The 56,416-nt window shown below is 68.8% G+C and carries 55 protein-coding genes; 32 read left to right on the top strand and 23 right to left on the bottom strand.

The features are described from left to right. Positions 1 to 67: 67 nt before the first annotated feature. The gene (locus tag B072_RS44150) at positions 68 to 2,317 is read left to right on the top strand and encodes a protein kinase domain-containing protein (RefSeq protein ID WP_026246316.1); all 2,250 of its coding nucleotides are present in this window, start codon (positions 68 to 70) and stop codon (positions 2,315 to 2,317) included. Positions 2,318 to 2,396: 79 nt separating this feature from the next. Further along, a complete protein-coding gene (locus B072_RS0126240; protein WP_018532925.1) occupies positions 2,397 to 4,535 on the top strand; it encodes a serine/threonine-protein kinase in 2,139 nt (712 codons plus the stop codon). 53 nt (positions 4,536 to 4,588) lie between these two features. Here the strand turns inward: B072_RS0126240 and B072_RS0126235 are convergent, their stop codons facing one another. The 7 genes from B072_RS0126235 to eccB all read right to left on the bottom strand — a co-directional run bounded on the left by B072_RS0126235 (position 4,589) and on the right by eccB (position 12,001). Beyond that, complete coding sequence (locus B072_RS0126235; RefSeq protein WP_018532924.1) at positions 4,589 to 4,849, bottom strand: chaplin; 261 nt, start codon at positions 4,847 to 4,849, stop codon at positions 4,589 to 4,591. Between the two features lie 222 nt (positions 4,850 to 5,071). Next, positions 5,072 to 5,383, bottom strand: a complete 312-nt coding sequence (locus tag B072_RS0126230) for a DUF397 domain-containing protein (RefSeq protein WP_018532923.1) — start codon at positions 5,381 to 5,383, stop codon at positions 5,072 to 5,074. Positions 5,384 to 5,615: 232 nt separating this feature from the next. Next, positions 5,616 to 7,028 carry a S8 family serine peptidase gene (locus B072_RS0126225; protein ID WP_018532922.1) on the bottom strand — a complete coding sequence of 471 codons (1,413 nt, stop codon included), beginning with the start codon at positions 7,026 to 7,028 and terminating at the stop codon, positions 5,616 to 5,618. 86 nt (positions 7,029 to 7,114) lie between these two features. After that, the gene (locus tag B072_RS48785) at positions 7,115 to 8,653 is read right to left on the bottom strand and encodes a WXG100 family type VII secretion target (protein ID WP_051127301.1); all 1,539 of its coding nucleotides are present in this window, start codon (positions 8,651 to 8,653) and stop codon (positions 7,115 to 7,117) included. Positions 8,654 to 8,759: 106 nt separating this feature from the next. Continuing rightward, complete coding sequence (locus B072_RS0126215) at positions 8,760 to 9,077, bottom strand: hypothetical protein (RefSeq protein WP_018532921.1); 318 nt, start codon at positions 9,075 to 9,077, stop codon at positions 8,760 to 8,762. 160 nt (positions 9,078 to 9,237) lie between these two features. Next, on the bottom strand, positions 9,238 to 10,482 hold the full coding sequence (mycP, locus tag B072_RS0126210) for a type VII secretion-associated serine protease mycosin (RefSeq protein ID WP_018532920.1): 1,245 nt from the start codon (positions 10,480 to 10,482) through the stop codon (positions 9,238 to 9,240). A gap of 31 nt (positions 10,483 to 10,513) precedes the next feature. After that, on the bottom strand, positions 10,514 to 12,001 hold the full coding sequence (gene eccB / locus B072_RS0126205) for a type VII secretion protein EccB (protein ID WP_026246315.1): 1,488 nt from the start codon (positions 11,999 to 12,001) through the stop codon (positions 10,514 to 10,516). 414 nt (positions 12,002 to 12,415) lie between these two features. Between eccB and eccE the strand changes: the two genes are divergently transcribed. The 3 genes from eccE (at position 12,416) to B072_RS0126190 (ending at position 17,582) form a co-directional block, all read left to right on the top strand. Further along, complete coding sequence (eccE, locus tag B072_RS0126200) at positions 12,416 to 13,633, top strand: type VII secretion protein EccE (RefSeq protein WP_018532918.1); 1,218 nt, start codon at positions 12,416 to 12,418, stop codon at positions 13,631 to 13,633. Beyond that, positions 13,633 to 14,964, top strand: coding sequence for a hypothetical protein (locus tag B072_RS49360; RefSeq protein ID WP_018532917.1), 1,332 nt, complete (start codon positions 13,633 to 13,635; stop codon positions 14,962 to 14,964). The genes eccE and B072_RS49360 overlap by 1 nt, the downstream gene beginning before the upstream one ends. Before the next feature lie 224 nt (positions 14,965 to 15,188). Beyond that, positions 15,189 to 17,582, top strand: a complete 2,394-nt coding sequence (locus B072_RS0126190; RefSeq protein ID WP_018532916.1) for a MinD/ParA family ATP-binding protein — start codon at positions 15,189 to 15,191, stop codon at positions 17,580 to 17,582. Positions 17,583 to 17,665: 83 nt separating this feature from the next. Here the strand turns inward: B072_RS0126190 and B072_RS0126185 are convergent, their stop codons facing one another. Beyond that, the gene (locus B072_RS0126185; protein WP_018532915.1) at positions 17,666 to 18,322 is read right to left on the bottom strand and encodes a hypothetical protein; all 657 of its coding nucleotides are present in this window, start codon (positions 18,320 to 18,322) and stop codon (positions 17,666 to 17,668) included. Between the two features lie 143 nt (positions 18,323 to 18,465). Between B072_RS0126185 and B072_RS0126180 the strand changes: the two genes are divergently transcribed. The 6 genes from B072_RS0126180 (at position 18,466) to B072_RS0126155 (ending at position 22,298) form a co-directional block, all read left to right on the top strand. Next, a complete protein-coding gene (locus B072_RS0126180) occupies positions 18,466 to 18,819 on the top strand; it encodes a hypothetical protein (protein WP_158689248.1) in 354 nt (117 codons plus the stop codon). Between the two features lie 121 nt (positions 18,820 to 18,940). Then, a complete protein-coding gene (locus B072_RS48340) occupies positions 18,941 to 20,206 on the top strand; it encodes a hypothetical protein (protein ID WP_051127298.1) in 1,266 nt (421 codons plus the stop codon). 80 nt (positions 20,207 to 20,286) lie between these two features. Beyond that, positions 20,287 to 20,646 (top strand): hypothetical protein, encoded by a 360-nt coding sequence (locus B072_RS0126170; RefSeq protein WP_018532913.1) that lies wholly within the window; start codon positions 20,287 to 20,289, stop codon positions 20,644 to 20,646. An 89-nt stretch (positions 20,647 to 20,735) separates the two neighbouring features. Beyond that, the gene (locus B072_RS0126165; protein WP_018532912.1) at positions 20,736 to 21,362 is read left to right on the top strand and encodes a hypothetical protein; all 627 of its coding nucleotides are present in this window, start codon (positions 20,736 to 20,738) and stop codon (positions 21,360 to 21,362) included. 235 nt (positions 21,363 to 21,597) lie between these two features. After that, positions 21,598 to 21,924 carry a WXG100 family type VII secretion target gene (locus tag B072_RS0126160; RefSeq protein ID WP_026246313.1) on the top strand — a complete coding sequence of 109 codons (327 nt, stop codon included), beginning with the start codon at positions 21,598 to 21,600 and terminating at the stop codon, positions 21,922 to 21,924. Positions 21,925 to 22,007: 83 nt separating this feature from the next. After that, complete coding sequence (locus B072_RS0126155; protein ID WP_018532910.1) at positions 22,008 to 22,298, top strand: WXG100 family type VII secretion target; 291 nt, start codon at positions 22,008 to 22,010, stop codon at positions 22,296 to 22,298. A 91-nt stretch (positions 22,299 to 22,389) separates the two neighbouring features. Here the strand turns inward: B072_RS0126155 and B072_RS0126150 are convergent, their stop codons facing one another. From B072_RS0126150 to B072_RS0126130, 5 genes are all read right to left on the bottom strand, one after another. Beyond that, entirely contained in the window at positions 22,390 to 22,755 is a 366-nt protein-coding gene (locus B072_RS0126150; RefSeq protein WP_202539613.1) for a hypothetical protein, read from the bottom strand. Between the two features lie 71 nt (positions 22,756 to 22,826). Further along, positions 22,827 to 23,882 carry a hypothetical protein gene (locus tag B072_RS0126145; RefSeq protein ID WP_158689247.1) on the bottom strand — a complete coding sequence of 352 codons (1,056 nt, stop codon included), beginning with the start codon at positions 23,880 to 23,882 and terminating at the stop codon, positions 22,827 to 22,829. Between the two features lie 356 nt (positions 23,883 to 24,238). Then, positions 24,239 to 25,312 carry a WXG100 family type VII secretion target gene (locus B072_RS0126140; protein ID WP_018532907.1) on the bottom strand — a complete coding sequence of 358 codons (1,074 nt, stop codon included), beginning with the start codon at positions 25,310 to 25,312 and terminating at the stop codon, positions 24,239 to 24,241. After that, positions 25,309 to 25,632, bottom strand: a complete 324-nt coding sequence (locus B072_RS0126135) for a hypothetical protein (protein ID WP_018532906.1) — start codon at positions 25,630 to 25,632, stop codon at positions 25,309 to 25,311. The genes B072_RS0126140 and B072_RS0126135 overlap by 4 nt, the downstream gene beginning before the upstream one ends. Positions 25,633 to 25,793: 161 nt before the next feature. Next, entirely contained in the window at positions 25,794 to 26,144 is a 351-nt protein-coding gene (locus tag B072_RS0126130) for a hypothetical protein (protein WP_018532905.1), read from the bottom strand. A gap of 114 nt (positions 26,145 to 26,258) precedes the next feature. Between B072_RS0126130 and B072_RS0126125 the strand changes: the two genes are divergently transcribed. The 12 genes from B072_RS0126125 (at position 26,259) to B072_RS0126070 (ending at position 36,340) form a co-directional block, all read left to right on the top strand. Beyond that, complete coding sequence (locus tag B072_RS0126125; protein ID WP_063746469.1) at positions 26,259 to 26,930, top strand: hypothetical protein; 672 nt, start codon at positions 26,259 to 26,261, stop codon at positions 26,928 to 26,930. A gap of 173 nt (positions 26,931 to 27,103) precedes the next feature. Continuing rightward, positions 27,104 to 27,574 (top strand): hypothetical protein, encoded by a 471-nt coding sequence (locus tag B072_RS0126120; RefSeq protein ID WP_018532903.1) that lies wholly within the window; start codon positions 27,104 to 27,106, stop codon positions 27,572 to 27,574. A gap of 228 nt (positions 27,575 to 27,802) precedes the next feature. Then, on the top strand, positions 27,803 to 28,273 hold the full coding sequence (locus B072_RS45705; protein ID WP_018532902.1) for a hypothetical protein: 471 nt from the start codon (positions 27,803 to 27,805) through the stop codon (positions 28,271 to 28,273). A 44-nt stretch (positions 28,274 to 28,317) separates the two neighbouring features. After that, complete coding sequence (locus B072_RS45700) at positions 28,318 to 28,779, top strand: type VII secretion target (protein WP_018532901.1); 462 nt, start codon at positions 28,318 to 28,320, stop codon at positions 28,777 to 28,779. 177 nt (positions 28,780 to 28,956) lie between these two features. After that, entirely contained in the window at positions 28,957 to 29,655 is a 699-nt protein-coding gene (locus B072_RS0126105) for a WXG100 family type VII secretion target (RefSeq protein ID WP_234018926.1), read from the top strand. Then, on the top strand, positions 29,652 to 30,305 hold the full coding sequence (locus tag B072_RS0126100; protein ID WP_018532899.1) for a NucA/NucB deoxyribonuclease domain-containing protein: 654 nt from the start codon (positions 29,652 to 29,654) through the stop codon (positions 30,303 to 30,305). The genes B072_RS0126105 and B072_RS0126100 overlap by 4 nt, the downstream gene beginning before the upstream one ends. A gap of 117 nt (positions 30,306 to 30,422) precedes the next feature. Next, positions 30,423 to 31,232 (top strand): hypothetical protein, encoded by an 810-nt coding sequence (locus B072_RS0126095; RefSeq protein WP_018532898.1) that lies wholly within the window; start codon positions 30,423 to 30,425, stop codon positions 31,230 to 31,232. A gap of 7 nt (positions 31,233 to 31,239) precedes the next feature. After that, positions 31,240 to 31,917 (top strand): hypothetical protein, encoded by a 678-nt coding sequence (locus B072_RS0126090; RefSeq protein ID WP_051127297.1) that lies wholly within the window; start codon positions 31,240 to 31,242, stop codon positions 31,915 to 31,917. Positions 31,918 to 32,452: 535 nt separating this feature from the next. Then, on the top strand, positions 32,453 to 32,740 hold the full coding sequence (locus B072_RS0126085) for a hypothetical protein (protein ID WP_018532896.1): 288 nt from the start codon (positions 32,453 to 32,455) through the stop codon (positions 32,738 to 32,740). A gap of 60 nt (positions 32,741 to 32,800) precedes the next feature. Further along, positions 32,801 to 34,171, top strand: a complete 1,371-nt coding sequence (locus B072_RS0126080; RefSeq protein WP_234018925.1) for a putative T7SS-secreted protein — start codon at positions 32,801 to 32,803, stop codon at positions 34,169 to 34,171. A gap of 5 nt (positions 34,172 to 34,176) precedes the next feature. Continuing rightward, positions 34,177 to 35,376 carry a hypothetical protein gene (locus B072_RS45695; RefSeq protein ID WP_018532894.1) on the top strand — a complete coding sequence of 400 codons (1,200 nt, stop codon included), beginning with the start codon at positions 34,177 to 34,179 and terminating at the stop codon, positions 35,374 to 35,376. A 94-nt stretch (positions 35,377 to 35,470) separates the two neighbouring features. Continuing rightward, a complete protein-coding gene (locus B072_RS0126070) occupies positions 35,471 to 36,340 on the top strand; it encodes a hypothetical protein (RefSeq protein ID WP_018532893.1) in 870 nt (289 codons plus the stop codon). A 289-nt stretch (positions 36,341 to 36,629) separates the two neighbouring features. Here B072_RS0126070 and B072_RS48335 read toward each other — a convergent pair whose 3' ends face one another. The 4 genes from B072_RS48335 to B072_RS0126050 form a co-directional block, all read right to left on the bottom strand. Further along, positions 36,630 to 37,217, bottom strand: a complete 588-nt coding sequence (locus B072_RS48335; RefSeq protein WP_158689246.1) for a hypothetical protein — start codon at positions 37,215 to 37,217, stop codon at positions 36,630 to 36,632. A gap of 60 nt (positions 37,218 to 37,277) precedes the next feature. After that, positions 37,278 to 37,799, bottom strand: coding sequence for a hypothetical protein (locus B072_RS44120; protein WP_158689245.1), 522 nt, complete (start codon positions 37,797 to 37,799; stop codon positions 37,278 to 37,280). Between the two features lie 170 nt (positions 37,800 to 37,969). Beyond that, a complete protein-coding gene (locus B072_RS0126055) occupies positions 37,970 to 39,229 on the bottom strand; it encodes a WXG100 family type VII secretion target (RefSeq protein WP_051127296.1) in 1,260 nt (419 codons plus the stop codon). Further along, positions 39,226 to 39,528, bottom strand: a complete 303-nt coding sequence (locus B072_RS0126050) for a hypothetical protein (RefSeq protein ID WP_018532889.1) — start codon at positions 39,526 to 39,528, stop codon at positions 39,226 to 39,228. Before B072_RS0126050 ends, B072_RS0126055 begins: the two co-directional genes overlap by 4 nt. A 418-nt stretch (positions 39,529 to 39,946) precedes the next feature. Between B072_RS0126050 and B072_RS44115 the strand changes: the two genes are divergently transcribed. The 4 genes from B072_RS44115 to B072_RS0126030 all read left to right on the top strand — a co-directional run bounded on the left by B072_RS44115 (position 39,947) and on the right by B072_RS0126030 (position 44,905). Then, complete coding sequence (locus tag B072_RS44115; protein ID WP_018532888.1) at positions 39,947 to 40,348, top strand: hypothetical protein; 402 nt, start codon at positions 39,947 to 39,949, stop codon at positions 40,346 to 40,348. Positions 40,349 to 40,413: 65 nt separating this feature from the next. Next, the gene (locus B072_RS48330; RefSeq protein WP_026246309.1) at positions 40,414 to 41,850 is read left to right on the top strand and encodes a WXG100 family type VII secretion target; all 1,437 of its coding nucleotides are present in this window, start codon (positions 40,414 to 40,416) and stop codon (positions 41,848 to 41,850) included. 94 nt (positions 41,851 to 41,944) lie between these two features. After that, positions 41,945 to 43,312, top strand: coding sequence for a S8 family serine peptidase (locus B072_RS0126035; protein ID WP_018532886.1), 1,368 nt, complete (start codon positions 41,945 to 41,947; stop codon positions 43,310 to 43,312). A gap of 594 nt (positions 43,313 to 43,906) precedes the next feature. Further along, positions 43,907 to 44,905 (top strand): hypothetical protein, encoded by a 999-nt coding sequence (locus tag B072_RS0126030; RefSeq protein WP_106432944.1) that lies wholly within the window; start codon positions 43,907 to 43,909, stop codon positions 44,903 to 44,905. Between the two features lie 261 nt (positions 44,906 to 45,166). On the opposite strand, the gene B072_RS0126025 is transcribed toward B072_RS0126030, so the two are convergent. The 3 genes from B072_RS0126025 to B072_RS0126015 all read right to left on the bottom strand — a co-directional run bounded on the left by B072_RS0126025 (position 45,167) and on the right by B072_RS0126015 (position 48,733). Continuing rightward, positions 45,167 to 45,571: a hypothetical protein gene (locus tag B072_RS0126025; protein WP_018532884.1), complete on the bottom strand. Its 405-nt coding sequence runs from the start codon at positions 45,569 to 45,571 to the stop codon at positions 45,167 to 45,169. A gap of 205 nt (positions 45,572 to 45,776) precedes the next feature. Then, entirely contained in the window at positions 45,777 to 47,369 is a 1,593-nt protein-coding gene (locus B072_RS0126020; RefSeq protein ID WP_018532883.1) for a PQQ-binding-like beta-propeller repeat protein, read from the bottom strand. Continuing rightward, positions 47,366 to 48,733 (bottom strand): hypothetical protein, encoded by a 1,368-nt coding sequence (locus B072_RS0126015; protein WP_018532882.1) that lies wholly within the window; start codon positions 48,731 to 48,733, stop codon positions 47,366 to 47,368. The genes B072_RS0126020 and B072_RS0126015 overlap by 4 nt, the downstream gene beginning before the upstream one ends. A gap of 502 nt (positions 48,734 to 49,235) precedes the next feature. On the opposite strand from B072_RS0126015, the gene B072_RS0126005 reads away from it, so the two are divergent. The 4 genes from B072_RS0126005 to B072_RS0125980 all read left to right on the top strand — a co-directional run bounded on the left by B072_RS0126005 (position 49,236) and on the right by B072_RS0125980 (position 52,151). After that, the gene (locus B072_RS0126005; protein WP_018532880.1) at positions 49,236 to 49,532 is read left to right on the top strand and encodes a hypothetical protein; all 297 of its coding nucleotides are present in this window, start codon (positions 49,236 to 49,238) and stop codon (positions 49,530 to 49,532) included. A 99-nt stretch (positions 49,533 to 49,631) separates the two neighbouring features. Then, positions 49,632 to 50,768 carry a hypothetical protein gene (locus tag B072_RS0126000; protein WP_018532879.1) on the top strand — a complete coding sequence of 379 codons (1,137 nt, stop codon included), beginning with the start codon at positions 49,632 to 49,634 and terminating at the stop codon, positions 50,766 to 50,768. Positions 50,769 to 51,119: 351 nt separating this feature from the next. After that, positions 51,120 to 51,692 carry a hypothetical protein gene (locus B072_RS0125985; RefSeq protein WP_018532877.1) on the top strand — a complete coding sequence of 191 codons (573 nt, stop codon included), beginning with the start codon at positions 51,120 to 51,122 and terminating at the stop codon, positions 51,690 to 51,692. A gap of 87 nt (positions 51,693 to 51,779) precedes the next feature. Continuing rightward, entirely contained in the window at positions 51,780 to 52,151 is a 372-nt protein-coding gene (locus B072_RS0125980; protein ID WP_158689244.1) for a hypothetical protein, read from the top strand. 31 nt (positions 52,152 to 52,182) lie between these two features. On the opposite strand, the gene B072_RS0125975 is transcribed toward B072_RS0125980, so the two are convergent. Genes B072_RS0125975 through B072_RS44095 form a run of 3 tightly spaced genes read right to left on the bottom strand, consistent with a single transcriptional unit; the run spans position 52,183 to position 55,361 of the window. Beyond that, the gene (locus B072_RS0125975; protein WP_018532875.1) at positions 52,183 to 52,659 is read right to left on the bottom strand and encodes a hypothetical protein; all 477 of its coding nucleotides are present in this window, start codon (positions 52,657 to 52,659) and stop codon (positions 52,183 to 52,185) included. Between the two features lie 39 nt (positions 52,660 to 52,698). Then, positions 52,699 to 53,745 carry an SUKH-4 family immunity protein gene (locus B072_RS44100; RefSeq protein ID WP_018532874.1) on the bottom strand — a complete coding sequence of 349 codons (1,047 nt, stop codon included), beginning with the start codon at positions 53,743 to 53,745 and terminating at the stop codon, positions 52,699 to 52,701. Further along, complete coding sequence (locus B072_RS44095; protein ID WP_020573025.1) at positions 53,742 to 55,361, bottom strand: hypothetical protein; 1,620 nt, start codon at positions 55,359 to 55,361, stop codon at positions 53,742 to 53,744. The genes B072_RS44100 and B072_RS44095 overlap by 4 nt, the downstream gene beginning before the upstream one ends. A 300-nt stretch (positions 55,362 to 55,661) precedes the next feature. Here B072_RS44095 and B072_RS45690 point away from each other — a divergent pair. Continuing rightward, a partial coding sequence (locus tag B072_RS45690) for a hypothetical protein (RefSeq protein WP_018532873.1) occupies positions 55,662 to 56,416 on the top strand: 755 nt, incomplete at its 3' end.

Here is a 56,416-nt window from a genome sequence, read left to right as displayed (position 1 = left end):
AAGCAGACGACGCCGGTACGGAAGCAGACGACACCGGTAAAGACGCAGACGACGAGACCAGGTCCCCATGCCCTCCCCCCTCACCCACGACGACCCCGCGGCCCTCGGCCCGTACCGCCTCGTCGCCCGCCTGGGCAGCGGCGGCATGGGCACGGTGTACGTCGCCCGGAGCGCGGGCGGGCGGACCCTCGCGCTCAAGACCATGCACGCCGCCGTCGCCGCCGATCCCGCCGGGCGGACCCGGTTCCGCCTGGAGATCGACGCGGCCCGGGTCATCGGCGGGCAGTTCGGGGCGAAGGTCGTCGACGCCGACCCGTACGCCGAGACGCCCTGGCTCGCCACCGAGTACGTGCTCGGGCCGCCGCTCGACGAGGCCGTGGAGAACTCGGGGCCCCTGACCGAGCGGGCCGTACGGGCCCTGGGTGCCGGACTGTGCGCGGCGCTCGGGCAGTTGCACCGCAGCGACGTGGTGCACCGGGACCTCAAGCCGTCCAACATCATCGTCACCGCGTACGGGCCCAAGGTCATCGACTTCGGTATCGCGCGAGCCATCGGCGACATCCACCTGACCCACACCGGATCGGCCGTCGGCACCCCCGCCTTCATGTCGCCGGAGCAGGCCACCTCGCAGGAGCACACCGCCGCAGGTGACGTGTTCGCGCTGGCCGGAGTCCTCGTGTACGCGGCGCGGGGCAGCGGTCCCTTCGGACACGGGCAGCCGGCCGATCTGCTGTACCGGGTGCGGTACGGGGAGCCCGACTTCAGCGGCGTACCGGCCGCCCTCGTCCCCGTACTGGCGCAGTGCCTGGACAAGGACCCGGCGCGGCGTCCGAGCACCGATCAACTCGCCGCCCAACTGCACGACGGCAGAGGCGAGTTCGTGGAGCACCTGCCGCCCGCGCTGCTCGGTGAGATCGGGCGGCGGGCCGTGGACGTGTGGCAGATCGCGCCGCAGCGGACGGCCGCACCGCCGGTCACGCCCGACACGACACCGCCCGCCTCGACCGCGGCCCGCCCCCTCGGCACGTCGCGACGCGGATTCCTGGCCGCCGGCGGAGCGGTGGCGGTCGCCGCGCTGGCAGGCGGCGGCGCCTGGTGGTGGAGTTCGCGCGACACCGGGCAGGGGTCAGGGAAGGGCGAGGCGGTGGACAAGGGCGCCACCGAGCAGCGGTTCAACGCCGACCCGGTGTGGGAGTACACCCGCGGCCAACTCACCGACGACTGGGGCCCGTCCGTCCCGTACGTCACGGACGACGTCATCGTCGTCCCCAACGGCGCGGAGACGTACGGCCTGCGCCCCTCCGACGGCGTACAGGAATGGAAGCGGCTCACCGACAGCCGGTGGTGGCAGTACGCGGTCGTCGACAACCAGGAGTACCAGCTCAGCGCCAGCGAACACGTCGAGCACGACCGGCAGCCGGTCGGCGTCACGTTCTGGGACAAGAGCCAGAAGTACACGCGGCAGACCCCGCTGTGGTTCCCCGGCACCGTGTTCGAGATCGACGGGATCCCGGAGTACGGGCAGCAGCTCGTCCGCATGGACGGCACGACGGTCTACGCGGCGGTCGGATCCGCCAAGAGCCACGACTACGGATTCCACGCGAGCGACCGCTACACGCTGCGCGCCGCCGACGTCAGGACCGGCAAGACGCTGTGGTCCAAGCCGCTGCCCCGACGGCCCGACAAGAGCACGCGGCTGCACTTCCTCGCGGCCGAGGTCGTCGGCAAGCGGCTCGTCACGCTCCAGGAGATGGACAAGAACGCGGTCCGCATCGTCGTACGGGACGTGGCGAGCGGCGACGTCGTGTGGGAGCGGCCGTACGCCGGCGTGAAGAACCCACGCCCGCTGCGCAGCCCGCTCGCCGTGGACGACACCCATCTGTACATCGGCGGCGATCAGTTGATCGCGCTGCGGCTGAGCGACGGGAAGCAGATGTGGGCGTCGGAGAAAGGGACCGAGTTCAGCCCGCCGACGGTCGTGTCCTCGGCCGGATCCTCGGCCGGATCCTCGGTCGTGTACGCGGTCGGGAAGGGGTACGGGTTCGCCGCGGTGGACGGTCGCAGCGGCAAGTTGCGGTGGAAGGAGGCGTCGCCCGAGGTGAGCGATGCCAGCACCGCGTGGTGCCCGGTGATCGGCACCCGCTACGGCTACTACCGCAACGGCCAGCTGCTGCGCGCCGTCGAGCTGACCGGGAAGCACGAGATCGGCCGGACGTACAAGGTCACCAGCAGCACCTACGCGTACTTCGAGGACAAGAAGCACCGACTGGTCCTCGGCGTCGGGGACACGTCGATGCGGGCCTACCCGCTCAAGTAGCCGCGCCCCGCGCCCTGCAGCCCGCACCACCCCGCCCTGCCCCGCATCAGGCCCCCAACTCCCGTAGAAAGTCCCGCCCATGAATCCCCTAGGCACCGGCGATCCCCTCCGCCTCGGCCCGTACCGCCTGACCGGCGTGCTCGGCGAGGGCGGCATGGGCAAGGTCTACGTCGGCCAGGACGCCACCGGCACCCTCGCCGCCGTGAAGGTCCTGAAGCCCCAACTCGCCCACGACACCCATCTCGCGCAGCGGTTCGTGCGCGAGGCGCAGGCCGCGCAGGCCGTGCACAGCGCAGGAGTCGCCGCCGTGCTCGGAGCGTGGACGGAGGGCGGACGGCCGTGGATCGCCACCGAGTTCCTGGCCGGGCTCACCCTCGACCAGGCCGTCGACACCTTCGGCCCGCTGCCCGAGCCCGCCGTGCGCGCCCTGGCCGCGTCGCTCGCGCGCACGCTCGTCGACATCCATGCGGCGGGCTTCGTCCACCGGGACCTCAAGCCGCCGAACATCGTCCTGACGTCGACAGGCCCGCGCATCATCGACTTCGGCATCGCCAGGCCCGAGCACGGACTCACGCTCACCACCACCGGGCAGGTGCCCGTGACGCCCGGCTACGGCGCCCCCGAGCAAGTGCTCGGACAGCGTGTCGCACCGCCCGCGGACGTCTTCTCGCTGGGCGCCGTCCTCGTGTACGCGGCGACCGGACGCCGCGCCTTCGACGGCGGGCACGTGGCCGCGGTCCAGTACGCCGTGGTCCACGACGAGCCCCAACTCACCGGTCTGTCACCGGCGTTGGCGGGTCTCGTCGCGCCGTGCCTCGCCAAGAGCCCGGATCTGCGCCCGGTGCCCGCGCAGATCGCCTCGGCGATGGCTCCGCCCAAAGGAGCCGAACAGGCCTGGCGACGTGGCGCGTTCGCCGACGCCATCAAGGAACGCGAGCGCGGCGCACGTCAGTTGACGACCCAGGTCACGGGTGTGCCGGGAGCCGAACCGGTGCCGTCCGTGAGCCGGCGCCGACTGCTCACCGGCCTGGCCGCGGGCGGCGTGGTCGTGGCGGCGGGCGGCGGCGCGGGTGCCTGGTGGCTCGCGGGCCGCGGCTCGGACGGCGCCGCCGAATCGCCGGTGAGCAGTGACCCCTTCGACATTCCGCCCGCGGTGAGCACGCCCGAGGAGGCGCTCGACAAGAACATCGGCGGTACCTCGGTCACCGTCGGCAGACCGTCCGTCATCTGGAACCTCGACGACGAGGCGGACACGTACTCGCCGACCCTGCTCACCGTCCGCGACGTGCTCGTCCTCGGTGCGGCGAGCGGCGGCATCGCGGCGTACGACGTCCGCACCGGGAAGCGCCGCTGGCACGCACCACGCATCCGCCCGAGGGCGAGCTACGTCTCCCTGTCGGACCGGCTCGTGGCCGCGGCGGACGAGAAGGGCACCTTGTACACGTACGTCGCCTCGACCGGTGTCGCCAAGTGGACCTGCCCGGCCGCCGAGGCGGAGACGGTACTCGCCGCCGACGAGGATGCCGTGTACTGCGTGACGAAGATCGGCCGGGTACGCGCCGTCGGACGGGCCGACGCGAAGGTCCGGTGGACCATCAAGGCACCCGCCGAGTTCCGGAAGCAGGGCCTGATGCTGACGGCCTCCGCGGCACGCGGGCGCCTCGTGCTGGTGACGGCCAACGGCAAGGTGCTGGTCCTCGACACCCGCGACGGCAGCGTGGCCTGGACCCGGCCCAGCACGACGGACGTCAGCGTGACTCCCGCTGTCGACGGCGACACCGTGTACATCAACGGGCCGACACTGGAGGCCCGCAGGCTCAGCGACGGCGAGGTCGTCTGGACCGCCAAGATCAAGGAACCCAAGTACGAGGGCGAGAACTGGGGGCCGCCGACCGTGGCCGACGGCGCGGTCTACGTCTGCGGCGGCAACTATCCGAGACGCCTCGACACCCGCGACGGCAGCGAGATGTGGAGGGGCTACTGGGTCGCCGACGAGAACTGGCCGGTGCTGCACCAGGGCCACGGCGCCTGGTCACTCGACTCCACCAGCTCGATCACGAGCCAGAAGCGCCTGAACGTGAACACGCTGAGGTCCTCCGACGGCGAGCGCGCCTGGCGCTACCAACTGCCCCACGCGGACCACCAGAACCTCGTCGCGGACGGCAACCGGGTCTTCGTCATGGCGGACAGCGCGATCTACGCGTTCACGGTCTTCTGAGCGCCCCTCACCCGTCACGGGCAAGGGGCGCTCAGCGGCGGCGTCGTCGTCGGTCAGTGGTTCACACAGGTGTTGCCCACGGCCGGGTTGAGCAGCCCGATGACGTTGATGCTGTTGCCGCAGGCGTTGATGTTCAGGTCGATCGGGACCTGGATCACGTTGCCCGACAGGACGCCGGGGGAGCCGACGGCCGTTCCTTGGGCCGCCGCGCCGCCGTGGTCGTGGCCGTGCCCGTGGGCAACGGCCGCGCCCGCACTGCCGAGCACGCCGCCGGCCACCAGGAACGCCGCCACGACCGCGGTACGGATCTTCATGCTGTACTCCCCTCGACTGCGGGTGGCGTCCTCGTGCCCACCCGTCGCGGACCAAGGTGCCACGGCGCGGGGCGCTTCAGGCCGAGAGCGGGACGGGCGGCGGCCCAAACCATCCGAGGGGGTACCGCTGAGCGGTACCCGGTTGACGTCGCGAACCGGCAAAGGCCCGAACTCCCCTCAAAATGCGGGAAGTTCGGGCCTCGGCGGTGACCGACCGGCGATCTAGACGTCGAGCCCCCCGTTGTGCGGCGCCGGCTCCAGGTCGAACTCACCGTCGCGAGCGCCGAGCACGAACGCCGTCCACTCCGCCTCGGTGTACCGCAGCACCGTGTCGGGCTCCAGCGACGAACGCATCGCCACGGCGCCGCCCGGCAGATACGCGATCTCGACACGCTCCTCGTGCTGCTCGGTACCGGGCGCGCTGTGCCACTCGACACCGGAGATGTCGAGCGCGTACAGCTCGTCCTTCTCGCGCTCCTTGCGGGCCTTGATCTCCTCCGGCGTCTCCTTCGGCGCCTCACTGTTCGTCCCCACGCCGCATCAGCCCTTTCGTCGCTTCGCGCTGAACGCCGCCAGCTTAACGAGAGTTGACCAGCGGCGACGGCCGATGAGCCAGGCGGCCGGCACCGGAGACGTGACAGGTGACCTTCCAGCCGATACCGCCGAGAACCTGCGAACGTGTGCGGGCGCCCCCATGGGTGGCGGAAGGCGTGAGGCCCGCGACCAGGAGTGGTCATGGGCCTCTTCGTGCCGTCTGGGCGAGGGGTCAGTAGCCGTAGGGGCCGTTCTGCTGCTGCGGGGGCTGCTGGCCGTAGGAGCCCGGAGCGGGCTGCTGTTGGTACGGCTGCTGTTGGTACGGCTGGTTCTGGTAAGGCTGCTGCGGGGCCCCGGGCCCACCCCAACCGGCGGGGCCACCAGGGCCGCCAGGGCCACCCGGTCCACCGCGGTTGTTCTTCTTGCGGGAGACCAGGACGACGATCAGCACGATGACGACGAGGGCGCCGACGCCGATGCCGACGAAGAGGATCGGGTTCGAGTTGCTGTCGTCACTGTCGTCGGAGGCGGCTGCGCCGGTGGCGGGGGAGGAGGAGGCACCGGCGCCGCTCTTGCCGTTGCCGTTGTCGGTCTTGGGAAGTGAGGACAGGTCCCAGGGGCCGTTCTCACTGCCCTTGGCGATGTTCTCGGTGAGCGCCTTGTACGGGCTCAGGTCGCCGTAGCCGTGGTACTCGTCGGGGAGCTTCGCCTTGTCGACGCCCTTGGCGATGTACGTGGACTTGATGACGCGGTTGACCAACTGACCGGGGGTGTAGTCCGGGAACTTCTGCTTGAGCAACGCGAAGGCGCCGGAGGCGATGGCGGTGGACATGGAGGTTCCGTCGCCGGTGACGTAGTCGCCACTGATGAACTTGCCGTCAGCCTCGTACCCGCCCTTTCCGGTCGCAACGACGATGTCCTTGGCGGGGGCGGTGAACATGAGCTCTTGAGAGTGGTTCTGCTCTTCCCAGGGAGTCCCGTTTTGGACAGAACCGCCGACTTCCACGACGCCGGGGATGGAGCCGAGGCCGGACTTCTGTTCAATTCCCTCGTTGCCGGAGGACTGAACGACCACAACGTTGTGGGCGATCGCGTAGGCGACAGCTTCCTTGACCTTCTCGTTTGCGTAGTCCTGGGAGACGGAAATACTGATGACGTCGGCACCCTCGTCGACGGCGTAGCGGATTGATTCGTCCCACCCGCAGGCGCTCTTCTGCGTTGCAGTGAGGCCTTCGCCTTCCGTGGCGAAGATGTCGACGGGAAGGATCTTTGCGCCTGGAGCAATTCCCAGCACGCCGTCGCTGTTCCCGGCCCCATGGCCGTGTCCGGCGATCAGCGAGGCCATGCCCGTGCCGTGGTCGTCGAGGGTCTCCCGATTGGCGGGCTTGCCGTCTGAACAACGCATCCCCTCCAGCACGTTGCCCGTCACGTCGGGAGCAGTGCCGTCCACACCGTCGTCGAGAACGGCGACGGTGACGCCCTTACCTGTGGCGACCTTGTGGATGGCGTCTATGTCGAAAGCCTTGTTCTGCCACTGGCTGTTTCTGGTCGCGTCCGCCGAGGCGGTCGGGGCGGTGCCGAGCACGAGGGCTCCCACCATCGCCGCGCCGCCCACCGCGCGGAGCGTCGTTTGCGTGAAGCGCATGCTCTGACACCTTTCTGGGTTAATTCCGTGCTGTCGGCCGTGAGGCCCGCGACCAGATGGTCACGGGCCTCACGAAGGCTAGCCGGTCACTCGATGACGGGCGGGTTGACCTTGCGCTGCTTCGGCGTCCAGGTCTCTTCGTCCTCGTAGAGGTAATCGGGACGACGGCTGTTGTTTCCGCCCTCGCCACGTTGCTTCCCGGCACCGCGGCCACCGGCTGCCCCACCAGGGCCCATGCCGTTGCGGCCGTTCTGACCCTTGGCGCCCGCTCCGGCTCCTGTGCCGCCCGCGCCGGCGCCGCGGTTGCGAAGTCCCGTGCCGCCAGGGGTGAACGCGCCGCCGGTCTTGCCCTTGGCCGCGCCTACCACGCCGCCCTTCGTGCGAGCCGAGGCGCCCGTCCGGCCCGCGCCGCCGAGGCCACCCTTGCCGGCGCCCGCGCCGCCCGCGCCGCCCCCCATGCCGCCCATGCCGCGTCCGGTGGCCGAACGTCCGGCCGCGCCTGCCCCTCGTCCGGCACCGGCTCCGCCTGCCGCCCGCCCGGCTCCAGCCGCGCCGCCCGCCATGCCACCGGCCAGACCGCCGGCCATGCCGCCGGCGCCGAGCCCGGCGCCCGCGCCGCCGACGCCCCCGCCGGCTCCAGCACCGATTCCTCCGCCTGCGCCTAGTCCAGAACCGGCTCCGCCGCCGATGCCTGCGCCGGCTCCCGTACCAATGCCGGTGCCGGCACTGTCAAGATTTGTATTGATTCCGGAGCCGCCAGCGGGGAACGCGTTCGACCCGGATGCGGGCATCGTCGAAATGTCGGAGGCGGATGCGGGCATGGTCGAAATGTCGGGCGGATTCACACTGCCCAGGCCGGAGCCGCCGGTACCGCCGCCAAGCGAGCCCGTGGGGATACTGGTACCGCCGGGGATGCTGGGGTTGACGCCGCCGGAGCCCGAGACGCCCGTATCGCCCGTGCCGCCTGTGTCGATTTGGTGGGGGCGGAAGGTGTGGTCTTGGCCGCCGCCCTCGCCCAACTGCGTCGAAGCCGAATTGTAGGACTTGGCCAGCTCTTCCAGGTGCGTAGCGGCCTGCAGAGACGCCTCCTGCTTGGCGCCCATGCTGTCACCCCACTTCTGGATGACGTTCTTGGTCGACATCCCGCTGGCGATGTCCCCCTGGATGCTGCTGTGAGCGCTCTGGGCAGCCTGCATGTGTCGGTACTGCGAGACCATCGCGGAGGCACCGAAGCTGGCAGGAGCTGCCAGCACAGCGGCGAAGTCCGCACCATCCATGGTGCTGAAGTAGTCGCTGACGGAGTCGCAGGCCTCGTCCCACCAGCTGACGTCTATGTCTCCGACCGCAGTCATGACCTGGTCGAGGTTGTCCGCCGAGGAGAACATCGCGTCCGAAGTGAACTTCGCGGAGTTGCCGCCGGCCGCCATCTCCTGGCCGATCCTTCCTGCCTCCTCCGCGAACTTCTCGGCGGAGTCGCCCTTCCAGCTCTCCAGAACCTTCTTCACCGAGTCGTTGAACTGCTTCAGCAGCCCGCCGTTCCCGTCGGAGCCGACGAGTTCGTCGTGGACCTCCTGCCAGCTCTGTGAAACCTCTCTGAGAAGACCTGGATTGGCGCTGCTGACCATGCCTTTCAGGGTGTCGAGGTCCTTAGTGTTGAACGGAGTGTCAAACCCTCTGCCGGATTCACCGCGGGGCGCACCACCAGATCCCACAGCCATTGCCACGTCCCCCTTACGCGTTGCGGTCTGCCGTGATGGAGTTGTCCGCTTCCGCGTCCTGGTAGACGCCGCGGGCCTTCTCCGTCTTCCTGCCGAACTTGTCGATCAACTTCTCGATCTTGGCGATCATGTCCTGCTCGATCCGGGTCTTCATGGCGTCGTGCGCGTCGGCCAGCTTCTGCGCCTCGTCGAAGTTTCCCAGTGCTGCCTTCGGAACGTACGTTGAGTACGCAGCCTTCCGCTTCGGTCCACCCATGTCCTTCAGGACCTGATTGAGCTCCTTGACCACCTGGTCCAGCGCGTCGAGATCGACCTCGTACCCGTCAGCCATCTCCGGCTGTCCTCCCCGTTAACGTCAACGACCCGCACACGGCGCCCACTTACGCCTCCTGCATGTGCATGCCTTGACGTACAGGGTGCCTTGCTTTACTGCACCCTTACAAGTTTCCTCACAAAGCGCTCACAGGCGCGCGCCGGTACCTCGTGGCACCTCACAGCACGTCAGCACCGCGCTTGCGCAGCCAGTCGCGCCGCGCCATCGCCCCTGCCGAGATCACGCCGAGCAGCAGTCCGCCGCCGATCACCAGGTACGTGCCGTAACGGGCGTTGCGCTCCGCCGGGGTCTCGCCGAGGGTCAGCTTCGCGGGGATGATCTTCTCGTCGTCGCCCCGGTTCGTCGCTTCCGCCGCCTGCAGGTCCGCGTCGGTGACCGGGCCGGTGGGCTCCGTCTCGTCCTTGATCGCGGTGACGGGGTCGATGACACCCCAGCCGACGTTCTTGTCGTGGGCCGGGTGCGAGCGCGTCGCCGTCGCCTCGAGGTGCCAAATGATCTGGGCCGGCGTCCACTTGGGGTGCTTCTGCTTGATCAGGGCCGCCACCCCGGCCGCGTACGGGGCGGAGAACGACGTGCCCTGGTCGACGCACTGGCCGCTGATCGGGACGGTCGAGACCATGTCGACGCCGGGGGCCGCGATGTCCACGTGCTCGTTCGGCGTGGAGAACACGGCGCGTTCGTTGTTGCGGTCGGAGGCCGCGACGGACAGGACGTTGGCGTTGTCGAGAGCCGCCGGGTACGTGTTGGTCGGCTTGCCGGACGCGCCGTCGTTGCCGGCCGAGGCGACGATGAGGATCTTCGCGCGCTCCGCCATGTCCACCGCGGCCTGCAGCGTGGGGAGTTGGGCCTTGTCCGCCGTCGTGCCCTGGGAGATGTTGATGACGTCGACACCCGCGTCGACCGCCGCTTTGATGGCGGCGACCATGGTCGCCAGATTGCCGCCCTCCTCCGCCGTACTGGTCTGGAGGGGGAGGATGCGGGCGTCCGGGGCCATGCCGTGGAAGCCGGTGCCGGTGAAACCGTCCTTGGCCGCGATGATGCCGGCCACCTTCGTGCCGTGGCCGACGCTGTCGGCCGTGGCCTTGGAACCCTTCCCGGCGAACGACTTCCCCGGGAGGACCTTGCCGGCGAGCTGCGGGTTGTTCTTGTCGACGCCGGTGTCGATGACGGCGACGGTGATGCCGTCACCCCTGAGCGATGTGCCCTCCCACAGCTGCTTGGTGATGACGCGCTGCAGCGACCACGGTGTGCCCTTGATGACCTTGCCGCCGAACTGGCAGTCGGTGCTGGCGAGTTGGGGGTCGGTGCCATCGGCCACGGCGGGCGTCGCGGTCAGCCCGGCGAGTGCGGCGGTGGCCGCGAGCGCCGCGGCGGCGCGACGCGCGGCCGGGAAGGAGGCCATGGATGCCATGGATGCCACGGTTCTGCTCCCCCTAGGAATTCTGCGTCTGCTTGGCGGCTTCGGTCGTCAGGTTCGGCCCGGACGGCAGGAGCTTGGACCACTGGGCGGGCACGGACACCTTCCGTGCGTTCTCGTAGCCGAGACGGATCTTCGCCTGGTTGACGTCCTGCTTCTCGTTGCCCGACTTGTCGTCGGAGTCGTTGCCGACGGGCAGGAAGTAGCGCAGGCCCGTGTCGGTCACCAGGTAGTTGTAGCCGGTGCTCGAGTTGCCCTCCGCCTCCTGGTAGAGCAGGCCGCTGCCGGGGCTGACGTATGAGGACGCGCTCGCCGCCACCGAACTGATGGGCAACGACGAGCCGGTCCAGGTGGTCAGACCGGACGACTTGTCGCCGTGGAAGACGGAGCAGGAGGTGTCGTTCGGCCCGCTGTTGGCCCACGAGATGGCCCGGGTGGGCCACTTGGCGCCGCCTGTCAGGGTCCCGGGGTCCGGCGTGAAGCTGTTCTGCTGGATGGTCTGCGTCCGCGGGTCGGCCAGCGTCTCCTTGAGCAGGGTCGTCTGGAAGTCCGACACGGCGATGACCCGGTCCTTCTCGACGAGGTAGTGCTGGCCGTTCCGGGTCTGCAGGAGAGTGCCGGTGGTGCGGAACTTGGACGGGACGCCCGCGTTGGAGGGTCCACCGTCGCCCTGCACGGACGGCATCGAGATCGGCTCCTGAGCGGTGCCGAGGGTGCTGAGCCAGGCGTCCGTGACGGTGCGCGGCTCCGCGGCGTTGCCGAACAGTGTGCGGACGAGCGCTTCGACTTCCTCCGGGGTGTCACCCGTGAGCTCGTACGCGACGCCCGAACTGCTCACCAGGTACTGCTTGCCGCGCTTGTCCTGGACGTACAGGGCCTGGCTGCTGGCGAGCTTGCCCGAACCCTTCTCGGTGACCGTCTTCGCGTCCTTGTCGTCGAGCACGAAGACGGTCTGCTGTACCGACTTCTCGTCCGAGCTGGCGCTCGTCTGCTGGCACAGTGCCCACACCTTCGAGGTACCCGCGTCCTCGACGCTCGGCAGCCGGTCGGGGGCGTACGGAATTCCGACCATCGAACCCTGCGCGATATCCGACTCGTCGAGGAATTTCTCCTTGACGGTCTTCACCGAACCTTCATTGGACTTTTTCGGGTCCAGCAGAAGCTTTGCCGAGGCCAGGTTGAGGACCGGGTGCAGAACGGGAATGTCCTTGCCGTCCTTCCTCTTCTTGGCCGACGGCAGGACGATGTACCTGGTCGCCGACGGATCCGTGACGATGATCCCGGCCTCGGGGGTGTCCCAGCCCTCTGGCGCCACGGGGCTCATCAAGCCGCAGGCGCCGAAGCCCGCCAGGATCACCACGCTCATGACGATGCCGGAGATCGCATGCTTCAGCGGTCGTGGCGCCGACTCCACCGAGCCGTTGGGGAGCGGCTTCAGGAAAGCGGCAACTGTCCGCTTCCGTGAGAAGTTGTAGGCATTCAGCTCATCGCGACGTGATGCCATCGTTACGTAATCTCCCCGTCCTAGCTGGACCGTAGTGGTACTTCCCTGGGTCCACTTCTCGACCACCCCCGGCGCACGCGCCGCACGGGCCTCTACTATGCCGTGTGATGATCGGCCCTTGGCGTACGGGTATCAATTTTCAGCGCGCCAGCGAAACTTAAGGCCCGGCGATCACGGCGGACCCGAAGGTACCCGTCCGGACCGGGCGGGTCACCCACAGAAGCGAGCGAAGGAGCAGGGCGGGGGATGTCCAGCGCCAGCAGGACCCGACAGCGCGGCAATCAGGGGCGACCGACCCCGAACGGGCGGCGTGGAACGGGTCGGCCCCAGCAGGGTCGCCCGCCCGCCCGACGAAGCGGACGCGGTACGCCGCAGCCGCCGCCCGCGGCCGCCGCGCCACAGCCGGCGGGACCGGTGCGCCCGAAGCTGCCGCGCAAGGCGGGCAGCCTCGGACCGATCAGCGCGCACCATGTGCTCATCATCCAGATCGCGCTCGCGCTCGTCGTGGCCGCCGCCGCGATCAAGCCGATGCTCATGGCGCCCGCCGCCGTCGTCGGCGGGCTGCTCGTCTTCCTCAACCTCGGTCGGCGCAGGCGCCACCCGTTCCCTGAGTGGATGGCGATCGGCCGCGCGCTCAAGCGCCGTCGCGCAACCTTCGTGGGGCCCCCGCCCGTCGAGATCGACAGTTCCTTCGCGCCGCTGCTCGAGGCGGACCCGGCGCTGCGCACGTACGAGTACGAGTCCCGCGACCGGCGTCTGGTCGGCTTCGTCGGCGACGGTACGTTCCTGACGACTCTCGTCCAGGTCGACTCCGCGGCCGGGCCGCTGCGGCCGCAGGGTGACGCACGGCCGTTGCCGGTCGACCTGCTCGCCGACTCGCTGGACGTCGAGGACATCCACCTCGAATCGGTGCAGTTGGTGCAGTACACCCAGCCCGCCCCGGCCCCGCACCTGCCGCCGCAGGCCGTCGCCGCGCAGGCGTACGCGGCCGTCCAGGCACAGGCGGGCGCCCCCGCGGTACGCATGACGTGGGTGGCGCTCAAGCTCGACCCCGAACTGTGCCCCGAGGCCATCGAGGCCCGCGGCGGCGGCGTGCGCGGTGCCCAGCGCGCCCTGCTCCGCGCCTCGGACCAGCTGATCAGCCGGCTCAACGGGCTCGGCTTCCGCGCCGAGGCGCTGGACGAGAACGGCATCATCTCCGCGCTGTCCATGGCCGCCTGCGTCAACCCGCGCGCCAACCTCAACGCCCAATCGAGGGGCGGCAGTTCGGGCCCGCGTACCGAGGAGACCGTGCGTGCCTGGCGGTGCGACGACCGCTGGCACTCCTCGTACTGGATCGGCACCTGGCCGCAGATCGGCCGGGGCGGAACCCCGCTCGGCGCGATCGCCGGCGGGCTGTCCACCACCCGCACCATGGCCACCACCGTCTCCCTCGCCGTCTCGGGCGCCGGACGTGACGACGTCGAACTCAGCGGGCACGTACGCCTCTCGGCCCGCAGCGAGAACGAACTCGACCAGGCCAAGCGCGAGTTGGAGCGCTCCTCCTCCGCTCTCAAGGTCGGCCTCGTCCGCCTCGACCGGGAACAGCTGCCCGGCCTCCTTGCCACCCTTCCCCTCGGAGGCACGCACTGATGAGCACCCCCGACCAGCAGGACCCCCGGGACCCGCGCGCGCAGCAGCTGACCCCCGAGCAGTACGCCGAACAGCAGCGACGAGCCGCCGAGGCGGCCGAGCGGCGCCGGCAGTGGGAGGCGCAGCAGGCCGCCGAACAGGCCGCCGCGCAGCAGGCGGCGGCTCAGCAGGCGGCGGCCCAGCAAGCAGCCGCGCAACAGGCCGCCGCCGAACAGGCCGCGCAGCAGCAGGCAGCCGCGCAGCAACAGCAGGCCGCACAGCAGCAGGCCGCCGCTCAATACGCCGAGGAACAGCGGCAGTTGCGGGCCCGCTACCAAGAGGAGCAGCGGCGCGCCGAGGAGGCCGAGGCGCGGCGCCTGCAGTGGCAGGACCAGCAGCGCCAGCAGCAGGCGGCGGCCCAGCAGCAGTACGCGCAGCCGCAGGCCCCGTTCCAGGGCGGCGTGCCCGCGCAGGGAGACGTCGGCGGCGTCGGTCACGTACAGCAGCAGGCCGCCCCGGAGCCCGCCGCCACCTCCACCACCATGACGTACGCCCCCGCGCCCGAGGTCGGCTCCGGCCGGCCCACGCACCGGGCGCTGCCCGACGAACCCGACGCGGACGACGACGACTTCGCGGAGTTCGAGGAGGAGTTCAGCCACGCCGGCTACGGGCTGCGCGGCCCGCGCAGGCGGCGGCACGTCCTGCCGAAGAAGTCGCTCGGCTCGCTCGGGGTGAGCGTCGGTGACGACGGCGTCGTCATCGGCGTGGACCCGCAGGGCATGCCCGCCGTCCTCGACGTGCTGCGGCCCAAGCCCATCGAGGCCGTCATCGTCGGCTCGATGTGGACCGCGCAGATCATCGCGCTGCGCACCGCCGCCATCGGCGCGCGGATCGCCGTCGAGTCGGTGCGGCCCCAGGCGTGGGCGCCGATGGCCCAGGCCGCGGGCGGCGGCCTGCAGTGCGTCACGGTGTACGAGCCGCGTCAGCTCGCCGCGCAGGGTGCGTCGGTGGCCAGCCCCGTCCTCGTCGTACGGGATCTGGGCGCGCAGCCCGGGCGGTCCCAACTCGCCCCGGTGCCCTGGCAGTCGACGGTCACCGTGGTGCCGTTCCTCGGCCCGCGCGCGCCGCGGCTGCTCACCCGCGCCGACGTGATCGGCCTGCAGAGCGTCTCCCCGCAGGAGGCGGAGGTCATCGGCCGGGTGCTGCGGCTGCCCGAGCAGCTCACGCAGACGCTGCCGACGCTCAGCGACGCGACGATGCTCTGGATCGCGGGCGGCAAGCACCAGTACGTGATGGTGCAGCCGACCGATCCGGAGACCGGGCTCCTCGGGGGCCCGCGCCGGATGGACTGACGTCAGAGGGCGTCCGAGACGTCCGAGCGCGATGGGCGGTCCCGTCCAGGACGGTATGAGAGTGATACGTACCGTCTTTACGGTGGCCGCCCTACAGCGTTTAGGCTGTCCCGACGAACGGCAATGACGCATGTGGTGCGGGACCGCTGAAGCGGTGGGGGCGACGGGGGAACCGCGCCAGGCCCGGTCGTTCAGAGGCACAGCCAAGACCAGGAGGCGCAGTGATGAGTGACCGGGACCAGCGGAACCCGGACCTCGGTGACGGATCGATCGAGACGGAACTGACCGGCGAGTTCCACCTCGACTTCGACGCGCCGTCCTGGTACACGAACGCGGGCGAATCGGGCACCGCGCAGCCCCCCGCCGCACCGGCCTCCACCGCACCGTCCAACGCGCCGGCGAGCCCTCCGCCCGGCCCGCCCGCCGCCGCGGCCGCGCCGGGATTCCCGAGCCTCGGCGGCCCGGGCGCGGGGGAGTCGGCCCCGGCCGCGCCCGCCGCACCGGCACCGCCCGCGCCGCCTGCCCCGCCCGCCGACCCCGCCGCGTCGAGCCACCGTTCCGGTGTGGTCGACCCCACGGGTGATCTGTGGGGCGACGACGATGACGAGGACGACGGTGCCGCCGAGGCGGGCTCCGACGACGAGACCGCGACGAACGCGACCGAGCCGGCCGCCTCGGCCCCTTCCGCCGATCCCGCTGCCGGTGATGCGGGCGGCGCGGCTCCGGCGGCACCCGTCGCACCGGCAGCAGCTCCGGCCGTTCCGGCCCCTCCGGTCGATCCGACGGCACAGAGCGCCGCCCCTGCCGCCCCCGCTCCCGCGCCGGTCGCCCCGCAGCAGCCTCAGCAACCGCAGCCCCAACCCCCGGTCCAGCCGCAGGCCCAGCCTCAACCCCCGGCCCAGCCGATGCCGCCCGCCGCCCCGGGCTACGGCTACCCGCAACCGCAGCAGCCGCAGCAGCAGGTCCCGGGGCAGCCGATGCCGGGTGCGCCGATGCCTGCGCCGGCCGCCGGTGGCTACGGCTACCCGCAGCAGCCTCAGCAGCCGCAGGCCCAGCCTCAACCCCCGGCCCAGCCGATGCCGCCCGCCGCCCCGGGCTACGGCTACCCGCAACCGCAGCAGCCCCAGCAGCAGGCCCCGGCCCCGGGCTACGGCTACGGTCAGCCCCAGCCCGGCCCCGCCCAGCCGATGCCTCCGCAGCAGCCTCAGCAACAGCCGGGCCCGTACGGGCAGCCCGCCCCGCAGCAGCCCGCCCCCGGCTACCCGCAGCAGCCGGCCCAGCCCCAGCCCCAGCCCCAGGCCCAGCAGCCCCAGCCGCCGGCCCCGGCCCAGCCCCAACCGCAGCCCGGCCAGGCCCCGTACGGACAGCCGCAGCCCTACCAGCAGCAGGCCGCCCCCGCCCCGACCCCGTACCCCCAGCCGGCCGTCGACCCGCGTGCGGGCTGGGACCCGAACGCGGGCCAGCAGCGCTCGGCGCCGGGCGCGCCGCTCGGCTACAACGCACAGGTGGAGCTGAGCTCCGACCGCCTCCTGCGCAACCAGCCCAAGCGGCGGAACAACAACAAGGGGCCCAGCAAGTTCAAGCTGGGCGCCAAGGCGGCCGAGGCCGAGCGGCAGCACAAGCTCCAGCTGATCCGCACGCCGGTCATGTCCTGCTACCGGATCGCCGTCATCAGCCTCAAGGGCGGCGTCGGCAAGACGACCACGACGATGTCGATCGGCGCGACGATCGCCTCCGAACGCCAGGACAAGATCCTCGCGATCGACGCCAACCCGGACGCCGGCACGCTCGGCCGCCGCGTGCGGCGCGAGACCGGCGCCACCATCCGCGACCTGGTGCAGAACATCCCGCACCTGCACTCGTACATGGACATCCGCCGGTTCACCTCGCAGGCGCCCTCCGGCCTGGAGATCATCGCCAACGACGTGGACCCCGCCGTCTCGACGTCCTTCAACGACGCGGACTACCGCGCCGCGCTCGACGTCCTCGGCAAGCAGTACCCGATCATCCTGACCGACTCCGGCACGGGTCTCCTCTACTCCGCGATGCGTGGAGTCCTGGACCTGGCCGACCAGTTGGTCATCATCTCGACCCCGTCGGTCGACGGTGCCTCCAGTGCGAGCACGACCCTCGACTGGCTGTCGGCGCACGGGTACGCGGACCTCGTCCAGCGCTCCCTCACCGTCATCTCGGGTGTCCGCGAGACCGGCAAGATGATCAAGGTGGACGACATCGTCAGCCACTTCGAGACGCGCTGCCGCGGCGTGGTCGTCGTCCCGTTCGACGAGCACCTGGCGGCCGGCGCCGAGGTGGACCTCGACATGATGCGCCCGAAGACGCGCGAGGCGTACTTCGAGATCGCGGCGCTGATCGCCGAGGACTACGCACAGCGCGCGCAGACGCAGATGCAGGCCGGCGGCATGTACGGCGGCCAGCCCGGCATGCCCCCCGCCGGCTACCAGCAGCAGGGGTACGCGCCCCAGCCCCCGGCGCCGCAGCCTCAGCAGGGCTACGGCTACCCCCAGCAGCCCCCGGCGCAGCAGCAGCCTCAGCAACAGCAGCCGCCGCAGCAGCCGGGTGGACTGCCGTCGGGCTGGACCCAGCAGCCGCCGCAGTAGACAGCTGTACGAGGAGGGGCCCCGACCGTCACGCACGGTCGGGGCCCCTCCTCGTAACTCGCCCTGCTCGCCCGCCTGTTGACTCAGGCCGCGGCGGAGAATCCCACGAGGCCCAGGAGACCGAGGCCCAGGAACAGCAGGACCGCGATGCGGCTGGGCGCTCCCATGACGCCGCGCCACGTCTCCTTGAGCGTCGGCGCACCGACCCGGGGCCAGTCGCCGGCCATGCAGAAGATGCCGAGCCCCAGGGAGATGAGGCCGCCACTGGCCATGCCCGCCGACTTCAGGGCGCGTTCACGGTTGACCAGGTCGTAGTCACCGTTGAACGCGGCGAGGAATCCGCCGTCGTAGCGCTGGGCGTGCAGCCGCAGGCCCGACACGTCGGCGTCGATCAGCCGCGCCACGTACGCCTTGCCGTCGTCGCTCGGCGCATCGCCACTGCCGATGGTGACGCGCGCCTCTTTGTCCACATAAGAACCGTCGTCGGAACGGAACGTCCCTCCGCACGAGGCGCGCACGTCGGACTTCGAACGCCTGCGGTGCGACGTACTGTTGTGGGAATACGACCTTTCGCAGTCCTTCACGGCGAATGTGCCCTGTTTTCCGAACTGCCCGAAGTTCGAGAAGGTCTGGAAGCCGAACACGGCGGTCATCACCACGAATCCCAGGAGCAGCGCGTATCCGAGCGGATGAAGCTGCCCGAGGGACTTCTTCGGGCGGGTCTGTGGGGGGCTGGTCATGGAGACGGGTGTTCCTTCGGGTTCACTGATGTCGCGTGTGAGGGGTGTGTGAGCGCTGTGCGCCCCGCGACGACGGTCGACTAATGTACGGCAGGCAGCTCGACTGTGGCCGCGACAGGGGCCGATGGCACAAGTAAGGACCAATGGGGGAAAACACCATGGCGGGTTCGGGTTTCGACGCCGACGCGGACGTTCTGAGGACACAGGGGCGAGCCTTCGCCGAGATCGCCTCGGACTTCTCCTCGAAGTCGAAGGCGTTCGGCGACAAGCTCAAGGAGCTCGAGGACGGCTGGGGCGACGACGACGTCAAGGTCGTCAGTACGCTCCTCACCGTGTACGAGCCGGTGAGCGGCGGCATCGTCGACTCGCTCGAACACCTCGGCGAGGCCCTCAAGGGCATCGGCGAGAAGCTCACGTCCATGGCCGAGCAGTACGACCAGACGGAGCAGGGTCACTATCAGGCGTTGATGCAGGCGGCCCAGCAGCACCGAGGTTGATCCGACCCTGAGCGGTTGAGCGCCGGTCTCCGACCCGCTCCCGCTCGCGCGCCCGTAACTGCATCCGTACCCGCGTCTGTCGTACGACGACTCCGCGACCTGTGTCTTGAGGGGAAACACCGTGTCCATCATGCTGCCCGGCGAACTCGACTGGGTTCTCGACCTGCTGGGATTCGAGTGGCCGAACATCGACGAGGACAAGCTGATGGAGGCCGCGCAGCAATGGCGCGACTTCGGACAGGCGGTCCAGGAGTACCAGTCCGAGGGCATCACGGCGGCCAACGCCGTCAAGAGCGCCAACCTGGGTGACGCCGCGGACGCCTTCATCGCCGAGTGGAACAAGTTCGCCGACAGCGGCCTCGGCATCGGTGGACACGGCATCGGCTACCTGGACGGCCTGGCCGGCGCGGCCCAGGTGCTCGCGGCGATGCTCGACGTCTGCGCGATGATCGTGATCGCCCTCAAGATCTACGTCATCGTCCAACTCATCGACCTGGCCATCGAGTTCGCCGTGGCGCAGGCGTCCGCCGTCGTCACGCTGGGCGGTTCCGAGGCCGCGTTCGCGGCCCGGGTCGTCATGATCAGGGCGCTGGTCAAGCAGGCTCTGGAGGAGGCGGCGCAGAAGGTCGAGCAGGCCACGCTGCAGTCCGTCAAGGAGAAGGTCGTCGTCAAGGCCAAGGAGATGATCCGGGAGCTGGCGAAGGACTTCACCAAGGACGCTCTCAAGGAGCGGGCGAAGGACCTGGGCAAGGAGCTCGCGGTCGACACCGCCAAGTCGGTCGCCAGTGAGCTGTCGAGCCAGGCCATCAAGTCGTCGTTCGGCGCGGGGGACGGGCTGGGGGACAGCCTGACCGGACTCGGTGTGGCCGCCGTCAACCCGACGCTCGGCAAGGTCGCCGGTGAGTTCGAGGAGGGCGACGACGGCGGCTACGAGTTCAAGACGTCGGCGGGCGGAGACGTCTACAAGGGCGCGGCGGCCGTGGCCTCGGGCGACATGGGCGGTTTCAGCGACATGGCCGGCGGCGTCGGAGACCTCTACGAGACCGCCACGGGCGAGGAGAAGGAGCCGGGAGCGGGCGGGACGTCGGAAGGCGGCGGTTCCGGCGGTTCCGGTGGCGACGGCGGCTCCGGAGGTTCGGGCGGTTCGGGCGGCTCCGGTGGTGACGGCGGTTCCGGAGGTTCCGGCGGCTCCGGTGGTGACGGCGGTTCACCGGCGGGCGGGTCCTCCGAGGGCGGCGGGGCGTCGGGGTCCGGTGGCTCCTCAGGGGCTGGCGGGACGTCGGAGTCCGGTGGATCCTCGGGTGGTGGCGGATCGTCCGAGTCCGGCGGTACCTCCGTCCCGGCGCAGGCCGAACCGGCGTCGGCCCCTGCCACGCCGTTCGGCTGAGCACCGGCCGCACCGGCACCGACCGCCGCTGATCCACGTACGACCACGCCGTCACCCTTCCCAGGAGGAGCTCCCACACCATGAGCACCGGTAACCGCAACAACGCCGACCCGCTCGGCGAGCGCGAATATCCCATCGAGGACAAGAACCTCACCGAGGACCAGAACCAGCACCTCACCGACTCCCTGCGCAAGGTCCGCGACATGCCGAACGCTCCGGCGGCGCTCAAGGACCTCGCCCGTCAACTCCTGTCCGGCCGGATGGAGTTGAAGGACGTACTCGACAGCCCGTCCGGTCACCGGGCCCTCGGCGAGGGCCTGGCACCGCTGCGCGAGCAGTGGCGGAACATGTCGCCGCAGGAACGGCAGAAGGTGCGCGACTACGACCCGGACGAGGACCCGAAGCGTGGCGGAGCCGAGCGGGACAAGCGCATTCGTTGAGGGTGAACCCCGACATGATCTTCCCGGAGCGGCCGAGCCCTGTGCGGCTCGGCGCGCGTCCGGTCTGCTGACGAGGAACTGGCACCACCATGACTGTGACACCTGACGACTGGCGGGAGCGCGCGGAAGCGGGCAGCGCCTACGTACTGCGGCATCTGGCCGGCTGGCTGAGCGGAGCGTTCATCATCCTGGTGGGGCTCTTCATCGGGCTCGCCGGGACCGGCGCCCTCAACGGGCACCTGACCGTGACCGCCCACCCCGGCACCCTCCGCGTCCAGTCGTGCGAACTCGCCGTCGACCACTACACGTGCACGGGCACCTTCGCGGACGACGTCAACGGGAAGACGGCGACCGGGGTCTCGATCGAGCGGATCGGCCGCCTCGAACCGGGCGAGCGACTGCCCGCGTTCAAGCTGCCGACCAGGTACTCCGAGTACGCCACCCACGAGCTGGTCCCGTCCGAACTCGCCCGCGGCCTCTACCTGATCGGCTTCGGTACGGTCTCCGTGACCGTCGGCCTGTTCGGCGTCCTCACCGGCTACGCGCCGCGCCCCAACTACATGTGGCGCCGGGACCCTCCGTACGGCTACATCCATCTGCGGCAGGCGTGGCAGGGGCTGGGCCGCTGGCGCCCGGTGCGTCCGCTGCTCATCGGACTCGCCTGCCTCGGTGTGCTCATCGCGGCCGGCGGTGGGCTGGTGGCAGCCCTCTACTGACGCGCCGACAGCGCGAGTCGGGCCGAACGCTCCGGCGCCGCCGCATGTTGTGTTCGTGACAATGTGAGGGTCGTGTCACAGTGCGGTCGATCACCGGGAACCACCTTGGTGACCGTGTCGGTTGTGACTAAAGTACAGTTGCGGCACTCCCGAGAAGTGCCACCCGCGCCCAATGTTCCCAGGGGAACAGGAGTGCTGCGGGACCGAAGTCGAACTCTCATGGGGGCTAGTGGCCATGGCTGGTCAATTTAATGTCACGCACGAGGAGATGGTCGCGTTCAGCGGCCGCATCTCCCAGGTGAACGAGTCCATCCAGGGTGAGATCCAGCGCCTGCAGACGGTGGTCGACTCGATCACCTCCGGCTGGAAGGGCAGCGCGGCCACCGCGTACAACAACCTGCAGAACCAGGTGAACGAGGACGCGACCGCGCTGAACCGGGTCCTCAACGAGATCAAGGAAGCGATCGACGCGACGGCCGGTAACTACCAGTCGTCCGAAGAGGAGCAGGCCGCGTCCATCGGTCACATCTCCTCGGGCGCCGAGGCCTCGCCGTTCGGCTAAGCCGGACCGCACCGCGCGCCATCGTTTCAACGAGCTCGTAGAGCTTCCTCACCGTCCGTCCACAATCCCCCGGGGGAGAGATCATGTCCGGTCAGGTTCTGGTCAATTTCCAGACCATTTCCCAGGCGTCCCAGGACGTCAAGTCCACCGCCAGCAACGTGCGCCAGCAGCTCGACGACCTCGAGGCCGGCGTCAAGCGCATCGCGTCGAGCTGGGAAGGCGCGGCCCAGGAGGGCTACCAGGCCAAGCAGAACGAGTGGGACCAGCGCGCCGCGTCCCTCCACTCGACGCTTGAGTCCATCGCCCGCGCGCTGGACACGGCTGCTCAGAACTACCAGCAGACGGAGCAGCGGAACACGAACGTCTGGTCGTGACGCGTCCCGCGTAGGCACATGGCCTAGGTGACAGGGGGCGGCAGGTGCGGATGCACCTGCCGCCCCCTGCGGCGTTCTCGGAGCGTGGTGCTCAGTGGGCCTCGAGCCACGTGAGTCCCATGGTCAACGGCACCGTGGCGACAGCGATGGCGCAGGCGAGCGCCGTCAGGCCGGGTCGCACCTCGCGGTGGCCGGCGAGGCCGAGATACGCGGCGGCCGGCGGCAGCAGGAAACCGATGAGGAAACCGAAGCGCCAGCCCTCTTCCGCGATGAAGAAGATGAACAGTCCCCAAAAGATCGGTACCGCTGCCAGGCTGAGCAGTCGCCCCTTCGACAGAAAACGTTCGAGGTCCTCACCCTCACCGAAGAAGCTCACGCCGTACACCGCCTGGTTGTCGTAGTTGCTGCTGCCCACTTCGGGAAATCCGTCTGCCGCGGAAAAGCCGTTGATGGCCATGGACAGGGCCAGAGGAGCCGCAACCTAGCAATACTTTCGAAAATTCCTCAACACCCGTCCCCCTGCTGTTCCTATGCGGCCACCGGAGCGTCCGCCTCCTTGGCGAGCAGTTGACCGAGGAGCGGTGCGAGGACGATCACGAGCGCGGTCCAGGTCCGCCAGCCACCGTTCACCGGCATCAGCAGAGCGCCCACGGCGACCGCCGCGACCAGCATGCCGACCAGGAGACCCATCGGTACCGTGCGCGGCCAGAAGCCCCCGAGTTCGAGAAGCCGGGTGCGGCGCCCGTCGTCGGTCGGTAGCGGTCCGCGCGGCCCGGCGGCGATCCGGGCCGCGACGGCACCGGGCACGCGGCCGGGCAACTGCCAGCCGTCGTCGGCGACGAAGTCCGCGGTGACCTTGGCCTTGCCGTCAGCCCCGCCGCCCCCCAGCGGATTCCACAACAGCCAGCCCGCGCTGCCGGTGAGCAGGGGAGCGGCAGCCGACAGTTTCGCCGCGACGGCCAGCGGGACGTCCTCGCCCGCTTCGCTCCGCAGCACGAGACACGCGTAACGGCTGGAATGCGCACCGCCCTTGCCCTCGCCCTGCTTCCCTTCCTGAACCTCGATGTGCTCCGCCTGTCCGGCCACGGTCGCCCGCACGGCGACCCAGTCGCCGGCCACGCGTCGCTCACGGCGAGGCCGCGACGCTACACCGGTCGCCACGGCGACCGCCACGACGACGGCGATCGCCCAACCTGCCGCGACGAAGGGGATGTTCCGGTACGGCAGGGCACGCCCCGCGAGCCGCGCCTCGACGGCCTCGGCCGAGGTGTCGCCGACTGCGCCGAGACCGGGCCGCTCCGGCGCGTAGGCGACCTGGTAGGTCTCGCCGACCTCTCTGACGCCCTTGCCGTTGTACGCGCGGAACGTCGCGGCGGTGGCCTCGCCCCCGCTCGCCGACGGCAGTTCTACGGTGTACCGGGCCGTCGTCGCACTCCGCGAACTGCTCCCGGCGGCCTCAGCGTCGTCGACGGCGACGATCGGCAACTCCTCGACCACGTAACCGGCATCCGCGAGCGCGGCAGCCGTCGCGGAACGCTCGGGCTGAGCGAAACCGAGACAGGCGGCGAGTACGGCCGTGCTCACCACGGCGACCGCGACCGACGTGACCCGGATCCAGACCCAACGCGTCCCGTGCAGGGTCCCCGGCGCCGGTGGCACACCCCTCGGCCTCGTACCAGCCGCCCCCTGAACCGACGCCAGGGCCGCCCCGTAAGCCTCCGCACGCGAGACGCGCCCGCCGGAACGCACCTGCCCCGCGACCGCCCCGACGCACCCGACGAGAACGACAAGCCCCGCCCACGCCACCACGGCCCTGACCGGCCCCGCCCCCAGGAACAGCCAGCTCCCCGTCATGACGACAAGAGCGGCGACCCCGAGAACGCAGACCCGTCGCCCGAGCCGAACCGCCCCCGCACTTATCGACCCCATACCCAACCCACTCATCCGAATGCCCCGAACTTCTCGGTATCAGGCTTGTCCTTCACCCTGTTCGCGCCCTTCACGTTTTCCTTTGAGGCGTCTTCCTGGGCGTCTTTGACGTCGTTGCCGGCTTCCCCGGCTCCCAGGCCGATGGCACCGTTGACATTGACGTCGATGCCGAGCTCACGTGTTCCGTTGAGTCCTGGCACGTTCGTCGCATGATGAGTGGCCGCACCTCCCGCGGCACCCCCGAGACCGCCGGCGACCGCGCCGATGGCGATCTGGGTGGCGTCATTGTCCTCACCCTTGATCGCATTGTTGGTCAGGTCTCCCACGACGCTCGCTCCGGCCCCACCGATACCGCCGGACACCGTGCTCTCGATGATTCCGCCGCCCAGCCTCCCACCGACAGCAGCGCCAACGCCGGCACCGCCGAGTGCGCCGTACCCGGCGTTGATGGCGTTGTCCTGCCATTCGGGTCCCTTGCCACTGGCGAGACTGGTCCCCACTCCGGAGGCGAACCCTCCTGCGTACTGAGTGCCCATCTCCACCAGGAACCGCTGCCACTTTCCCGCACGGGCGAAGGTCTGCACAGCACGGAAGGCTCTGGCCACCCTGCTCAGAATGGCGCCCAGACGAGTAGCCGCGCGGGCCGCCTGCGCGGCGAGGCGAGCGGCGTTGGCAGCACCGGCAGCCGCACCGAATCCCAGTGTCACGAAAGACAACGCGACGCCCGCGGCGACCGAGACGCCGATCTCCAGGTAGATCTGGTGGATCTCGTCGTTGATTTCCTCGATGGAGTCCGCGGCTTCGTCCAAGCCTTTGGCTGCCTCTTCGAACACCGGGAGCGTCTCATCGACGGCCTTGGTCAGCTCGTCCCAGTGAGCCTTAAAGGCGTCGGCTGAATCCCCTCGCCAGTGATCGCCAAGTGTGCTCTCCACTTGTTTGTTGAGCTCGGAGAACATGCCATCGAGGTGCTTGCTCATGGATCGCCAGCCGCGCGCGGCGTCACGCAGCACATCTGGGCGGCCACCGGGATTGATAATCTCGATGCCTGCCTCGTAGACCTTTTCGGCAACGCTCTCGTCACTCACTGGCTGCCTCCATTGAACAGGTCGGCCATGGCGTCGTCCGCGGATTCTGTGTTGTTTGCGTTTTCGCGGATGCCTGCGCCGATGTCGTCCAAGTGGCGTTGCAGGTTGCCGAGCGAGTTCACCATGTGCTCAGCCAAGTCGATGTACGCGGAGGTCACTTCTTCGGACTCTGTGAGGACGCCGAATCCGTCGTGGATCTGCTCACTCCCGGTCTTGGAGCTGAATTCTTTGATGTAACTTTCGAGGTCGTATGCATACGCCTCAAAACTCTTTCCTAGCTTCTTGAGCCCTGACTCATCGATGTACATGTCGTCGGCCACGCGCTCAACTCCCCTCCCACGCAACGACTTTGCCTACGCTTTAACTCTAGCGGCTCAGCCGTCACGCTTGAAGGCGGCCTGAAGTTCCTCGGTGCAAGTCTCGAGGGCTGTGCGCGGCGGCCACTGCAGGTCTGCTGCCTGGAGAACGGCGAGCGAGCGTGTCATTGCATGGTGGGGGCGTCGCCCAGCCCCGCCAGACCGACCCCCACCGCGACCGAGGCCAACGCCCACCGCGTGTGCCCCCGCTTGGCGAGCAGCGCCCCCGCGCCGCTGACCAGCGCGCCGACCGCGTACAGCGCGAGCCAGAGGCCCACGGCGTCGCCGCGCTGCAGTCGTACGCCGATCAGCACCAGGCAGATCACCGAGGCGGCAGTGGCCAACGGCAGGTAGATGCGGCGCGTCTGGCGGGCGTCGCGCCGGCTGTCCGCCGCGATGCCCGGCCGCCCCCGATCCTGGAACCGCGCCCGCATCCGTTCCACGCGTTCCTGCCGCGACATCGGCTCGTCGGTCATCCCCGTAGCACCTTCCATCCCCGTAGCACGCTCCTGCGGTCACTCATGCCGGGCGGAGCCTAGCCGTCGGTTCGCGTCTGGCTGGGCCCGTGCGCGCTTCCCTACACTCCGCGCATGCCTTCTCCCCACACTCCGCAGGGACTCTCCCCGTCCCCTTCCGCGACAGTGATCCGCACCGGTCAGCGGGCCTCCCGGCGGATGCTGCCGCTCACCGCGTTCCTCACACTGATCAGCGGGCTCGTGCTGCTGGGCGGGGTCGGCGTGCTGGTCGGCATGGGCGACGCGGAGCCCAGCCCGAAGGGGATCGGGGGCGTCGTCATCGGGGGGCTGATGGGCTTCATCAGCGTCGCCGGGCTGCTCAACACCTGGGCGGCCCGCAAGTCGACCGTGAGCGTCGACGGGACCGGGCTGTGGCTCTACAACGGCACGGCGCAGAACGTCATCCCCTGGGACACCCTCGCCGCCGTCGGCCTGTACTGGAGCACGATGGGCCGGGGCGTGAAGGTGTACTCGATCGAGTTGTGCCCGAGCGGTCCCCTCGACCGTGACGACGCGGTCCTGTGGCCCCTGGTGCGGGACGAGGCGCCGCTGGAGCCGACACTCCCTCGCCTGCGGTACCGCCTGCCGGTGACGCCCGGCGCCCGCGGCCCGCTCGTCGAGGCGATCCGGGCCCAGGTCCCTCACCTGTGGCTGGGCGAGGCGCAGCGCGAGAGCGGCCACATGGGAGTTCCGGACCGCAAGGGGCACAGGGAACGGACCCGGAAAACCACCGTGCCTTCGACGTGATTGCACGGAGTTCGTGAAGGGCGTACACACTTTCTACTCCTGCCCTACAGTCGGTGACCGCAGTGCTGATGACGGTCATTCGGGGCGGGGGCTTCGCGTAATGTCCAATTGGCTTAATTCGCGGCTGAGTTCGTGGAGTACCCGGGATTCGGCGAGAGCGGCCGGAGTCCGTCATGGCCTCTGAGTTCGCGCGGTTACTGAAGCAGGACTTCTCGGACGCGAAGGCGGACGCGGAGGCGTGCGTCACGGCGTGGCGCAAGCTCTCCACCACGATGGATGCGCTGACGAATCGTCACCGGGCGCATGTGACAGGGCCGTTGCACCGCTCCTGGAAGGGCGACGACGCCGACAGCGCGCTGTTCTTCCTGGAGGACGTCGAGTCGCGGCTGGGCGTGGTCGAGACCGAGGCGATGGCCGTCGCGCGCGTCGTGGACACCACGCGGATCTGGATGGAATCGGCCCAGACCGCGCTGCGCAATGCCGTACGGCGCGCCGAGGAGGACCGCTTCGAGGTCGACGACGACGGCTGGGTGACCGATCCGACGACGGCGGACCTCCCGCGCAACGACCCGGACGCGCAGCAGATCGTCGCCGACCGCAGCGGCCTGCTCGGCGAGTACCGCGCGCGCATCACAGCCCGTTGAACGCACCGTTCGGCGGCAACAACTTCGAAGTCGACACCCACGGCCACAGCGGCTATTGGGATGAGCACAGCCGATCCCTTGACAACCAGGGACTGATCATCGCTGGAAGGCCTCCCCGTGAAGTACCGAAGGTGTATCCCCCGGAAACCCCGCTCGTTGCGGGTTAGGGCCAGATCTTCCTGTGTGGCTCTCGCCGTTACCGCTGCTCTGCTCACGACCGGAGGGTGCATGTCCCAGAACGATGACAAGAACGCGCCACTGCCGCGTACGGAGCGGGATGCTGCCCTGAAGTGGGCCAAGGACTTCACCGCGTACATGGCGGAGGCGTCCGGCGCAGAGCTTGTCCCCACCACGGAAAAGGTGAACTTCGAGGAGTGCACCGGTGCTCACGATGAGCTCGCGGAGGACGGCCGGTACAGCCTCTTCTATTACGTGTACTCGTCGGCGCCTTCAACGCAACACACGCAGATGGTGCGGACCCTGCGTGATTCGCTCCAGAAGCACGGATACAAGGTCACGGACTACCGCGAGTTCAAGGACGCGTACAGCTCGGCTCTTCTGTGGGCCGAGAACGAGAAGAACAACTACCGGGTCATGGCCGAGACAGTCGGATCAGGGAAGACGAAGCCCCAGCGATTCTCCTTCGCCGTACGCACCCCCTGCATGCTCCCGCCCGGCGTCAAGCAACAACAATTCTGAGACCACGAGACACCCCACGAGAGACAGGCCGAAGGGGGCCGAGGATGTCCAAGGAAACGCACGTAGACCCCGTCGAGCTCCGCGCCTCCGCCAAAGCCGCCGACGCGATAGCCGAGGATCTCAAGGGCCCGGCGGACAAGGCGGTCAAGGAGGCCGACACGGCGGGAAGTTCGCTCTCCGGCTGGTCGTTCGGATCCGCCCTGACGAGCATCGCCACCAGCTGGAAACCGGCGCTGGACGGCCTGCACGCGCGGACGAAGGCAGGGGCGGCCAACCTTCGTTCCTCGGCCGACGGGCACGAGTGGAACGACGAGCGCACCGGCAAGGACTTCGAGAACCTGGGTGCGGACGGGGGAGCCACTACGGCGCAGGCGGCGCCCGGCGAGCTGCCCGCCGCGCTGCGCCGAGCGGGTGATCCACGTACGTCCTACGGAACCAACATGCCCACGTACGAAGGTGATTCGATCAGCACGCGGCCCACCGCTGGGGAGAACCCCTTCGGCTGACGCGGCCGCAGGAGAGGAAGCGTTCCACGTTCTGCACGAAATCACCCACACGCGACGAGCCCGCATCGCAACGGCCGTGAACTACCCTCGAACGTGTGTTGCGGACGGGGCTGTTCCGCCGCAAGTGGGTTGGGGGAGCTCATGGCGATCGAGTTACCGGGCGAGCTCGTTTGGGTCATGGACATGATGGGGCTGAACTGGCCTCAGGTGAACGAGGACGCGGTCCGTGAATTCGCCGGTCACGTCCGCACGTTCGCGGGCGACATCGGGTCGTCGCAGGAGCAGGCGTCCGCGACCATCCAAGCCATGGCGGCCTGCTACCAGGGCTCGTCGTACGACCGGCTCGCCGAGACGTGGAGCCGACTGGCATCCAGCCACATGACCGAGCTGATGCAGGGGTGCGAGGTCGCGGCCGTCGCCCTGGACATCGCGGCGGACCTGATCGTCGCGGCCAAGATGGCCGTCATCGCCCAACTCGTCTTTGTGGCGATCCAGTTGGCGGCGGCAGCCGCGGCGGCGGTCTTCACTCTGGGCGCCGCGGCGGCAGCAGAGGCGGCGCTGATACAGGTCACCAAGAAGGTGGTGAACGAGCTCCTCGAACGCGCCCTGGAGGAAATCGTGGCCCACCTCGCGGCCCAGGCCGTCGAACCGCTTGAGGAGATCGTGGGCCGCGCCCTGAAGGGCCTGGTCCTCAAGGGCGTAGAAGCGGCTTCCGACGCGATAGCCGACTCCGCAGGCGCGGGCGCCGGCACAGGGTTCTCCATCCACCCCGACCAACTGCTCAAGCATGCCGATGACTTCAAGAAACACTCCGACGAAGTCGCCGGGCACGCGGCCAAGTTCAGCAGCGCCACGGCGGGGGTGTCGTTCGGATGAGCCATCCCATAGCCAAGGCCCTCGAAGACGCCGCACAGCGCGTCGGCAGGAAACTCAGCAAGGATGCCGCCAAGGCCGTCGGCGACATGTACAGCCAGGTCGGGGACGGCGCGAAGAAGGTCGTCAAGAACATCCAGGACGCGGACGCGCAGCACGCCCACGAACTCGTCAGCCTCGCCAACAAGGTGGCGAAGAACGGCGGCGAGACGGGCAAGGGCTCGCGCCGCAGGATGCGCAACCAGGCCGACGCGCGACGCGACTTCAACCAACGCACCGGCGGCCAGACCGACTACGACGCCGAACTCGTCCTCGACAGGAACAAGTACCCGGAGTCCGCCCAGCACATCGAGGACGCCCAGAGCGGCACCATCTGGCGCGGCGACGACAGCCGGACGGGCCCGGCCAAGCCCGACGTCCTCACCATCGACAGAAACGGGGCGGACGACAACCGGGCCGACTCGCTCCGCGGTATTCCGACCGACAGCCCGAGAGACCGGGACGAATACCCTCCGGCCATGTACAAGGAGGGCGGAACGGGCGCGAGCGTCCAGTACATCGCGGCAAAGGACAACCAAGGCTCCGGGTCGGCCATGGGAAGTGCCGTACGCGGCTTACCGGACGGCACCAGAGTCAAGATATCGGTGCGCTGAGGCCCGGGACGTACGGGCGTACGGGCGTCCCGGGCGTCCGGGCATACGGGCATTCGGGCATTCGGGCACACGCACCACACAGCCCCTGTTCCCCAGGCCGAGGGAGAGAATGACCCCATGAACTCTGCCGAGAAGCTGATCTCACATGCCCGCGAGGGACACTTCGAGGAGGCACTGCCACAACTGCTCGAGATCGCTCGTCGGCCCGGCGGCGCGCGCGGGCCCGTCTGGGAATCGGCCGCCGCGTCGATCCAGATCCTGCTGTGGCTGGACCGACCCGCCGAAGCCGCGGACCTGGCCGATTCGCTGATCCGGACGGACGGCCCGAGCGGGGGCGAACTGTGCGACCAGGACATGCCGTTCGACGAGGCGCTCCTCGCCGCGCCGGAGGTATCTCCGGCTGCCGTAGCGGCCCGCCTCGCCGCGGTGGCGGAGACGGTACCGGCCGGACGCGTACTGCAGACGCGGCTGCAATGGCTCTCCGAGGAACTGCCCCGGCGTTCCCCGGAAGAACTGATGCCCGGGTTCAGGCCGTGGGGAGTTCCGCTTCCGCCGTCGGGCCCCAAGCACCGTTCTCCCCTCGTGGAGCGCGATTTCGAGACGCTCACCGACGACGAGAAGCGCGTCGTGTGGCAGTCGCTCAGGAACGCCAACGACTTCCCGCGCGCACACGAACTCGCGACGCGGGGCGGCCACATCCCTCCCCAGTACGCCGTGTGCTCCTGGATGGCAGGATGGTATGCGGTACAGGGAGACATCGAGCGCGGCGAGAACATGCTGCTCGCCGCACACGGCCGGTGGCACCCGTACAAGAACTGGGACGCCATTCCGACGGCCCCCGTTCTTCAGCCCACCCTCCGCCTGGTCACCACCGACCGGGTGCGGGAGCACTATCTGACACGCCCCATCGGCCCGGAAGCGAAGTGATCGAGGAATGTCCGAAGGCGCAATGGAACAGCTGCTGAGCCGAGCTCGCGGCCCCATGGGCCCGGCCATCGACCTGGACTTCGGCTGGGAGACGGGACCGCTCGCGGAACTCGGCGCGCTCATCTCCACAATGAACGGATTCTTCCTCTTCAACGCCGGTGTGCAGGTGTTCCGCGCGGGTGAGGAAGGCATGGGCCCCGACCTCCTCGCCTGGAACAGTGAGGACGTCTGGAAGGACACGTACGACGACCTGGCCGACGACATCTTCTTCTTCGGACAGGACCTCTTCGGTACGCAGTTCGGAATCATCGACGGCGCGAAAGTCGTCACGTTCAACCCGGAATCCGCGGAACTGACCGAACTCGGCACCAGCCTGAACAATTGGGCCCAGTGGCTCCTCGACGACCCCGACGTCAACGGCACGGCGAGCTTCGCGCACGCGTTCCAGAAGGAAAACGGCGCACTGGACCCGAACGACCGCCTGATCCCGCGCCGCTTCTTCATCGCCGGCGGCGGCTACGAATTCGAGAATTTCAAGGTGGTCGACGCGGCGACCGCGATGCGGATCCGGGGCCCGATCGCACAGCAGGTGTTCGATCTCCCTGATGGGGCTACGTTGCGGTTGCCCGGGTCGGACGGCGGGAGCGGCGGCACCGGCGGGGACAACGGGAACCCCTTCGGGTGACCACCCGCACCGCTGGGGCCGGTAATCGATGAAGAACCAATATCGCAGCCGGGCCGAACCGCACCTTCAGGCCACGGAGCGGCTGATCGCGGTCTGCGAGTGCGAGGTGGCGCCAGGGGTGCCGGACCAGCCGCTCCGGGTGCGCCGGCCGCCGCGAGAGTCAGATCTGGAACGACGGATCAAGTCCCGGCTCCCGGCAGTGGTCCAACGATTCCTGCAGCCGAGCGCGCTCCCCGGCCCGACTCCGGTGCCGAGCGCCTCACGGATGCCGCCGAGCAGGCGGTCGACAACAGCCTGTCGCGGGCCGCACACGGCAAGGGACTGCACGGCGGTGCCGACTCACGCAGAGCCCTTCGCCGTTCGAGCACGTCGTTGAGGGAGATCAGACGGCTGCCCCGTAGGTGAGGGGCGGCGTACGAGTGCCCGTGATGTGCATGCTTCGTGATGGTGAAGGTGCCCGTGTGGGTGGTGAGTTGGCGCCCCGTTAGTCTGGACGGCCAGTGATTCGGTCACGCTTACGGGGAGGCACACGGGGATGGCGGACTTCCAGATCGACACCGATCGCATGAAGACGCTGATCAACAGGCTGGACCAGGTGGACGACCGCATGCGCGGCGCCCAGCAGCGGCTGAACAAGGTGGGCCCGACCGGCCTCGGCACGGACGGCCTGGACAACGCCTGCGACGACTTCCAGGACGACTGGGGCGACGGCATCAAGCGGATCGCCGACGGTGCCAAGACCCTGCACGAAGGCCTGCAGAAGACTCTCGACGCGTACCTGACGACAGATCAGGAGCTCGAGAAGGGCTTCAGCCCGCAGTAGCTCAGACACGGCTCAGACACGGCTCAGACACGGCACTGCCGCGCGTTCATGCGCGTTCACATGCGTTCCGACAACGGGGAGAAGACGATGGGGATGTTCGACGATCCCGCCTGGCCCGGCCTGAAGTTCAACCCGGCCAAGGGTGACCTGCACACGATCGAGTCGCTGGCGTACGACGTCAAGACGGTCGGTGACGAGCTCGACGAGCTGCGCGACATGCTCGTCGGCATCGGAAGAACCGACGGGGTGTGGGAAGGCGAGGCCGCCGAGAAGTTCCAGGCCAAGGTCGGCGAACTGCCCAAGTACCTTCAGCAGGGCCACGCGTCGATGAACGCCTGCGCCAAGGCGCTGCGCGGCTGGCACGACGAGCTGGAGACCCTGCAGCGGCAGGCCAGGAACCTCGACGACCGGGCGGTCGAGGCCCGCAGACTGCTCGACCAGAGGAACGCCGACGTCGACCGGGTCAACGGCAGGATCGACAGCGTACGGTTCCAGCAGATCACCGAGGAGCAGGCCAAAGCCCTCTCGGAGGAGGCCGATTCGGCGTCACGGGCGGCCCAGGACGCGGCGAACGACCTCAAGATTCTGATCGAGGACGCCGAGGCGCTGCGCGAGTACTGGGAGGACCAGGCCGGGCAGGCGGAGAAGGCGATACGGGAGGCCGCGCGGAACCGGCCGCCGGACATCAGCATCTGGGACAAGATCACGGATGGGCTCAAGGGCGCCTGGGACGGCTTCAAGAACTTCCTGATCGACAACGCGGACCTGTTCTCCACGCTCTCCGCCGCACTCGCCGCGGCCGCCATCGTCGTCAACGTCATCCCGGTCGGCGGTCAGGTCGCCTCGGCGATCCTGGGGGCCGGTTCGGTCGCCTTCGCCGGTGCCGCGATGGCGGGCCACTGGATGGGCGGGGCCCCGGCGTGGAAGATCGGCCTCGACGCGCTCGGCGTGATTCCCGGTGTCGGCGGCGCGGGCAAGGCGCTGTTCTCCGGCGGCAAGGCGCTCGTCACCGGAGCGAGGGAAGCGGGCGCGGTCGCGTCGGGCGCCAGGACGATGATGGGCCAGATCAAGAACCCCATGAGCACGAAGCTCGTCAACTGGGGCCTCGGCAAGTTCGGCAAGGCCGTCGACCCGTCCCTCATCACGGGCGCCGTCAAGGGCTTCTCGACCGGCTTCGGCATCGGACACCTGATATCCGGAGGCGGCCATGAGGGAGGGGGCGGCGCGTCGGAGACCTCGAAGCCGTCGGCCCCGGTGACGACGCAGCCGGCTCCGGCCCCGTCCGGGGGGCAGCCGGCTCCCGTGACGACGCAGCCGGCACCGGCCACGAACCAGCCGACCCCCGTCGTGACGCCGCAGCCCGCACCGGTCCGGACGATGCCGTGGCCGGCGGCCACCGGTGACAGGTTCCACCAGACGCTGGCGGCCTGAGCCCAATGACCGAATCAACCACGGCCGCCACCGCCGCAACCACCGCCGCAACCACGGCCGCCACCGCCGCAACCACGCCCGCGTCGAAGCCGGAGAGGCAGGACGGGCAGGAGAGGCCGGGCCTGCACGTCGGCTGGATCCTGCCACCGTTCTTCCACGAACTCCCCGTGGAGACGGACGACGTCGACGAGGCGGGCGAACAACTCCTCGCCACGGTCCAGCAGGTCCTGCCGGGCGGCACCGACGACGACCGCTTCCGCATGTTCGTCACCTACGCAGGCCTCCTCGACGAACTGCGCGATGCCGGAGCGGTGTACGCGGGCTTCTGCAACCTGGACTTCGACGGCCGCCCCAGCACCGCCACCGTCGCCGTCTACCGGATGCCCCTGGATCGCATCACCGCCGAAGACGCGTTGTCGGCGGCCTTGACCGGCCTCCAGCGGGCGTACCCCGACGACGACGTCCGGATCAGTACGCTGCCCAGCGGCATCGGCGACACCAAGGCTGTCGTCCGCATAGGGAACGCCCCCTTCACCCTCGCCGCCGAGGCGTCGCCCAGCGGCGAGCCCGTCGAGGTCCCCCGCGGCCAGATCCAGGTCTACATCCCCCTGCCCAACGACGCGGACCTGCTCGTCTTCGAGCTCTCCACGCCGTGCATGGAGGACTGGGACTTCTACTCGGAGCTCTTCGCCACGATCGTGCGGACCCTGGACTGGGCCACGGAGGAGGAGGCCGAGCTGGCCGCCGTCCTCTCCGGGGCGCAGCCGGTTCCGGAGGCGGTGCCCGATCCGGCCGTGGTCCGGGCACTGCACTCCCGCTCCCACCGGATCCTGGAGGCTCTCGCCATACCCGGCCGGACGGACGAGGAGAACGCGACGTCCGCCGCCGTCACCTGCGTCACCTGTGCCGATTGCCGGGCCAAGGGCCTGGAGTCGGCGTGTACGGCACGTGCCCACTGGCAGATCGAGGGCGTCGAGGACGTGCTGCTGGCAGCCGCCGTCGGAAGACTCGCCCGGACCTTCCAGGGCGAGGGCTGGACCACACTCTCGGAGAACCCTGGCGAGAGCGTGGCCCTGGCAGAGGCCGAAGGCTCGGGGCACCGCGTCAACGCCACACTGATCCCGGGCCGACAGCGCCTCGTCATCGAGGTCGTCGCACCCTGCACGCGGATCGTGCGCGGCCCGGGCGACTCGATCTTCGGCTGACCCGGACCACGGGTCGGGACGAACCACAGGCCTGGACGGACTGCCGGTCAGGGCCGGACACAGCACCGGGCCGATCGTAGGAGGCGGCCGAACCATGGACCACAACGCCAGAAATCTCTTGCCGATCGGCGCCCACGCGCTGTCAGCGGACCCCCGACTCGCCTACGCGGTACAGGAGTTGGGCCGCACCTACGGCTACAACTACTTCGACGACGACATGGTGCGACGGAGCCTCGCCGAGCACGAGACGTCCCTGCGGCGGACCTCGCGCGGGGGACTGGTCTGGGCCGGCGCCCTCCTGCTCCTCGTCGGAATCGTCTGGCTCGTGGTCGCCGCGTCAGCCAAGCCGCAAGACATGGCCGTGGCACTGGCACCCCCAACTGCCGTGCTGCTCCTTGGGATCGCGGCCTTGGTACGCGTCTACTTCCTGGCCAGAAGCAAGCTGCGGCACCCTTTCCTCGACGGCTACCGGCACGTCCTCGCGGCGTCCCTCGCGCACGGCGCACCGGTGACGTTCGTCCCCGCCTGGCTCACCGGCCGCGGCGACGGACAACTGGAGGCGGCCCCGTTGCCGCCCTACTCCGCACCAGTGGCCACCCCCATCCACGGCGCCGGGGCGGCCACCGTACCGCCGCCGTCCAAGCCGCCGGCGGTCGAGGAGTACGAGCGGATCGCCGAACAGGGCGGCTGGCACGACGAGGCGGGCGGCGCCCTCATCCTCGCCGGAGCCATCGGCATCGGATACGCCGTGTTCCAGGACATCCCCGCGGCTTACGCGGCGGCCTTGCTCATCCCTCTCGGCATCTGGATCTGGCTGGCCGGACACCGCCTGGGCAAACGGCAACAGCAACTGTCCGCAGAGGCCCGCCGCTACCTCGACGACTTGGTCAGGGCGCAGGCGGCAGGTGCGGTCGTGCCCGAACTCACACCGCCACTACGCAAGTTGCTCGATACACGTCTCTGAGGGGCGTGCTGGCTTCGTTCGCGTTCGCTTGACAGTCGCCCGTACTGGAATGCGGCACGGCAGTTGGCAGTAGATCGCGCGAACGCCCACACAATCCTGCCCGGGGGAGGCGGGCCAGCGCCGGGGAGGCGAGGCGCTGACTCCGGAGGCATTCACCCTTCACCCCCTGATAGGCGGGGGAGTTCGGCATGCCCGAAATCGTGGCGCCCACCGCAGCCGCACCCGTCGCCTGCCTTCCCCGCCCCGATGACCGCCTGTCGCTCTCTTCATCCATGGCGAATCTCGCAGGTCAGTGGATGCGCAGCTTTGCGAATCCCGCCTGTCGGGCCCTGGTCACACGATCGAAATCGGCACTGTCTCGTTCTGGAGCCAGTTTGTCCCACTTCTCTGGCTGCATAATCATGAGGCAGTCATTGCTTGGGACCACAATGACACCACCGAAGGGAAGATCTCCTGCGACCCAGACGCCATCCTCGACGCCCTTCGGCCACGTGTGTCGTTCCAAGGCATTGACTGCCTTCATTTGTGGCTCTCGGCCCGGCTGGTGGTCCCTGATCCGGAGTGTGAACACTGTGCCGTAGCGATTTCGGCTCTTTCCCTTCTGGATGAGATGGGGACGGAATTCCAGTGGGTAAAGACGCAGCGCTTTCTTGCACTGTCGCAGCCAGAGGATCGCATAGGGGAACCGAAAACCCATGAAGATGAGACCGACGATACCTGCCACGGTGAAGAATCCCATGAACGGCGAGTTCCACTCGGCCGCCTTCGACAGGATAATCGGAATGGTAATCAGCACCACGCAGACGATGAGGTGTATAGCAAAGCTTCGAGCCAATGCGACAGTGTTGTGCTTGAGGATCCTCTCGATGTTCACCATGCTCGGACCGTTTCCGCGGGAGGCGTTTTCCAACGATCTTTCTCTCTGCTCGAGTTCGATCTAGCCGAACGGGCTGGTCGTATCGTCGGAGCCTGTGTGACGTTCATCGGCGATGCCTTGATCCGCGTTCGGATCGTTGAACGTCAGGGTGTAAGCCACGCCGCGCAGAATATCCCGGTAGTTGTCGGCGAGATCGCGAGCCGCAGTCACCAACTGCACCATCACGATCGAGTGGGATCCAGAGACAGGCACCGCGACCGTGCCCTGCCAGACCCTTCCATCCGAAGGGCCTCCGGCTTCGTTGTCGGCTCTACCCGGTATCGGCGCGCTCCTTGTCCGTTCCATGAGGAATCCAGGACCGCACGGAAGTTCCATGGGTCGCAAACCTTCTTGCATTTTTCCTGAAGTCGCTCCCATCAAATCCGCCAGCACCAGGCGGGGACTGATCCCGGGAAACGTGACAGTGGACACCGTGAGCACCGAGGAGGTGAAGTCCCCGTCACCATCAGGGAGGAGCCCGATGGCGCACCCCTGGGCCTGTTGGCCGTTCAGGAGCGTCACGATTCCGGCGTAGAACTGCACGACCATCTCCGCGCGAGTCCGAGCCTCACCGTCCAGGCCTCGAACTTGCGCTACCAGCTCCTCCACGCTGTCCAGCGAAGGGTCGAGATCTAGCTGGATGTATCCATGCGGAACTCCGTACCAGAATCTGGGACTTGGCCGGACCGTGTACTCCATCGAGGGATCGGGCATCACGCGATTCCGATCAATGAGGCGACGGAGTGGAGTGTTGCGCCCGCCTTTGAGGACTCTGAAATGTTGTGCAGGACGCCGTCGTCGGGTAGTCCTCCCTCGGATTCGACAGAGGATCCAATATTCGCGACCACATTCACGCCGTTGGCGCTGATCTCCGCCAGCCGTTTGGCGCCCCCTGCAGCCGCTGACGAAGCTGCGGCTTCGGTGGCTTCTCGGGAAAATGCAGGCACGATGTCCTTGGCGAACTCGGCGACTTTCGCGCCGCGTGTGACGACTTCTCCGTACCCCTCAGCCATTCTCGCAGCAGATGCTACTTCGCTTCCTGCTTTGCCCAGGGCGCCGGCCCCTGGAATCATGCCAATTCCGTCGCCAACGACCGAGGCGTACGCGCTGAACGTATCCATGTTCCAGCCGAACTTGTCGCCCCAGATGGCAGATCTGAATTCTGGATCACTGAAATTCTTCGCCATCGAGGTCGCGCTGGCGACGAGGGCAATGCCAGCAAAGAGTGGGGTCAAGGGAGTCGGGAAAAGTGCGAGGATCCCTGCGACAGCACCAATCGTGCCAGCGTGTTCGAGGAGGAAGTTGCCGACGGATTTCAGGGCGCTGCCGATGGATTCCAGAATTCCGGCACTGGGTGCAAGCTTGTCGGGCGCCGACTCCAGCGATTTCGCCACGATCGACGCTTCGTTGGCGTGGTTCCCCTCAAGCTGCTTCGCCTTGACGAGGATCTCGTCGTAGAGCTCGGTGGCTCGGGCAACGTCCTGCTGCGCTGCCCGCAGTTCATTGTTGGCGGCGTCGAGCCTCCGCTGAGCGGCCGCTGCTTCGCTGTCCGAGTCGTACGTCGTTCCGGCCAGTGCGAAGTCAGGGTTCTCGCCGGCGCTCGCTTCGCGCTGCTTCGCCTTGTCCAGAGCGGTCTTCCGCTGTCCCGCCTCGTCGTCGTACTTGCGGGCCAGATCACGGTTGGACGTCAGGCTGCCGTACCAGGAGCGGAGTTGAACCTCGGCCTTCTCCAGGGAACGTGCCGCGTTCTTCAGGTACGTGGGCATGTCGCCGTCGAGCGCCTCACGGAAGGCTGTCGCGGCGTCCCCCTGCCAGTAGCTGCTCTCGCCGATGAGGCGATTCACCTGCTGCTCGGCGTTCCGCAGGGACTCGGCAGCCGTCTTGACCTGGCCACGCAGCGAGTCGACCGCGTCGGGAACTCCGGGCACAGGGTTCCAGCCGAGATGGATGTACGGATTGGCGGCCTTGCTCACTGGGCCTCGCCCTCGGACGGAGCGAATGACGCGGCCACCGCTTCCTCAACCGCCTCGTACGCCTGCTTGTTCGCCTTGACGCCCTCGGAGACCGCTTCGATCCCTTCCCGGATCTTCTTCGCGCCGTACCCCCAGCTGTCCTGGAAATCGTCGCACGCGTCATCCAGCTCGTCGGTACCGAGCGAGTTCCCGCCGATGCGGTTCAGCGCGGTTCTCGCACGATCAAGGTCCTCGGTGGCGGACTGAAGGACCTTGAGGAACTGACCGAGTCCGTCGATGTCGGTCTGGTACTGACCCATGATTCTCCGTAGCAGGGGACGGCGGTGCCAGTGAGGATGACGTTGGTGGGTGCAGGCCTGGTTCTGCGAGGAGGTAAGCCACTGCAGTTGTTCACGATAAGCGAGTTGAGGCTCTCGGCCTCCAGCGAGACGGAGCAGCGCCATCGGGCCACGGCAGGACAGGCGGGGGCTGAGTCTGTACTGAGGCAATTCACGCGCCGGATGCCCATGGCTGCATGTGAGCACGGGGTGAAGGCCGCGGGTGGATCGCGCAAGACCGTGTATCTGTCGTGCCCTGTCGCGGAGTTGTGACAGGGAGCACCGGGCGGGGTGCAGGTGCTCTTCGATAGACTGGGGACAGACTTGTGACAGGGGACCGGACTTACTGCCCCATAACGGGATGAACGGGACCGGCGGGATAAACGGGGAGGTCAACGGCATGGCCGGTGACGGGTACAAGGTCGATCTGAGTGCACTCGACAACGCGATCAAGAAGCTGAACGGGATCATCGCCGACCTCGGCAAGACGGGTCAGGACACCAAGCACAAGACGGTCCTCCCGTCGGGGGCGTTGGGCTTCAGCCCCACTTGCGATGCTCCTTTCAAGGAGGCCGAAGACCTCTCCAAGGCTCATGACGACATGAAGACGTACCTCGAGTCTGTCGTCCATCACCTGGAGGAGGTCATGGACGACTTCGGCGCGAAGACGAAGAGGGCGCACGGGGCGTACCAGGACGCCGAGGCGGACACGGCGAGTGCGGTGCACGGGACGAGTTCGGCGGCGTCCTCGTCGTCGGGGACGGTTCCGACCGCAGCATCGGGGTCGATGTCGGGTGTGTAGCCATGCTGCAGGCAGTAGTAGGTGCGTAGGACACGAAGTGAGAGACGAAGGGGGTCTGGGCCACCGTGGGTGACGCGAGCGCGGACTACACGTACCATGCGCCGACCCAGTGCTACGTCGGCGAGCACACCAGTGATTTCAAGAACTACAACATGGACCAGATGAAGGCCATGTTGCAGGACGCCAAGCCAGGCGCCGTGCGGGAAGTGGCGGACGGCTGGAAGGCGATTCACGACCAGCTCGTCGAGGCCAAGTCCGTCTACGAGGCGGCCGTGTCCGAGGTTCTTCAGGACTGGCAGGGCTCATCGGCCGACCAGTTCCAGGCCAGGTCGAAGGTCATCTCCAAGAAGATCCAGGACACGTCCTCGTACGCCAGCAACATCTCGACGACGATGGCCAACGCAGCCACCGTGCTCGACGAGATCAGGCCCGAGGTCCTGGCAATGGAGAAGCCGAGCGGCGGCGGCAGCGTCATGGACCGGCTGACCGACGGTGGCCGCGACGAGGATGGTCTCAATCGGGACCTTGCCAACTCCAACGTCTCTGCACAGCAGATCGTCGACGGTCGCGAAGGCGACATGTCGGAGGGTCGCGAGGCGCAGATGAAGATGGCCGTCAAGATGGAGGCGTTGGGGGCTGCCTATAACGGGCAGACAAAGTCGATCGGGACGTGGACCAAGAAGCCCACGGTCAGGGACGACGAGGACTACCCTGGCGAGCCTGGTGGCGTGACTCCTGTCCCGATTGTCGCTGGTTCAGTGGGCGGTCCCTCTGGTGGTGGTACGGGGGCGGGCAATCTCAGGCGCTCTACCGGCTCAGGCTCGTCTCTCAAGGGCGTGCAGTCGCCGAACGTGAACACTGACGGGATCAGTGGTGGTATCGGCTCGCAGAAGCCGACTGCCGGTTCGCAGATTGGTGCGGGCAACCTGAGCTTCGGTGGCGGCGCGGGTGCCGGATCCGGCGTCGGTACGGGCGCCGGGATCGGCGCAGGTGGCGGTATCGGCGGTGGTATCGCTGGGACCGGAGCCGGTGCAGGCACGGGCGGTATCGGCGGTGCGGGCATCGCTGGCGGTATCGGTGCTGGTGCCGGCCTTGGCGCGGGCGGACGTGGCGCTGCGGGCCGAGGCGGACTCGGTGCTGGCGGTGCGGGTGCTGCGGGACGAGGCGGGCTCGGTGCTGGCGGTGCGGGTTCTGGCGCGGCCGGTAAGGGCGCAAACGGACTCAAGGGTAACTCGCTTGCCCGGACGAAGGGCGGCGAGATCGGTAAGTCTGTTGTGAAGCCCGGTTCCGGACAGCAGGGCGGTTCCGCCCTGCGCCAGAAGCCGAAAACCGCAACGGGCGGAACCGGAAAGAACGCCGGGCGTAATGGCCTTGGCGGGCACGGTGCTCAGACGAACGGCAAGGACAAAAAGCGACGCGACAACTCTCGCCCGGACTATCTGGTCGAGGACGAGCAGACTTGGGCAAATGATCGTACGGTCAACCCCAAGGTCGTGGAGTAGCCAGGTCTGCTGGTTAAGTATGCGGTGAAGTCGAGACGGGGCCCGCAGCCTTCGGGCTGTGGGCCCCGCCCTGTGAGGGATGAGGTGTTACGGCATGAGCTTCACGCGAGCGGTGCGCGCGGTCGGTGCCGCGGCAGCGGCGGGAGCGCTGCTTTTCGCGGCCGCGCCGACCGCGTCGGCAGACCAAGTCAGAGACGATCAGTGGGCTCTGTCGGCGTTCTCGGCCGACAAAATCTGGAGCGTGGCGACCGGAAAAGGCGTCACTGTTGCCGTAATTGACACTGGCTTCAAGACCGCGCACCCGGACCTCGTCGGCCAGTTCCTCAAGGGCAAGGATTTCGTAGATGGGGACACGTCCATCGAGCCGGACTCGAGCGACGACGACCCCGGACACGGTACGGCGATGGCTAGCGTAATTGCCGGTCATGGACATGGGGCAGGCAACGCGAGTGGGGTCAAGGGTTTGGCTCCGGACGCCAAGATCCTCCCTATCCGTGACGATGGCAGCAAGGGCGAAATCTTCGGTCCATCGATCCGATATGCCGTAGACCATGGTGCCGATGTGATCAATATCTCTAGGCAGTTCTGGTCCTCAGGTGACATGTCTAAGGACATCAAAGAAGAACAGGCGGCGATCAAGTACGCCTTGGACCATGGTGTCCCTGTTGTTGCTGGCGCCGGAAACACCGGACAGACCGGGACCCAGAATCTGGCCTACCCTGCAAGCGAACCGGGTGCAGTGGCTGTAGGTGCTGTGGACTCGGAGGGGAAGATTTGGGAGGACTCCAATTACGGTCCTCCACTCATGCTCGCTGCCCCTGGCGTGAACATCGTCACCGCTGGCCTCGATGCCGATGGCTACGATGGCGGTAACGGTACCTCTGACGCCACCGCCTACACCTCCGCAGCCTTGGCCCTCCTCAAGCAGAAGTTCCCCGACCTTACTGCTGGGCAATTGGTCAACCGCCTCGTCAAGACCGCTGGGCTCCCGGCTTCCGCGAAGGGAACCTTCCTCCCCGACGAGCATTACGGCTACGGCTACATCCAGCCTCTCGCCGCCCTCACCAAGGACATCCCGGCCGGTTCGAAGAACGGCCCGCTGAAGATCGACGAGTTGAACGCGGCCATTGCCAAGGCGGGCGGTTCCGCTTCTTCGGCTCCCGAGGCCTCGTCGGGTTCAGCATCATCGGACTCTGACTCGGATTCCGACGGCATGAGTACGGGCCTGATCATCGGGATCGCCGCCGGTGTGCTCATCGTCCTCGTGATCGTCGTCGTACTGATCGCACGCAGCCGCAAGAACAACGGCGGCGGCCCGCCTCCGCCTCCCGGTGGCGGTTGGGGTAGAGGTGGGCAGGCACCGTACCCCGGGCAGCAGCACCCGAACCCGTACCAGCAGGCGCCCTCCGCGCCGGGCTCGTACCCACAGGCTCCCTCGCAGCCGCCCTACGGCCAGCAGTAGTTACGCCTGAGCTTCACCACACCTGTGCCCCGCGTCCGTCCCGGATGTGGGGCACAAGTGTGTGCCGGGGGAGTGATCATTTCGCGGGCGGCAATTCGCTGCCTCCCCGCTAAGAGCGTTCCGGCCCTTACTGCATGCCGCATCAAGTGGAGCGGGTGGTCCAGCGCGCCCCTGCGGTGCACGCAACTGCTTCAGGGGCATCGAGCAGTGAAACGTGGACTGTCCAAGGCGCCCGCTCCGCAGAAGATTCGATAACGTGCGCCTCCGAGTGGCATGTCTGTGTCAAAATGCCGAACGTGAGGATCGATCGGCATCGGCGCCTCACGTCGTACGGGCGAAACGAAGTCCATAAACGAGTGAGCGAACCGGGCGTACCTGCCACGGAGACAACGGGGATAGGGCAAGGGATGGGCACGCCCTTCGATGCGTCGCACCTCGGCCGTTCTCCAGGACGCCTACCGGAACTCCGCGGACGCCCAGGGCGGCGCAAGCAGATTCGGTCGATGGTCACGCAGACAGGGAATGCGGCAGATGAAGAGGGACTTGCGGGCGCTGTTCCGAGGGAAAGGGAGACGGCGTCTGATCGGTTCCGCGATGGCGCTCGCGGTGCTGGGGGCCGGGTGCTACGGGTTTCAGCTCCAGTACCCGGCTGCCAAGACCGGCCGCGCGTGCGGGGGGATGCTCCCGGTCGGCTCGGTACTGGACCTCGCGGGGAAGTCGAGGCTCTCCCTGCTCGGCCTGGGGTTCGATGTCTCCAGCTCGCCGTTCGACGTGTCCGGCGACGTGACGGAACCGGCCGGACTGGCGACGCGATGCGAGGTCGACGGCATCGAGATAGCCATCGAGACCACGGCCGGCGCCCACAGCGCGTACGCCGATTTCCAGGGGGACGAGAAGCGCCCCGCTGTGCCGCTGAACGCGGGGTGGCAGGGGTTCATGGTCACCGATGATCTCGAGGCGACCGCGTCGGTGCTGCTCAGCTGCGAGAACTGGTCGGCGAGAGAGGGCAGTGGAATCCTCGTGACGGCCCGTTCGCCGTACGACACCGAGGTCACTGAATCGACACGGCTCAAGCTGGCCCAGGTTGCCACGGGGACTGCGCGGCGCGCGGCGGATAAAACGGGCTGTGCGACGCGGCCCGGAGACACGGACCGGCTCACCGCTCCCGAAAGCACTGCTCGGACGGTGTCGGCCGACGCCGCCACCGGAACCTGCCAGGGGATGACCTCCGTACGGACCGTACGGGAGACGGCCGCCGCGAAGGCACCGGTGGAAGAGTGCCTGCTCGTCGGCGGCCTGCGGCTCTTCGCCGAGTACGGTCCCTTCAGCGACGCGTCCGACGCGGTGGTCGACGGCAAGTACGGCGGCCACGACGCCCGTTCGGGAGTGGCGAGGTCCACGGCCTGGACATCGGCCGCATGCCAGGGAGCCCTGGGGACCGGTTACTTCCATGCGTCGCCGGTCGAGGGGAGCGACCGCACGTTCACGTCGGACCCGCTCACCCAAGAAGAGCGGAAGGATCTGGAGCACTTCGCCGAACGGTCAGCGGCACGGCACGGCTGCGGCGCACCGGAGGCAATCTCTCCTTCGTGAGCCGACACGCAGTCCTGTCGCGGCTTTGCAGGGCATGGGAGCCGTGCCGCCTGCAGCCGTTGAGCGGCGTAACGGAACTCAGGCCGGTTCCGCCCCGCCCTCCGACACGGCGGAGCGGATCCGCGACATCTGCGGGCCTGCCGTGGAACTGGATGCCGCTGACCTTCTCCACCCGTACGTGAGCGAATTCAGCACCGGCGTCGGTGATCCGCTGCATGAGTTCGGGCCGCTGGGCCGTCCCCATCGCCAGCGCGAGAAGGGTCACCAGAGCAGTGCAAGCCCCACGTACCAGGCGAGGGAGCGCGTCGTCATTCCCCGGCGGGAGGGCAGCGCACGAGGTGGCTCCTTCGGTTCCGGCGCAGCCGGTTCGCCTGGTTCCGAGGGGGCCGCGAACTCGGCCAGGGCGATCGCGGCGTAGGACTGACGTCCCCCCGCTGCGCGCTGGAAGGCTGCGATGCCTCCGATGCAGGCCAGTGCGCAACCCAGCAGGACAAGAATCGCCGTCCGGCGCGACCCCGGATCCGTGCAGAACAGCCACAGGGGCAGGACGGGCACGACGGTGGCCAGCCCCAGGGCGCCGAACCAGGCCCCGGCCCGGCGGGGCGCCGGGCCGGTTCGGCGCAGGGCGGGGCCGGCGCTCCTGGTGACGGGGTCAGCCGATGTCATTTCGCACCACCATCGCTCGTCGAGGCATCGCACCCCTCAATTCCCTGCCTGGCCCTGGACCGGGCGTCCTTGCGACAGACTAGGTCGTGCTCGCTGCGGCCCGGACCGGTCGTCCCCCCCCGGCACACCTGCAATTGACCGCAGGCCAGAGGGGGTTGTTGCACATCACGTTGGTGACGGTACGGCTGAGGCGCCCCGCCCCGCCTCACCCGCCCATCTTCAGCAACGCGGACTCATGCCGATCGTCGTTCGTGATGCCCTTGGTGGCCTTGTCGGTGTTGGCCACTGAGGCCAGGAACAGGGTGTCGTCGTGCCAGTACGGCATGGCCCACGTGCTGTGGCCGAGTGCGTCGTCGAGGTGGCCGTAGGACGCGAGCTCCGATTCCGAGCCGGACTTGGGGTCGAGGCTGACGAGGTACGCGGGCCTTCCGTTGCCGCCGAAGTTCTCCTCCCGCCAGCCGGTGTCGTCGTGCTTCAGGGCCAGGAGCTCGTTCCCGGAGTTCTGGACGAGGGAGTACTCCACGTCGGTCCTGGTGCCCGTGGTCCAGACGGGCTTGCCGGTGTCGAGGTCGTACGCGAAGATCGCCGACTCCAGGGCCGAGGCCTGGCGTTCGGCGATGTACAGGGTGTTGCCGATCGCCTTCATCGAGGCCACCGGGTCACCCTCCGTCGCACCCTCGGTCTGAGCGAAATAGACCCCGTCGGAACTGGAGGCGTCGGTCGGCTCGATGGTCATGCTGCTTCTGACCTTGCCGTCGTCCCGCAGGACGGTGTAGCCGTTCTCCTTCACGTCCTGGGGGACCGCGACGATGACGGGGGAGGTGGACACGACCGTCGCGTCGTCTCCGTAGGTCCAGTCGCCGTCACCCATGGCGTAGGTCCACTTCGCCTTGCCGGTGGCCGGGTCGACGGCGGCCGCCGTCGAGCTCTGTCCGTCCTTGGTGCCCAAGCTCGACAAGCGGGTCGTGCAGAGTTGTACCCGCACCAGTTGCTTGCCGCCGACGTACCCCTGGCCGTCGCACGGCTTGCCGCCGTACACGTCCTTCTTCGTGTCCTGCCAGAGCCGCTTGCCGGTCCGCAGGTCGTACGCGGTCTGGTCGTTGACCACGACGACGCCGCCGCTCACCGCGGTGCTGGGGTCCCCGTCCCGCTTCGGGAGCGTGTGCTGCCACAGCTTCTTGCCGGTCTTGAGGTCGAGGGCGAAGAGGCTGTCGCAGTCGTGGACGGTCCCGGTGGCCAGGACGGCGGTGCCTTCGCTGGACACGGACGACGCGTGGCAGATCGTGGAAGCGCCCTTCCCCGGAGCGGCCAGGCCCCACCGCAGGTCACCGCTGCCGGTGTCGAGCGCGCTGACGCCGTCGGTCTGGGCGCGGACGACGGTGTCGCCCACGAACCAGGTGCCGAGATAGTTCTGCGTGTCGGCCTCACCGCCGTAGTACGGGAGGCTCCACTCGACGTCGGCCTTGGTGGGATCGAGCAGGATCCAGGCGACCGAGCCGAAGACGCCCGACAGGAAGACGCTGAGCACCAGGAGGAAGATCATCAGGCCCTTGCCGCGCTGCTTCGCGGGCTGAGCGGAGCTCGGGTGCATGGGCGTGAACTGGTGCTGCTGCGGCGCGAATGGCTGCTGCCCGTACTGTTGCCCGTACTGCTGCCCGTACTGCTGCTGCGGGAACTGTTGCGGTGTGAACTGCGGTTGCGCGTACGGCTGTTGGGGTTGCCGCGGCGGGTACGACGCGGGGGTGGGCTGCTGTCCTGGCGCGGACTGCCAGCCGTTGGGGTGGCCGGGCGTGGTCATGAGATCTGCTTCCTCACGTAGTCGGCCCAGGCCGCCTGGAACTCGTCCAGGCCCATGCCGGTGGCCTTCGTCAGCTGCGCGTCCATCCCCTTGGAGTTCTGGTACTGCTCGGCCACGAAGGCGAGGGCCTTGTCCTCGCCGTACTTCTCGGCGATGAAACGGATGGCCAGCCAGCCCAGGCTGTAGTGCGCGCTGTTCTCCGCGTCGTCCGTGCTGTGGAAGTCGTCGCTCAGCGGCAGCTTGCCGTCGAAGGGGTCGACGTAGCTGCCCGCGTAGTACGCCTTGAGGGCCCGCACGTCGTTGGCCGCCAGCCCCGCGTCGTTCCGCTTGGCCATGTAGTCGGCGAAGCCTTCCATCACCCACAACTGGGGCTGGCTGTCGCGGCCCGTGAGCGGCTCCACCATGGTGTGCGCCAGTTCGTGGTGGCTGATGTCGAGGACGCTCGCGGCGTAGTCGGGCCGGGAGAACCGGCTCTCCGAGGTGTCCATGACGATGCGGGCGCCACCGTTCCGGACGTCCACCTTCGCCTTCGTCCCGCCTGCCGGCACCGCCGGCATCTGGATGGACACGCCCGCCTCGGAGATCGACTCGTCGCCCTCGTCGGCGGTGCCCTCCCGGAACATGTGCTTGTACACCTTGCGGTTCTTCTCGAGCGTCACCACGAAGCCGGGCATCGTGTGACCGCTCTTGGGACCCTTGGCCGCCCAGATCGCGAGATTGTCCTTCGCCGCCTTCTCGATGTACGGGGCGTAGCGGCGGGCGTCGGCCGCCTGCGCGGCGTCCGACATGATCACGGTGTGCGCCTTGGCGGTGACGGCCATCGACTCGTACGCGTCCCAGGGCGCCGGGTAGTTGATCGTGTCGCCGTAGCCGGGAAGCTCCGGAGTGGCCGGACCGACCGCGGTGACCTTCAGCTCCGCGTCCTCGGACTTCTTCTCGACCGTCCAGCGGTACCACTCGGCGACGGGGCTGGCGTCCGCTCCCTTCACCTGGTGCACGAACGCCACGTCGACGGAGGCGGAAGCCCCCGCGCCGTAGTGGTCGACGGCCCGGCCCTCGATGGAGAGGTACTGGTACTCGGACACCTCGAAGGGGACCTTGCGGAGGTTCGCGAACAGCGAGGCCTGCTTCGTCCTCAGCGTCGCCGAACCGCCTTCGAAGGGCGCGAGGTAGCCGTCCTTGTCGCCGCCCGTGAGCGCTTGGGAGTGTTTCTTCAGGAGGCCCGACATCTCGTCCGCGGTGATCGCGGTGGCCTGCCCGCCCTTGCCCGCCACCGGCAACGGATCGTCGCCGACCGCCTGGACGATGCCGAACACCATCAGGCCGAGGGAGATGACGGCCAGGGCGCCGAAGGCCGCGGTCACCCACTTGAGGATCGGCTTCCCGGCGCGCGGTTCACTGTTCCGCGGTGCGTCCGGCGTGCTCGGCGGGGCAGGGGGCGCGGCCGGCGGCCCGGGCGGGGGCGACGGCGGCATCGGCGGTGGCCCGGGCGGCTGTTGCGGGGGATACGACTGCCCGTATCCCTGCGGCGGCTGAAACGACATGGGTCCCTCTGGGAAGGGGGGGAACACACGCCTGTCCCCCGTGACGGCGCTTGTCATGCATCCGACGTAGAGGACGCGCATCATTCTTACCAGACACTTATATTGACCACACCATCACCCTCAGCAACGGCAGGCCCTGAGTTCTCGGGACTCGGTCGCTCAGCAACTCATGGCTCAACAGGCCGTGATCTACGTACACTTGGCGCCCGCCGGATGCGTCCGGAGAGGCGCACGGGATGCATGGGGTGTATGGGGTGCATGGGACGCATAGAGCGCATGGGACGTCCGGCGCACACAGGATGAGCGAACAACGGGGGCAGCAGTGCCGAAGGCCGACACCGACTGGATGCGGCGTCGCGCCGACGACATCGACGCGGTGGCGCAGCAGGTGAAGAAGCAGCTCGGCGTCGCCGACGATGCCGAGGCCGAGCTCAAGGACGGGGCGGCCGGCTGGTCCTTCCTCGACGGCCTCGGTCAGGTGGAGGAGCGCTGGGAGGACCTCAACAAGCTGCTGCGCGACGAGCTCGAACAGGCCGCGGAGAACATCCGGTTCAACGCCGGCTCGTACGACGGGAACGAGAACTTCCTCACCGAGCTGTGGCATGACATCACCAACTGATCGACCGATCGACCGACCGATCGACCGACCGATCGACCGATCGACTGACGGACGGTCGGCCGATCGGTAGTCGGCTGGATCATGGGGAGAGCAACAGCAATGAAGTTCGGCGCGATACTCCGGCTCAAGCTGCACACGTTGCAGGAAGCCGCCGACGACTGGGCGAGCGTCGGTACGAGCATGAACACGGCGGCCGGGGATTTCACGGCCGACGTCGCGTCCCCGATCGGCAGCAAGGCGTACTGGGAGGGCGAGGACGCCGACGAGGCCTCCGCCACCTGTACCGGTATCCGCCTGGACCTCGAAGCGGTGGCGAAGGAGGCGAAGACGCTCGGCCGATACCTGGCCGACATCGTCTCCGGCGCCGGTGACGGTCTCGGCAACGGCAACCTCACCGACCTCCAGCGCGATGCTCATGACCTGCTCGCCGAGATCGCCGGTGAGGGGATGACCGTCGACGAGGACGACAACACCGTGCGCTGGGCGGCGGTCACCGGACCGGACCCGTCGCCCGAGGCCCAAAAGCAGTTGGACGAGATGGGGCGGAAGGCGGATCGCTTCACCGTGCGCGTCAAGGATCTGTGCGCCAAGGCCGACACCCTCGACGCGTCGCTCGCCGCCGCACTGCCGATCATGTTCGGCACGAAGGACACCTTCCGGACCGAGAACCGTCAAGTGACCGACGGGGAAGCCGGGTTGGAGGACCGCTGGACCGAGGCGCAGATGGCCGCGGTGTCCAAGATGATGCGTCACAAGTACGGCTACGACGACGCCGCCGACCTCCTCGACCACTTCCTCAAGGGTGGCGGCGAACCGTACGAGATCGACGCCGACGATCTGCTCGCCGACTGCCCGCCGTTCCAGAAGGACGTCAAGACGTCGCTCGCGCAGGTCGCGGCGAGCGACCAGCCGGAGGGTTCCTTCACCACGGAATGGGCCCCGAGCGACTCGGGGTTCGAGTCCGAGGCCCAGCGCAACTGGTACTACGGGCTCTACCACTTCCAGTACCGGCTCGTCGGCACGAAGCAGGACGGCGAGATCGACTACCACGTCGAGGTCCAGAAGCGTTACGACTGGGGCACCCCGAGCGAGCACCGCGGCGACCTGGAGAAGAGCCTCGCCGGCTACGACGTGGTGGACATCGAGCAGGCGGATGTGGCCGAGCTCAACCGGGTGGGGCTGGCGCAGGACTTCGATGTGCACGGTTCCACGGGGGCGCAGACCAGTAGGTACTGACGCAGGTGCCTGTTCCGGTTGCCGATACTGGCCGGCGGCGGTCAGCGCCGTGATTCCTGTCCCCGAACCCGGAAGTGCCCCGATGCCGAAACCCTTCTACTCCTTCCTCGCCGGCCTCGTCCTCACCCTCGGCGCGTTCGCGATCTGGTTCTTCGCCCTCGGCGAGGCATGGAACAGCCCCGTGGGGCCGGGGTGGTAGCCGTGGCGTGGGCGCGTGAGGGTTCGGTGGCGTCATGGTGACCGTGCTCAAGCACCTCGTGGCCTTCGCGGCGGGTGTTCTGACCGGGCTCGTACTGATCGCCGCTTATTTGGTCAGCTGAATTTCCCGCTTTCCCAGAGACGGAGCACCCCGTGTCCCTCGTGATCCTGCGCGACCCCGATGTGGTCCTTGCCCGCCTGCGCACCCCGTCCCAGGAGTGGGTGGAGGCCTGCACCGGCGAGGCGGGAACGCTTTTCCCCGTCATTGACATCGAGCAGGCCGGGTACGAGGGCCACGGGGATGCGGTGGGCTGGGTGGCCGAGCCCGCCGAGATCTTCGCCGGCCACTACGACCCCGACGACGAGATCCCCGAATCCTGTGACTGCATCGGCGTCTATGGGGGCGAGTACCAGATGATGGAGATGCCGACCGGCGAGATCTCGATCTACAACCCCAGCGGCTGGGACAGCGCTTCCGGTATGGCATCCGCCCACGAGTTCGCCTCGGCCGGTCACGCGGGCGCCGCCGTCTCTCTGCTCGCCGCCATCGTCAGGGAACTGGATCCCCTGGACGCCCTCGAGGACGACGAGGCGCGTGAGGAGGCCCTGAAAGCGGCCCTCCAGGAGATCGGCACCTTTGTCGAGGCGCTCCCGCACGACCTCGGCGGCACCCACTTCTGGGAGTCGGCGACCGAAGGACTCGTCGATCACTACGACACGTGGTGACCGGTCCTACGGGAAGGGCCGGGGTGGGGGAGCGGGCGGCACGGGCGCATGCTCGTGCCGGACAACCGGTCGGTTAGGGTCGCGGGCATGACACGTACGGGTGGAGAGAGCGGCGGGCTCCAGTGGGAGGCGGACTTCTCGCGGCAGTGGGAGACCGAGCTGCCGCCCGAGGAGCGCGCTCTCGCCGAGGAGCGGGAGCGGGTCGCCGAGGTGCTGCGGCGTGAGCGGCTCCGGGGGATCGTGTGCGCGGCCGTGTTCCTCGCGGCGGCTGTCGCGGCGCTCGTCGGCCAGGCCGTCGGGGGTGCCGGGGCGGTGGCGCTGGCCGCCAACGCCCTTGGTGTGGTGGGTGGTTGTGGTGCGTTGTGGCTCGCCGTGCGCGGAGCCGGCGGGGCAGGGCGTACGGGGTTGTGGCTGATGGTCGGCGCGCTGCTGGTCACCGGGGTGGGCCAGGCGTTCTGACCGGCCGGGCCCCGGTGACGCCGACGTCGGTTCAGGTGGCCCTGCTCAGGTGTGACACGGTGCCGCCACCGCCCGCCGCGAAGTTGATGTCGTTCTTCTGCTGGCGGATGAGTTCCTCGTTGAAGGACTCGTTCTCGTCGTGGTTCTTGGCCATCGCGGCGAGCGCGCCGCCGATGTTCGTCAGCTCCTGCGCCAGGTGGTTCATCGACTCGAACATGCCGGTCTGCAGGCCCTCGTAGGCGATGCCGAACTTCTCGCCGATCTCGTCGTCGCCCCACGGCGGCATGTCCGCCTTGTCGGCGAAGGACGTCAGGCCCTGGACGAAGCCGTCCACCTGGCCCTTCTGGGGGGCCGGGGCCTCGCCGCTGGTGGGCGCGCAGGCGTTGACGGACGCGAGGCCGTTCTGCAGGGCCGCGGCCGCGGCGGCGAAGCGGGAGCCGAGGTCCTGGAAGTTGGTGCCCTCGCGGGAGAGGGACTGCGTATCGGTACGTATTCCTTCGCGGGGCATGGGGATCGTTCCTCTCGGCGGTGAGCGGTCGGAGCTATGTCAGAACAGGCCGTGCCACATCTGCTCGATGATCACCGACCACCAGTTGCCGGGGTCGTCGAAGCAGGTGGGGTCGAGGGTGAAGAGGCGGTCCTGGAGGTCGGCGACCGTCGCGCCCGCCTCGTACGGGTTCATGTCGGGCATGCGGTCGCGGGTGGTGGAGAGCTCGGCGAGGCAGTGCCCGAAGGCGGCGGCCGACGCGTTCACGTAACGGCCGCTTCCCGTCGCCGGGTTGGCCGCCCAGACGCTGCCCGCCTCCTGCTGCACCGTGATCACGTACCGGCCGTCCGTGCCGATCCGGGTGTGGGCGGAGAGGATCTCGACGGCGGCGGGCGACAGTTCGGCGCCGATGTCGCGCAGGTGGGTCGCCGCGTCGGTGAACAGTCCGCCGGGGGGCGGCGTCTCGGGCCGGTCGGCGGTGAAGAAGAAGCGGATGTCGGCCGGGAGGCCGGTGCCGGTGAGCGTGGCGCGGGCCGCGTCGGGGAGCGCGGCCGCGGCGACGAGGTCGGGGCCGTAGCGCTGTACGGCGAGACCGGAAGGCAGAGCCTCCGGAAGCCGCGGTGCCGGTGGCGCGGTGGTGGGCAGCGGTACGCGGTGCGGGCGCGGCGGCGCCTGGCCCGTGAGCTGCGCCATCGTCTCCACCTGCGCGGTCAGCGCGGCGACGCCCGCCGCCCGCTCGGCCGGGTCCTGGCCGTACGCGTGGCTGAACGACACCGCGGCGTTCGGGAAGCCGGACGTGAGCGCGTCGAGGGTGTAGCCGCCGGGGAGGGAGGAGGGGCGCAGGTCGGTGTGGATCGCGACGACGTTGCCCGTGGGGACGTCGGCGCGCAGCAGGTCCGACCACGCCTGGTACTCGGCCTGCGGCAGACCGGGGCCGGAGACGCGCGTCAGGTACGTCTCCTCGCCGGTGCGCGGGTCGACGTACGTGAACACGGCGGTGTTGCCGGGGCCGGTGGCGGCGGCGTCCGGCTTTTCCGGGGCCTGCGCCGGGGCCGGGGCCTGTACCGGGCTCTGGTTCCGGGGGTCGTCGTGGTCCGGGGTGGTCACGCCTGGGTCTCCATCGGCTGAAGGTGCGGCTGGGGCGAGGGCGCTGTCGAGGCTAGCGGACCGTCCGGCACGGCGAGCTCGGGGCGGGCGCGCAGGGCCTGTGCGTACTCGGGCAGGCCGTCCTCGTCGAACGCGGCGGCGAGGAGCCGCGCGCGCAGGGGAGGGGCGGCCTGGCTGCGGGTGAGGAGCGGGGCCGTACGCAGATACGTATGCGCCGGGGGCGGGAGTTCCCCGGCCGCCGACTCGTCTCCGGCGACCTCCTCGACCGCGGCGCGCAGCACCACCGGGTCCGCGTACACCATCAGCGACGGGTCGGTGAGCAGCCGCGGCAACTGGCCCGCGCCGAGGGCGTGTCCCGCTATCGCGTCCCGGACATAGGAGTCGGCGCGCGACCAGTCCTGGTCGGGGACCCGGTGGAGGAGCTCCGTGGCGAGGCGCAGGTGGGCGGCCGGTACGTCGGGCAGCTGGGCGCGGATCGCCGCGGCGAGGGCGGGGTGGGCGAGGGTGAGCAGGGGGCTTTCCGCGGGGTCGGCCTCGGTGCCCGTCCCGTGTGCTGAGTCGGGGGCGGACTCGGGATCCGCCTCGACCGGCCGTACGAACGCGCCCGCCAGCAGCAACCCGTCGGCGATCTCCGCCGCCATGTCGCGCCCCGCGAGCGCCGAGGCGAGCGGAGCCCACAGGTGCAGCGGCAGGCCTTCACCCTCGGCGAGGGCGAGCGGGGCGAGCATCGCGCGCAGGACGGCGGGCTCGGCGCCGAGGCGGCGGGCGTGCAGGTCGACGGCATCGATGGGCGTGGCGGGGATGTGGTGGTGGGCTTCGGGTGCCGGTTCCGGGGCCAACAGCCATCCGGTGGAGGCCAGTTGGACTGTCGTGCGGCTTCCGTCGGCACCGGCGGAAGCCCGCGCAGCGAGGGCGGCGGCGAGCGTGTGCCGTATCTGCGGATCCACCGTGAACGGCAGCTCGGGCGCGCCGAACGCCGGGTCGAGGACCGCCTCGGCCTGGAGGGCGAGCCCCTCCGGATCGGCGTACTCGGGCGCGTCCAGATCGATGACCAGGACCGTGCCGGCGGGCAGTGCCGAAGCGATCAGCTCGGCGACCTCGCGAGGGACCTCGGCCAGGAGTCGTACGGAAGCGACGGCGGCCAGCGGCAGCAGCAGCTCCCGCGCCATGCGCTCCGGGCCGCGCCCGGCGCGTACCGGACCGGCCTGGTCCACATCGGGTACGACGACGACGCGCTCCGTGTCGCCGGCGCCCAACGCCTCGTACACCTGGGCGTCGCGGACGGCGTCGATGCCGTAGTGATCGGCGAGCAGCCACAGCAACTGCGCGGGCGTGAGCTCCGCGGCGCTGGGCACGGCGGGGGCGGGCAGCGGGGGAGGGACGGTGGACGGGTCCAGGCGCGTGAGGTCGAACCGCTCGCGGTAGCCGGGGTCGCAGAGCATCAGGAACCCGGTCAGCAGGCGTGAACGGCCCGACCCCGGCGAGCCGGTGAGGAGCGCGACGCGGGGCGTGCCCGCGGTGCCGGCCCGCCACGCGGCCAGCGCGCGGAGGGCGGCGGCCCGGCCGCCGATGAACGGGTGGGGCTCGTAACCCAGTTCGCTACTCGTCCCGTTCATGTCCCCTGTCTCCCCCGGTCGACACTGCGTGTGCGTGACGGCCCGCAACGGTGCAGCATGTCTTGCACCACGCCTGTGCACGTCATCGATGCACGTCATCTGTGCACGTCTGAGTGCGTGTCTGAGTGCGTGTTGGTCACTGGCTGTCGAGTCTAGTGCCGAGCGCTGACAGCGTGCGGAGAGCGTTCGACGGTTGACCTGTTGTTCGGGGGGCTGGGTAAACTCGTGGCAAACTCGGGCCTGTTGGGGCGTGGGTGGTTGCGGGGACGCGGGGATACGGGTTTCGGGGGAGATGCCGTCGTGGCGATGATGTTGCCGGACGAGTTGGCCTGGCTGTTGGAGATGCTGGGGTTCGACTGGCCGACGGCCAATGAGGATCATCTGACGCAGTGTGCGGCGACCTGGCGGGAGTTCGGGGCGCAGGTCGGGGACATCCAGGCGTCGGCGGTGCAGTCGGCGGGCAATGTCACGGCGGACAATTACGGCGATGCGATCGACGCGTTCGTGGAGAAGTGGCAGGACTTCTCGGGTGGTTCGGGGTATCTGGACGATGCCCGGCAGGCCGCGGAGATGATCGCGTTCGTCTTCGACACGGCCGCGGTGCTGGTGATCGCGATGAAGATCGCGGTGATCATTCAGTTGACGGTGCTGGCGATCCAGATCGCGGTGGCGGCGGCGACGGCGGTGGTGACGTTCGGGTTGTCGGGTGCGGCGTCGGCGGCGTTGACGCAGGTGACCCGGGTCGCGGTCCGCAAGATCCTCAAGGAGACCGCGGAGGCGGTCCTGGAGGCGGTCCTGGAGGCGGTGAAGGAGCCGTTCGTCTCGGCGCTGGAGGAGATGAGCAAGGACCTCATCGCGCAGACCGTGAACCAGGGCTTCGGCGCGCAGGACGGCTACAACCTGGGGCGCACGGCGGATGCGGGCAAGACGGCGGTCAAGGACGGCTTCGACAACTTCGGCGCGACGCTGGGCGAATCACTGCGGGACGGGGCCGGGGGCCGGGCCGGGCATCACGCGCGCAGCGGGCTGGATCATGCGGCGGGGAACACGTCGTC

Source organism: Streptomyces sp. HmicA12 (assembly GCF_000373565.1).
Taxonomy (GTDB): domain Bacteria; phylum Actinomycetota; class Actinomycetes; order Streptomycetales; family Streptomycetaceae; genus Streptomyces.
This window is presented reverse-complemented; position numbering and strand designations above follow the sequence as displayed.

Excerpts from the sequence above, each read along its gene's own strand:
- B072_RS0126155 (WP_018532910.1), top strand. The coding sequence starts at position 22,008 with ATGTCCGGTCAGGTTCTGGTCAATTTCCAGACCATTTCCCAGGCGTCC.
- B072_RS0126190 (WP_018532916.1), top strand. The coding sequence starts at position 15,189 with ATGAGTGACCGGGACCAGCGGAACCCGGACCTCGGTGACGGATCGATC.
- B072_RS0126090 (WP_051127297.1), top strand. The coding sequence starts at position 31,240 with ATGTCCGAAGGCGCAATGGAACAGCTGCTGAGCCGAGCTCGCGGCCCC.
- B072_RS0125980 (WP_158689244.1), top strand. The coding sequence starts at position 51,780 with ATGACACGTACGGGTGGAGAGAGCGGCGGGCTCCAGTGGGAGGCGGAC.
- B072_RS0126085 (WP_018532896.1), top strand. The coding sequence starts at position 32,453 with ATGGCGGACTTCCAGATCGACACCGATCGCATGAAGACGCTGATCAAC.
- B072_RS0126165 (WP_018532912.1), top strand. The coding sequence starts at position 20,736 with ATGACTGTGACACCTGACGACTGGCGGGAGCGCGCGGAAGCGGGCAGC.
- B072_RS0126235 (WP_018532924.1), bottom strand. The coding sequence starts at position 4,849 with ATGAAGATCCGTACCGCGGTCGTGGCGGCGTTCCTGGTGGCCGGCGGC.
- B072_RS0126000 (WP_018532879.1), top strand. The coding sequence starts at position 49,632 with ATGAAGTTCGGCGCGATACTCCGGCTCAAGCTGCACACGTTGCAGGAA.
- B072_RS0126130 (WP_018532905.1), bottom strand. The coding sequence starts at position 26,144 with ATGACCGACGAGCCGATGTCGCGGCAGGAACGCGTGGAACGGATGCGG.
- B072_RS0126100 (WP_018532899.1), top strand. The coding sequence starts at position 29,652 with ATGAGCCATCCCATAGCCAAGGCCCTCGAAGACGCCGCACAGCGCGTC.
- B072_RS0126160 (WP_026246313.1), top strand. The coding sequence starts at position 21,598 with ATGGCTGGTCAATTTAATGTCACGCACGAGGAGATGGTCGCGTTCAGC.
- B072_RS45705 (WP_018532902.1), top strand. The coding sequence starts at position 27,803 with ATGTCCCAGAACGATGACAAGAACGCGCCACTGCCGCGTACGGAGCGG.
- B072_RS0126095 (WP_018532898.1), top strand. The coding sequence starts at position 30,423 with ATGAACTCTGCCGAGAAGCTGATCTCACATGCCCGCGAGGGACACTTC.
- B072_RS45695 (WP_018532894.1), top strand. The coding sequence starts at position 34,177 with ATGACCGAATCAACCACGGCCGCCACCGCCGCAACCACCGCCGCAACC.
- B072_RS44095 (WP_020573025.1), bottom strand. The coding sequence starts at position 55,361 with ATGAACGGGACGAGTAGCGAACTGGGTTACGAGCCCCACCCGTTCATC.
- B072_RS0126105 (WP_234018926.1), top strand. The coding sequence starts at position 28,957 with ATGGACATGATGGGGCTGAACTGGCCTCAGGTGAACGAGGACGCGGTC.
- B072_RS0126070 (WP_018532893.1), top strand. The coding sequence starts at position 35,471 with ATGGACCACAACGCCAGAAATCTCTTGCCGATCGGCGCCCACGCGCTG.
- B072_RS0126125 (WP_063746469.1), top strand. The coding sequence starts at position 26,259 with ATGCCTTCTCCCCACACTCCGCAGGGACTCTCCCCGTCCCCTTCCGCG.
- B072_RS0126150 (WP_202539613.1), bottom strand. The coding sequence starts at position 22,755 with ATGGCCATCAACGGCTTTTCCGCGGCAGACGGATTTCCCGAAGTGGGC.
- B072_RS45700 (WP_018532901.1), top strand. The coding sequence starts at position 28,318 with ATGTCCAAGGAAACGCACGTAGACCCCGTCGAGCTCCGCGCCTCCGCC.
- B072_RS0126240 (WP_018532925.1), top strand. The coding sequence starts at position 2,397 with ATGAATCCCCTAGGCACCGGCGATCCCCTCCGCCTCGGCCCGTACCGC.
- B072_RS0126225 (WP_018532922.1), bottom strand. The coding sequence starts at position 7,028 with ATGCGCTTCACGCAAACGACGCTCCGCGCGGTGGGCGGCGCGGCGATG.
- B072_RS0126020 (WP_018532883.1), bottom strand. The coding sequence starts at position 47,369 with ATGACCACGCCCGGCCACCCCAACGGCTGGCAGTCCGCGCCAGGACAG.
- B072_RS0126180 (WP_158689248.1), top strand. The coding sequence starts at position 18,466 with ATGGGGGAAAACACCATGGCGGGTTCGGGTTTCGACGCCGACGCGGAC.
- B072_RS0126030 (WP_106432944.1), top strand. The coding sequence starts at position 43,907 with ATGGCGCTCGCGGTGCTGGGGGCCGGGTGCTACGGGTTTCAGCTCCAG.
- B072_RS0126215 (WP_018532921.1), bottom strand. The coding sequence starts at position 9,077 with ATGGCTGACGGGTACGAGGTCGATCTCGACGCGCTGGACCAGGTGGTC.
- B072_RS48785 (WP_051127301.1), bottom strand. The coding sequence starts at position 8,653 with ATGGTCAGCAGCGCCAATCCAGGTCTTCTCAGAGAGGTTTCACAGAGC.
- B072_RS0126035 (WP_018532886.1), top strand. The coding sequence starts at position 41,945 with ATGAGCTTCACGCGAGCGGTGCGCGCGGTCGGTGCCGCGGCAGCGGCG.
- B072_RS44115 (WP_018532888.1), top strand. The coding sequence starts at position 39,947 with ATGGCCGGTGACGGGTACAAGGTCGATCTGAGTGCACTCGACAACGCG.
- B072_RS0125975 (WP_018532875.1), bottom strand. The coding sequence starts at position 52,659 with ATGCCCCGCGAAGGAATACGTACCGATACGCAGTCCCTCTCCCGCGAG.
- B072_RS0126185 (WP_018532915.1), bottom strand. The coding sequence starts at position 18,322 with ATGACCAGCCCCCCACAGACCCGCCCGAAGAAGTCCCTCGGGCAGCTT.
- B072_RS0126080 (WP_234018925.1), top strand. The coding sequence starts at position 32,801 with ATGCGTTCCGACAACGGGGAGAAGACGATGGGGATGTTCGACGATCCC.
- B072_RS0126025 (WP_018532884.1), bottom strand. The coding sequence starts at position 45,571 with ATGACATCGGCTGACCCCGTCACCAGGAGCGCCGGCCCCGCCCTGCGC.
- B072_RS0126050 (WP_018532889.1), bottom strand. The coding sequence starts at position 39,528 with ATGGGTCAGTACCAGACCGACATCGACGGACTCGGTCAGTTCCTCAAG.
- mycP (WP_018532920.1), bottom strand. The coding sequence starts at position 10,482 with ATGGCCTCCTTCCCGGCCGCGCGTCGCGCCGCCGCGGCGCTCGCGGCC.
- B072_RS0126170 (WP_018532913.1), top strand. The coding sequence starts at position 20,287 with ATGAGCACCGGTAACCGCAACAACGCCGACCCGCTCGGCGAGCGCGAA.
- B072_RS0126120 (WP_018532903.1), top strand. The coding sequence starts at position 27,104 with ATGGCCTCTGAGTTCGCGCGGTTACTGAAGCAGGACTTCTCGGACGCG.
- eccB (WP_026246315.1), bottom strand. The coding sequence starts at position 12,001 with ATGGCATCACGTCGCGATGAGCTGAATGCCTACAACTTCTCACGGAAG.
- B072_RS48335 (WP_158689246.1), bottom strand. The coding sequence starts at position 37,217 with ATGGTGAACATCGAGAGGATCCTCAAGCACAACACTGTCGCATTGGCT.
- B072_RS44150 (WP_026246316.1), top strand. The coding sequence starts at position 68 with ATGCCCTCCCCCCTCACCCACGACGACCCCGCGGCCCTCGGCCCGTAC.
- B072_RS49360 (WP_018532917.1), top strand. The coding sequence starts at position 13,633 with ATGAGCACCCCCGACCAGCAGGACCCCCGGGACCCGCGCGCGCAGCAG.